This is a genomic window from Leifsonia sp. NPDC056665 (assembly GCF_042791795.1).
Classification (GTDB): Bacteria; Actinomycetota; Actinomycetes; order Actinomycetales; family Microbacteriaceae; genus Leifsonia.
This window is the reverse complement of record NZ_JBHTXK010000007.1, coordinates 1-56,855: the sequence shown is the minus strand read 5'-3', so window position 1 is coordinate 56,855 and position 56,855 is coordinate 1. Positions and strand designations below refer to the sequence as shown.

The window sequence follows — 56,855 nt, the reverse complement described above, 5'->3', positions numbered from 1 at the left end:
CATCGATGAGCATGTTTGTTAGTAAAGTAGACAATCAAAGTCGGCGCAAGGGTTCCGCCCTGAAATACCGGCGATGTGCGACCATTCGCAGGCCGCGCGGCCGCACTTCGTACAGTGCCTGAGCATACGGAACGACCCGCACCCTTCACGGATGCGGGTCGTTCGCGCGATGCGCCGGAGCCGGCCTACTTCGACGGCGTCGGGGACGGAGTCGAAGACGCCTTCGTGGTCGGGGTCGGGGCCGGCGTCGGGCTCGTGACGGTGCCGGAGTTGCCCTCGGCCGCCAGCGCCTGCTGGAGCGCCGTCTGCAGTCGTGCGTCCGCGGCGCCGTAGGCGGCCCAGTCGCCTGCCTTGAGCGCGGCCTGCCGGTCGGCGAGCGCCTGCTTCGCCTGCTGCAGCGCCTGCTGAAGGGCGGTGTTGTTCAGGCCGGTCGACCCGGAGCCTGTGCCGGAGCCTGTGCCGCTCGATCCGCCGCCGGACGAGCCGCCGCCACCCGACGTCGGGATGTTGTTGTCACCCGCGCTCGCTCCCGAATCGCCGCCGAACAGGGAGTCCAGGGCCTGGTCAAGCGTGTCCTCGAACGCGATCTTGTCGCCGAAGGCCACGAGCACCTTCTGGAGGATCGGGTAGCTCGTCTCCCCCGTCGACTTCACGTAGACCGGTTGGACGTAGAGCAGGCCGCCACCGACCGGCAGCGTCAGCAGGTTGCCGTTGATCACGTCGGTCTTGCCCTGCCTGAGCAGGTTGAGCTCTTGCGAGACGGTCGGGTCGGAGTTGAACGTGTTCTGCACCTGACCCGGCCCGGGTATGGTGTCGCTCGATGGCAACGACAGGAGTCTGAGCTTTCCGTAGCCCGACGACACCGTGCCCTTCGTCGAGCCCGCGTCCGCATCGACCGCCAGATAGCCCTTCAGGATCGAGCGACTGGAATCGCTGGCGGCCTGCGGGATGAAGGTCGTGTAGAGCGAGAACGCGGGGGTCTCCTGCCCCGGCATCTGCAGCGTCAGGTAGTACGGCGGCTGCAGCGTCGGGTCCGACGGCGACGACGTCGGATCGTTCGGCGTCGTCCAGGCGTCGTCGCGGGAGTAGAAGGAGCCCGCGTCGGTCACGTGGTACTGCCCGAGCACCGAGCGCTGCACCTTGAACAGGTCGGCCGGGTAGCGGACGTGGCTGAGGAGCTGGGCGCTCATGTCGCTGACCGGCTTGACCGTGGTCGGGAAGACCTTCTCCCACGTCTTGAGCACGGGGTCGTTCGCGTCCCACGCGTAGAGCTGCACGGAGCCGTCGTAGGCGTCGACCGTGGCCTTGACCGAGTTGCGGATGTAGTTGATGTCGTCGAAGGCGTAGGCCGGCTTCGGCGTCTCGGTGTCCGCGATCGCGTCGCTCAGGCTGCCGACGTGCGAGTACGGGTACTGGTCGCTCGTCGTGTAGCCGTCGATGACCCACTTGATGCGACCGTCGATCACGGCCGGGTAGGCCTGGGAGTCGAGCGTGAGGTACGGCGCGACCTTCTGGACGCGCTTGATCGGGTCGCGGTCGTAGAGGATCTGCGAGTCGCTGTTGACGGCGTCGGAGAGCACGATCTGCTCGTCCTGGAACTTGAGCGCGTAGACGAGCCGCTTGAACACGTTGTCGAGCTTCGGGCCGCCGTTGCCGCTGAACGTCGTTGAGGTCTGCTGCGCGTTGTCGGCGCCGCCCGGGTAGTCCAGCTCGATCGACTTGGAGCCCTTCGGGGCGCCGACGATGGAGTACGTGGGCGACTGCTGCCCGAAGTAGACGCGCGGCTCGTACTGGCCGAGTGTTCCCGTGCTAGGGATGCCCGACTCCATGAACACCGGCTGGCCGTCGCTGGAGCGCTGGTTGCCGTAGGCGGCGACCATGCCGTAGCCGTGCGTGTAGACGACTGTGTCGTTGAACCAGCTCCGGCTGGTGAGGCCGTTCTGGTTGAGCTCGCGGACCGAGACCACCGCGTCCTGCTCGTTGCCGTTGATGTTGTACCGGTCGACGTTGAGGTTGCGCGGGAACGCGTAGTACTGCCGGAACTGCTGGAGCTGCTGGAACGACGGGCTGATGACCGCCGGGTCCATGATGCGGATCTGGGCGGTGGTCTGGGCGTCCTGACGGAGCGCGCCCGGCTGCGCATTCGTGGACGCGTTGTACGGGATCACGTCGATGTTGCTGAGTCCGTACGCGTCGCGCGTGGCGTCGATCGAACGCTGGATGTACGGCGTCTCCAGCGTCTTCTGGCTGGGGTCGACCTGGAAGCGCTGGACGACCCACGGGTAGATCGCGCCGACGACGAGGGCGGCGACGATGAGCAGCGCGGTGCCGACCAGCGGGAAGCGCCAGCGCCCGATGAACGCGGTCGCGAAGAACATGAGGGCGACCAGCACCGCGATCCCCGCGAGGACGGCACGGGCGGGGATGGTCGCGTTGACGTCGGTGTACGCGGCGCCGTTGACCATGTCGTTGACGTTCGAGTCGGTCACGGCGGCGTAGCGGTCGAGCCAGATGCTGACGCCCTGCAGCAGCAGGTAGAGCCCCGAGATGACCGATATCTGCACGCGCGCGGCCTTCGAGATGCGGACCTCGCGGCCGCTGACCCGGATGGAGCCGTACAGGTAGCAGGTGGCGAGCGTGGCCAGCAGCGCGATGAGGACGACGGCCGAGGCGAAGCCCACGACGCTGCGGTAGAAGGGCAGCGCGAAGAGGTAGAAGCTGATGTCGAGGTGGAACAGCGGGTCGGTCTTGCCGTACGACGTGCCGTTCAGCCACATCGCCGCGGCCTGCCAGCGGCTGGCCGACGAGACGCCCGCGAAGATGCCGAAGACGATCGGGATGCCGTACATCGCCAGCCGGCGCAGCGGCTCGATGACCTGCTGGTAGCGGTCGAGCTGCGTGTTGAGCTTGGCGTAGACCGGGCGGAGGCGGTACGCGAGCTGGATGACCAGCCAGAGCGGAAGGGCCATCGCGAAGAACCCGATGAAGAACATCGCCGTCCCCGCAAACCACTGGGTGGTCAGCACGTTCAGGTATCCGAGCTGCTGGTACCAGAGGATGTCGGCGTACAGCCCTGCGAAGACGAAGAACAGGATCACCAGTGCCACGACCACCCCGAGGGTGATCCAGATGGCGGCCCGGCGACGTCCAGGGGGTCGAACTGCGGCGGTTGAACTCACGTGTGGGCCCTCTTGCTCCTCGTGGGGTGACTCAGAGATCCATCCTAGGCGGGCGTCGCTTGGAGAATGCTGCGGCCCGGCGGTGAAGAGCCGGGATGCGCGCCGAGCGCGCGATCGACCGTCAGGACGCCGGGCAGGTCGGCAGCTTCGCCGTGCTGGACCCGCTGCTCACGGCTTCCAGCGCCGCGAGCGAATCCTTCAGCGTTTTGACCGCGAACACGTGCAGCCCGGACGGGATGTGCCCGGTGACCTCGTCGCAGTTCGACGCGGGCGCGAGGAAGTAGCTCGCTCCCCCGGTGTCGCGGGCCGCGTACATCTTCTGCCGGATGCCGCCGATCGGCCCGATCGTGCCGACGTTGTCGATCGTGCCCGTGCCGGCGACCTTCTTGCCGCCGTTGAGCTTGTCCGGCGTCAGCTTGTCGATGATCCCGAGCGCGAACATCTGCCCTGCACTCGGGCCGCCCACGTTGTTGAGCTCGATGTTCACGTCGAACGGGAACGTGTAGTCCATCCCCGCTCCGATCCCGAGCACGACCTGGCCCTGCGTCTCGGTGGGCGTGATCGAGACCGTGGAGGCCGCGCCGTCGCGCACGATCCCGATCTCGGCCGCCTTGCCCGTGCCGTTGACGTTGACCGCCTTGCGCAGGGCGGCGACGCTCTCGATGGTGTCGCCGTTGACGCTGGTGATCTCGTCGCCCGTCTTCAGCTCCTTCGCCGCGGGGGTGCCGGGCAGGAGCTGCTTGACCGCGACCGCCTGCGGGAAGTGGTAGCCGAGCTGGTTGAGCGCCGCGGCGATCGCGTCCTGCTGGGAGTCGACCATCAGGGCCGCGTTCGCGGCGTTGGACTGCTCCGTGGTCGTCCCAGGCGGGAACACCTCGTCGATCGGCGTCACGGCGCGGCTCGGGTCGAACCAGGCCTGGATGATGTTCCACCAGCTCGGGCTCTGGTCGGGGTTGCCGACCACCGACACGGTGAGGAGGTCGAGGGAGCCGCCGGTCGGGTAGGTGGTCTTGCTCGGGATGCTGATCAGCGGCTTGGCGTCGCCCGACGGGGCGCTCCCGACGGCCTGGTCGGTGCCGAGCGTGTTGAAGACCGGGCCGGGCTGCTCGATGACGAACGGCGCCGGCGCGAGCGCGAGGACCAGTGCGAGAACCACGGCGACGGCGATGGCCACCCAGCCGACGATCGTCCTGCGCGACGGTGCTACGCGCCCGCCGTCCGGCAGCGGCGCTGGTCGGTCGTCGTCGGTGAACAGGGTCACGCGCTGTCCCTTCGGTCGTGTTCGCCACGGGCGCACAGCCCACGGCATCGCCCAAGCCGATTCTCACCCGGCTCGCGGTGATCTCGGGCTAGCGTAGATGCCAAGCCTGGAAAGCCGTAATCGCACGGCCGACACCAATCGAGACGGGGGCGAGCCAGATGGCCGACGATCCGAACAAGGAACCGGACGACGAGTTCCGGGACATGTTGCGGGAGTTCCTGTCGGGCGACTCCTCCATCGATCCGAGCCAGCTCGCGGGCGCCGCCGGACTCCCGAACGACCCCGCGGCCATCCAGCAGCTCCTCGGGCAGCTCCAGAACGCCCTGATGAACCCGGGCGGAGGCATCAACTGGGATCTGGCCGACCAGCAGGCGCGCACCCTCGCCTCCGAGGGCGCCCGCGCGGTGACCCCCGCCGAGCGCGCAACGCTCGACCAGGCCTTCCACGTCGCCGCGCTCTGGCTGGACGAGGCCACCACGGTGGCGGGGCTGTCGACGCCGCCCGAGCTCATCGGCCGCGCCGAGTGGGCGCGGCAGACCATTCCGCTGTGGACCCAGCTCGCCGAGCCGGTCGCGCTCAGCATCTCCGACGCGCTCACCCGCGTTCTCACCGAGCAGGCGCCGGAGGAGATGCAGGGCATGATCCAGAACGCCGGCCAGGTCATGCGCTCGGTCGGCGGCGCCCTGTTCGCCATGCAGCTCGGCCAGGTGGTCGGGCAGCTCGCGAAGGAGGTCGTCTCCGGAGGCGACATCGGCATCCCGCTGCTGGCGGACGGCAGCGCGGCCCTCATCCCGCAGAACGTGGCCGAGTTCGGCGACGGGCTCGACATCCCCATCGACCAGGTGCAGCTCTACCTCGCGGTGCGCGAGCTCGCGCACGCGCGCCTGTTCCGGCACGCGAAGTGGCTGCGGCTGCAGCTCATCACCCAGATCACCGCGTTCGCGCGCGGCATCACGATCGACACCGACCGGCTGGAGTCGCTCGCCGAGAGCTTCGACCCGTCCAACCCCGAGGAGCTGCGCGAGGCGATGGTCTCCGGCGCGCTCATCCCGCCGAAGACCGAGGAGCAGCAGGAGGCCCTCGACCGCCTGGAGACGGTGCTCGCGCTGGTCGAGGGCTGGGTCGACGTGGTCACCGCCGGCGCCACCCGGCTGCTGCCGAAGGCCGACGCGATCGCCGAGACGGTGCGCCGCCGGCGCGCGGCCGGAGGTCCGGCCGAGTCGGCCTTCGCGACGCTGGTCGGGCTCGAGCTGCGCCCGCGCCGGCTCCGCGACGCCGCCGCCATGTGGCAGGCCGTGACCGACGCCGTGGGCCAGGAGGCCCGCGACCGGCTCTGGTCGCACCCCGACCTGCTCCCGCAGGCGGCGGACCTGGACGACCCGTCCCGCCTGGTCGCCCGGCTCACCGCCGCGGCCACCGGCCAGGAGCCGGAGCGCGACGAGCTGGACCAGGCCATCGAGGACCTGCTGCGCGGCGACGGCGACCGGCCCGCGGAGGACTGAACGCGCCCTCCCAGCTGTGGAGAATCGGCCCGGGTGACTCCGGGCTGTGGATAACCCGTATTCGGGGGTTCCGACCCATCAGGATGGCGGGATGGTCCACCAGCTCGATCCCCGCATCCCCCGCGTGTGGCGCTCGCCGCGCGCCCTCCAGTTCGGCGTCGAACGGCCTCGGCTGATCCTCGACCCGGTCGGCGTCGCGGAGGAGCGGATGATCTCCGCCCTCTCGGCCGGGGCGACGCCCAGCGCGCTGCGGATGATCGCCCGCGGCGCCGGAGCGGGGCCGGCAGCGGTCGACGCCCTGCTCGCGCGGCTGGGACCGGTGCTGGAGTCGCCGCCGGAGGCGCGGCGCGGCGACGCGCCGATCGTGGTGCTCGACGGTGCAGGCCCCACTGCGGCCCGCATCCTCGCCCTGCTGCGGGAGGCCGGGGTCGATGCGCGCAGCGGTCTGGGCGCCGACGATCCAGCGGTCGACCTCGCGGCGGCCGCGGTCGTCGTCGGCGCCTTCGCGATCGCGCCGCACCGGCACCAGCGCTGGCTGCGCCGCGACATCCCGCACCTGGCGGTGGTGTTCGGCGACGGCGGGGTGACCATCGGGCCGTTCGTGCGGCCGGGCGACGGCGCCTGCCTGCGCTGCGTCGACCTCCACCGCAGGGACGCCGACCCGGCCTGGCCGGCGCTCGCGGCCCAGCTCCACACCCGGCCGCTGCCCGGCGAGACGGAGCTGGTCTGCGCAGCGGCGGCGTCGGCCGCGGCCGGCGCGGTCCTCGCCCTGGTGAGCGGCGCTCCAGGACGCTCCGACGCCGCGGCGCGCTACGACGCGGTCGCCGCGCGCTGGTCGGAGCGGCGCTGGGAGCCGCATCCCGAGTGCGGCTGCCTCAGTCCGCTCGCGGCGCCGCCGCGCGCACCGGCGCCAGCTCGGCGAGGAACCGCGACGCCTGCCGCGACACCGGCCGCCCCGGCTGGCTTCCGCGCTGCGCCCAGCTCAGCCGCAGCCGGCGCCGCGCGCGCGTGACGCCCACGTAGAGCAGGCGGCGCTCCTCGTCGATCTGCTCGAAGCTGGCGGCGTAGCTGATCGGCACCAGTCCCTCCGAGAGACCGACGATGTACACGGAGTCCCACTCCAGGCCTTTCGCCGCGTGCAGCGTCGCCAGCGTCACGGCGGACATCGTCGGTTCGTGCTGGCCGGCCTGGCGGGCCATCAGCTCGTCGGTGAAGCGCCGGAACGTCGCACCCTCCGGCATCTCGTCTACGAGCCCCATGATCGCGTTGAGGGACTCCCAGCGCGCCCGAACGGCGCCGCGGCCCTCCGGCGGCTGCACCGACCAGCCGAGCGTGCGCAGCACGTCGCTGACCGACTTGAACAGCGGCTCGTCGGTCGCCGCGACGCTCGCCGCACGCAGCGTCATGACCGCCTGACGCACCTCCGGCAGGTCGAAGAAGCGCTTGGACCCGCGGAGCTGGTAGCTGATCCCGAGATCGCCGAGCGCCTGCTCCAGCGCGGCGGCCTGCACGTTCACGCGGTAGAGGACGGCGATGGCCTCCGGCTTGGCGCCGGCCTCCAGCTGCGCCGCGATGCTCTGGGCGACGGCGCGGGCCTCGGCCCGGTCGTCCTCGAACACTGCAGGCGGCGGGACCTCGTCCCCCGCCTTCGCCTCGTGGACGGCGTTCAGCGTCAGCGCGCCGGAGCGGCCGCGCATCAGCCGGTTGGCGGTGTCGATGACCGACGGCGCCGACCGGTAGTTCTGCTCCAGCCGCACGACGGTGGCGCCCGGGTTCTCCCGCTCGAAGTCCAGCAGGTACTCGCTGCGCGCCCCCGCGAACGAGTAGATGGTCTGGCTCGCGTCGCCGACGACGCAGAGGTCCTTGCGGGTGCCCAGCCAGAGCCGCAGGAGCTGATGCTGCAGCGGGGAGACGTCCTGGTACTCGTCCACCACGAAGTAGCGGTACTGCTCGCGCACCTGCATGGCCACCGACGGCTCGGTCTCGATCATCCCGGCGCACACCAGCAGGACGTCCTCGAAATCGATCTGCTTGCGCTCGTCCTTGAGCTCCTCGTACGCGCGGTGGAAGTCCACGAGCTGCTCGGCCTTCAGGGTGCCGGGCAGCGGGCGCGAGGCCAGCGCCGCGGCGTACTCCTCCAGGCCCATGCTGGAGACCTTGCGCCATTCGATCTCGGCGGCGACGTCGCGGAGGGTCGCGGTGTCGACGCGCAGCCCGAGCTTCTCGGCGGCGTGCCCGAGCACGCGGCCCTTGCCGTCGAGGACGCTGGGGAGCTGGCCGCCCACCACCTGCGGCCAGAAGTAGTTGAGCTGCGCCAGCGCGGCGGAGTGGAAGGTTCGTGCCGACACGCCCCCGGCTCCGAGCTGCCGCAGCCGCCCGCGGAGCTCGGCGGCCGCGCGGTTGGTGAACGTCAGTGCCATCACCCGGTTCGGCGTGAACGCGCCGGAGGCGACGCCGTAGGCGATCCGGTGGGTGATCGCGCGGGTCTTGCCCGTGCCTGCGCCCGCCAGCACGCACACCGGCCCGAAGAGGGCCTCGGCGGCCACGCGCTGCTGCGCGTCCAGGCCGCCCAGCAGGCCGTCCGGACCCTGTGCTGTCGCGGTGCTCACGTCGCGCTCACGCGGGAGGCTCGTCGAGCGGGCCGCCGTACCAGTCCTCGATCAGCGCGCGGGCGATGGAGGAGCGGCCGGGCAGGATGATCTGCTCGCGCGCCTCCCACAGCTCGTCGCGGCTGAACCAGCGCAGGTCGAGGATCTCCTCGCCGTCCGGCGCGAGCGCGGCAGGGTGCTGGTCGTCGGCGAGCCGCGCCGTCATCCCGACCATCACGGAGGCCGGGAACGGCCACGGCTGCGAGCCCTTGTACCTGGCGTCGGTCACCCGCACGCCGGCCTCCTCGAAGATCTCGCGCTCGACGGCGGACTCGAACGACTCCCCCGGCTCGACGAACCCGGCCAGCAGGGAGTAGCGGGAGTGCTCCCACATGGCGTTCGAGCCGAGCAGCAGCCGGTCGTCGGCGTCGAGCACGGTGACGATGACCGCGGGGTCGGTGCGCGGGAAGACTTCGGAGCCGTCCTCGAAGCAGCGCCGCACCCAGCCGGCCTGCTCGACCACGGTCGGCGTGCCGCAGCGCGGGCAGTGCGTGTGCGAGGCGTGCCAGTTCGCGATCGCCAGGGCCTCGGTGAAGAGCCCGGCGTCGCGGTCGCTCAGGGCGGTGGCGACGGTGCGGAGGTTGCCCCAGCGCGCCTCGTCCGGCTCCAGCTCGGTCGCGGCGGCGTCGGTGAGCACCTCCAGGACGACAGCAGTGCCGGCCGGCTGGCCAGGCACGTCCACGAGCGTGCGGCCGAGGTACACGCGCAGGAGCGCGGACGTGACCCGCTCGACCGGGAGCAGGTCGAGCTCTGCGGGCCCGGCGTCCGGCGCGCTCCAGCCGTCGGACGACGGTGTCGCGGCGGCCACGCTCTCCGGCGTCAGCAGCGCCCTGCCCTTCCAGAGCGCGAGGACCCGGGTCGCCGGCTCCTCCCACAGCTCGTCGAACAGCGCAGGCCGGGAGCGGGCGGCGTGATCGCGGTCGATCGCATGGCGCGAGAGCGGGAGCGCGGCGAGCGGCAGCACGGACGTCGATGCGGACGACATCGGGATCCCTTCGAGGCGTGGAGAAAGATGCAAGGCGTGGCGGAACTGCCCACGCGCGGATGTCCATTTAGCCTAGGTGCATGGCCAGATCCCCACTCACTCTAGCCGCGCTGGCCAGCTCGGCCGTGCCCGACCTGACTGTCACCGGAACCCGCGCGCACACCGCAGACGGCGCGGGCGAGTTCGACGCCGCGCTGCTCACCGCGGCCGACGGGAGCGCCCGCATCGTGCGCCTCCCGCTCACCCAGGCGGCGGAGACCGAGCAGAGCTCCGACCTGGTCGCGCTGCGCGCGCTCACCACCGGCATCCGCAGCCGCCTCCCGTTCGACGTGCCGACCTACCTCGGCCAGGCGCCGGTCGGCGGCACGCGCGCCATCGTCTACGACTTCCTGCCGGGCGACCACGTCGCCGTGGAGGACGTGCCGCCGGGCGACGGCCTCGCCGGGTCGATCGGCCACGCCATCGCGGCCATCCACACCCTCCCGACCAGCTTCGTCGGGGAGGCCGGCCTCCCCGTCCTCTCCGCCGCCGAGTGCCTGTCCTCGACCGCGGCGCTGATCGAGTCGGCTGCCGCGACCGGCAAGCTGCCCGCCGCGCTCCGCGACCGCTGGCGCGACGCCGTCGCGGACCACTCGGTGTGGCAGTTCCAGCCCACGGTGATCAACGGGGCGCTGACCGCCGACTCGTTCCTGGTCGACGGCGAGTCCGTCACCGGTGTGCTCGGCTGGTCGGCGCTGCGCGTCGGCGACCCGGCCCGCGACCTGCACTGGCTGCTCGCCATGAACCCGGACGCCACCGACGGCGCGCTCCTCGCCTATGCCTCCACCCGCCAGGTCGCCACCGACCGGCAGTTCACCCAGCGCGCGATGCTGTACGCCGAGCTGGAGGTCGCCCGCTGGCTGCTGCACGGCCGCGAACTGCGCGACCAGGGCATCGTGGACGACGCCGTGCAGATGCTCGACGGCCTGGTCGACCGCGTGCACAGCAACACGGTCACCCCGCTCTCGACGGCCACCGGGCCGATCATGGCGATCGACGACGTCGAGGCACTGCTCGACCGCACCCCGGGCGACCGCGCGTCGGTCCGGCCCGGCGGCATGCGCCCGGTCGACGACCAGGCCGGCTGAGCGCAGCCGAGCGGGGGCCCTAACATCTAGGCGCCGCGCACTCCCGCCCACAGCTCGACCAGCTCGGCCTCGGAGTACAGCCGCTCCGGGCGGACGACGCGGTCGTCGGCCACGAAGTAGAAGACGGCGTCGATGCGCGCCGGGTCGATGCCCGCGTGCTTCGCGTAGGCGAGGCGGTAGAGGGCGAGCTGGAGCTGCTTGCGCTCCAGGTCGGCGGCGTCGCGGGGGGCCTTGCCGGTCTTCCAGTCGACGATCTGGACCTCGTGGCGACCGTCGTCCACCGCGTAGACGGCGTCCAGCTTGCAGACGACAACCTGGCCGGCGAGCGTGACGTGGATCTCGAGCTCCACCTCGGCGGGGGCCCGGTCGGCCCACTCGCTCGCGGCGAAGGTCGCCTGCAGCTCGGCCAGCGCCTCCGCCCCGAGCAGCTCACCCGCGGGATCGTCCAGCTCGGCGACGGCGGCGTCGAGCGCGTCGGTCGCGCCGCCTGCGACTCCGTAACGCTCCTCCACCCAGCGGTGGAAGAGCGTCCCCAACCGGGTCTGCCGGTAGGGCCGCTCCGGCATCGGGCGGCGGAGCTGGGCGGCGACGCCGGCGGGGTCGCTCACGAAGTCCTTGAACCGGGAGGCCGGGATGCGCGCGGGCAGCTCCACCAGGCCGTCCTCCGCCTCGCGTCTGGCGCGCTCGGCGAGCAGCAGGTCGACGTCCAGGGCGTACACGCCGCCGTCGCCCGGGCCGCGCTCCGTGGCGGCCTGCACCGCCGCCGCTGCGGCCTCCACCCTGGTGCGGCGCACGCCGAGCGGATCGAGCGGCCAGAGCACCGTGCGCGACTCGGGCGACAGCGGGTTCTCGTCCGGCTCGTCGCACGGCGGGAAGGCGTCCTCGGGCAGCAGCCCGGCCTGCTGCAGCTCCAGCAGGTATGCGCCGGGCGACCGCGGCCGGGACTGCGTCGACCAGTACGAGCCGGTCAGCAGCAGGCTGTGCCGCGCGCGAGTGACGGCGACGTAGATCAGCCGGCGCTGCTCCTCCAGGTGGCGCGCCACGTTGGCGGCCTCGAACGCGGAGATCGCCTCGTCCACCTGCTTCTGGTCCTCGGCGTTGCGCCACGGCAGCACGGGCAGCTCGGCCGAGTCGCCGCGGAACTCGTTGGGGAGCTGGCCGAACGCCAGCCAGCCGCGCTTGCTCTGCGGCGGCCCGGGGAGCTCGCCCTCGACCAGACGCGGCACCGCGACGACGTCCCACTCCAGGCCCTTCGCGCCGTGGATGGTCAGGATCTGCACGGTGCCGGGCTCGGCGTCCTCGCTGCGCGGTGCCAAGTTGTCGCGCTGCTCGGCCTCCGCCAGCCAGGCCAGGAACGACCCGAGCGTGGCCCGGTCGTCGCTGGCGAGGTACGACGCCACCTGCTCGGCGAAGGCGTCGAGGGAGGCCTGGCCGAGCTGGGCCGACTCGTTGGCCGCGACCTCGATGTCGAGCCGCAGCTCCTGCTGCACGAGGGTGACGAGGTCGAGGAGGTCGAGGCCGGCCCGCGAGCGCAGCCGGTCGAGCTGTCCGCCCGCAGCCCGCAGCCGCTCCAGGCCGGTCGCGCTGAAATCGCCGAGCCGGCCGTGGCCCTCCGGCGCCTCCACGACGAAGTCGAGCGCGTCGACCAGGGAGGCCGACTCCTCCGCCACGACGGAGCCCCGCAGCCGGTCGCGCACGTCGGGGTCGAGGGTCTGGAACCGGTGGTCGCGCGCGGCCAGCCAGCTCGCCACCCGGCGCAGCGCCGCGATGTCCCGCGTGCCCACCCGCCAGCGCGCCCCGGTCAGCAGCCGGATCAGCTCCGAGCCCGCCGTCGGGTCGTGCATGACCCGCAGCGCGCTCACCAGGTCGGCGATCACGGGCTGCTCCAGGAGGCCGCCGAGCCCGAGGACGTGGAAGGGCACCCCCCGCGCCGCGAGCGCACCGGTGAATGCGTCGATCTTCTTGATCGAGCGGCAGAGCAGGGCGGCCGAGGCCGGCTGTCCCTGCGCATCCCGCTGGGCCAGCCGGACGCGCAGCCACTCGGCGATCGCCGCGGCCTCGTCCTCGACGGTCTGCCCGAAGGCGTGGTCGAGCTCGCCGGCCATCACGCCCGGCCGCGGCTGCAGCTGCTCGACGTGCACGGGAGAGTCGGCCGAGAGCGGGGCGACGAGCGCGTTCGCGGCGTCCAGCACCGTCGTCGGGTTGCGCCAGCTCGTGCTGAGCGCGAAGGCGGCCGCGCCGTCCTTCCGCCCGGTGAAGTCGAGGGCGAACCGGCCCAGGTTGGCGGCGCTCGCGCCGCGCCAGCCGTAGATGGACTGGTGCGGGTCGCCCACCGCCATCACGGCCTGGTCGAAGAACAGCGCGGACAGCAGCCGGGTCTGCACGACCGAGGTGTCCTGGTACTCGTCCAGCAGCACGACGCGGTAACGGCGGCGGTAGTCCGCGACGACCTCCGGCAGCCGCTCGCACACCGCCAGGGCGAGAGCGACCTGGTCGGAGTACTCCACGAAGCCGCGTCGCCGTTTCTCGTCCGCGAACCGCTCGGCGAGGTCGAGCAGCGGGGGCAGCGAGCCGACCGACGCCACGGCGGTGCGGACCGACGCGTAGGCGTCTTTGACCCGCCCGCTGCCGGTGGGCAGCTCGAGCAGCCGGCCGAAGCCCTCCACCATGCGGTGCACGTCGCGGGCGTCCGCCACGTTCTCGCTGAGCGCACGGCTGAGGTCGAGGACGGCGGTGGTGACCGCGTCCACGCTCTTGTCGAGCTCCACGAGCCGCTCGTCGTCGCAGCCCACGACGACGCGGCGGGCGAGCTGCCAGGCGGAGGCCTCGCTGAGGATGGCGGACTCGGGCTCCCGGCCGATCAGCAGGGCGTTCTCGCGGAAGATCGCGTTGGCGAACGCGTTGTACGTCGCGACCTCCGGCGCGTCGAACGGGTCGAAGACCACGTCGGTGAGCCCGGAGGCCGCGAGCTGCTCGATGCGTCGCCGGATGCGCTCGGCGAGCTCGCCGGCCGCCTTGCGGGTGAAGGTCAGGCCCAGTACCTCCGGCACCCGGACCAGCCCGTTGGCGAGCAGCCAGACCACCCGGTTCGCCATCGTCTCGGTCTTGCCGCTGCCCGCGCCGGCGACCACGATCGCGGGAGCGAGCGGCGCCTCGATGACGGCCTGCTGCTGCTGTGTCGGCCGCGGGAGGCCGAGCGCGTCGGCGATCTCGGCCGCGCTCAGGCGGCGGGCAGGGCGCTGCGGCTCGGGAGCCTCGGCCTCGGCCGCGAAGGCCAGCTCGACCAGGTCGAGGCCGGGCTGGTCCTCGGCGAGCTCCAGGAGTCCGTCGTCGTTCACTGTGCCCTCTCCCCTGTCATGCCCGCTCGCCTGGTCATGCCCGTTCCCTCGGTCATGCGCTGACCGCCGGGACGAGATGGATGCGGTACCCGTAGGCCGCGTGCGGGTCCCGATCGCCCAGGTCGACCACTCCCGCGAACGTCGCCCCGGCCATGCCGTCGGCCGCCTGCGCCACGCGCTCCTCCAGCCGGACGAGCGCCTCCGCGTCGACGCGCTCCTGCACGACCTCGCGGTACGCCTTGCCGCGGACGCCCTTGGCCACGAACAGCAGCTTCGCGCCGCCCGGCGGCAGCTCCGCCGCCTCGACGGCGCCGTGCTCCAGCGCGAGCTGGTACACCCCGAGCTGGGCGTGCGACGCCGTCTCCGCGGCCGTCGGCACCGTGCGCCCGGTCTTCAGGTCGACGATCACGACGGTGCCGTCCGGGGTCTCCTCGACCCGGTCGATCTTGCCGCTGATGCGCGCCCGGCCGAGCTCGAGCTGGAACTCGCCCTCCGAGCCGAGCAGGCGGCCTCCTGCACGCCCGAAGTCGCGCAGATACTCCGAGACGCCGCCGACGAGCCCGCGCGTGCGGCGGCGCTCGCGCTCCTCGATCCAGGGCGACTCGAACTGGAGCTGCGCCCAGCGCCGCTCGATGCCGGACCAGAGCACGTCGACGCTCGTCTCCTCGGTAGCGGCGGCCTCCTCCATGACGGCGTGCACCACGGTGCCGATGCCGGCGGCGAGGCCGCTCGGGGAGGCGGCCATCTCGTCCACGAACCAGGCCAGCGGCGACTTCTCGAACGTGCCCAGCCGCGACGGCGAGACCTTCACCCTCGCCTCCGGATCGTCCAGATCGATCAGCGGCTCGGTGGTCGACGGCTCGGCGAGGCCGTACCAGTCGGCGGGATCGGCGCCCTCCACCCCGGCTTCGGCGAGCCTGGCGAGCGCGTCGGCGGCATCGGGCGAGCCGGTGGTCACCAGCCGGCGGCGCAGCCGGCCGACCATGCCGCGCAACGACAACGGGTGGATGCCGGGATCGTCGTCCTCGACCGCGAGGTCGCCCGCGAGCCGGAGGAACGGCGAGGGCTGCTCGTCGTCGTTGGCTGTCGCGGTGAGCAGCACCTGGCGCCGGGCGCGGGAGACCGCGAGGGCGAACATCCGCAGCTCGTCGCTGAGGACCTCCGCCCGCTGGTCGGCGGTGTCCCGGCCATCCTCCGCGGAGTCGGCGCTGCGGCCGGCGAGCGCGTCGTCCAGCTCCTGCGGGTGCAGCAGCGAGCCGCGCAGCCGGAGGTTGGGCCAGACGCTCTCCTGGAGGCCGGCCACGGCGACCACGTCGAACTCCCGGCCGACCGTGGCGCTCGGCGTGCACACCAGCACCGCGTCGCCGGTCGTGCGGGCCGCGAGGGTGTCCTCCGGAACCTCGGCGCCGAGCAGCTCGATCACGAAGTCCGAGGCCGGACGCTCGGGCGAGCGCTCCACGAAGCGCCGGGCAGCGGTGAACAGGGCCACGACGCCGTCGAGGTGCCGGTCGGCCTCGTCGGCGACGATCCCGGAGCGCTCGGACTGCTCCAGCCATCGTTTGGCCAGGCCGCTGCGCTCCCAGGCGTGCCAGAGCAGCTCCTCGATCGTGCTGCCGGCCGCCGCCTTCTCGCGGCCGCCGCGCAGCGTCTCGGCCAGGCGCGCGGCCCGGCGGGCGGGCGACGAGTCGATCGTGGCGAGGTTCGCGGGCGTGGCGAGCGCCTCGACCAGGAGGTCGTCGCCCGGCCGGTTGCCCTCGCCGGCCAGCTCCTCCTGGCGCAGCGCGAGCCGCAGCCGGCGCAGGCTGATCGCGTCCAGGCCGCCGAACGGCCCGAGCAGCAGCTCGGTCGCCACGACCGGGGTCAGCTCGATCGCGCCGACGGCGACGCCCGCGATCGTGATGAGCTGCCGGGCGGCGTAATCGTCGCGCAGTGGCCGCCCCGCGATGCTGGTGGTCGTCGGGACCTCCGCGACGGCGAGCGAGCGGGCGAGGCCCGGGATGTGCGCGCCGGACCGCACCACGACGGCCATCCGGTTCCACGGCACCCCGTCGATCAGCCGCCGCTCGCGCAGCAGCCGGGCGAGCCGCGCGGCCTCGGCCGGAGCCGACGACGCCTTCACGACCACGACGGCCGGGCCGGCGTCCTCCGGCTGCTCGCGCCCCGCCACGGCCACGCGGTGCACGCCGGCGGCCGCCGCACCGATCCGCTCGGTGACCCGCGAGGTCAGCTCGCGGAGCGCGGGGGTCTGACGGTGCGCGGTGCCCAGCACGACGCGGGTCACCGGCACGCCCAGCCGCGCGCCGAGCTGGCCGAGCGCCGCGACCTCCGCGCCGCGGAACGTGGTGGAGGCGACGTCGGGGTCGCCGAACGCGATGACCGCGATGCCACGTGCCGCCACCGCGCGCAGCAGCGCGATCGTGGCGACGGTGGCCTCCTGGAGGTCGTCGACGAACAGCGCCTTGAGGCCGTCGAGCGTGCTCCCCTCTGCCACGACGGGGACGGCGGAGGCGATCAGCTCGGCGGCGTCGACGTAGCCGCCGCGGAAGCTGTCGAGGACGTTCTGGTACTCCGCGATGAACCGGCCGGCCGCGCGCCACTCGTCGCGCCCGGTGATCGCGCCGAGCTCGGCCAGCCGCGACGGCGACACGCCGCGCTCGGCGCAGCGGCCGATGAGCTCGCGCAGCTCGGTGCGGAAACCGCGCAGGATGCGCACCTCCGGCCCGAGCGAGGGAGGCCAGACCGGTCCGCTGCCGTCCTCCAGGTGACCGGTCAGCAGCTCGGCGATGATCTGGTCCTGCTCGCCGCCGGTGAGCAGCCGCGGCGGCTCCCAGCCGTTGCGCCTGGCCTGCTCGCCGGAGAGCTGGAAGGCGAGGGAGGTCGCCGTGCGGGCCAGCGGGCCGGGCGTCGGAACGCCGAGCCGCAGCGAGATCCGGTCGCGCAGGGCGGTCGCGGCGGCGCGGGAGGCGCTGAGCGCGAGGACCTCCGACGCCGCATAGCCGCGGTCGTGCACGCGCTCGGCGATGGCTTCCACCAGCGCGGTGGTCTTGCCGGTGCCCGGCGCGCCGAGCACCGCGGCCGACGCGCCGTCCGGCAGAGCGAGCACCGCGCGCTGGGCGTCGTCGAGCGCGACGGCGGGGCCGCCGGCCGCGTCCTCGACGCGCGGACGGAAACCTCGGGTGGACATGTCTTCACGGTAACGGCGTCCGCCGACAGAGAACGCGACCGGAGCCCGCGAGCCGCGTGCCGTAGTCTGAACTCGCAACCGCCGGTCTGATTCGAAAGGCACATCCCGTGGAGATCCGCATCGGAATCGTCAACGCCCCCCGCGAGCTCAGCTTCGAGTCGTCCCAGTCGCCCGAGGAGCTCACCGAGCAGATCCAGGGCGGAATCAGCAGCGGCACGGGCATCCTCAAGCTCGCGGACGACAAGGGCCGCGTCTACATCGTCCCGACTGCGGGCATCGCCTACGTCGAGCTCGGCACCGAGGAGTCGCGCCGCATCGGCTTCGTCGGCTAGATTCGCCAGCGTGGAACTGCTCTTCGTCGCACTCGCCGGCGCCATCCTCGGCCTCGGCGCGCGGTACCTCCTGCCCAACCGGCACACGCACGGCTCCGTGCTCATGCCGGCGCTGGGCGTGAGCGTCGCGTGCATCCTCTGGGTCGCCCTCACCTGGGCCGGCCTGAAGTGGAACGGCGGCTGGATCTGGTGGATCACGCTCGTGGGCACCGCCCTCGTCGTGGCCGTGGCCGACCTCGTCATCGGTCGCCTGCGCACCGCCCACGACGACAAACTGCTGCACACCCTCACCCGCGGCGCCGTCGCCCGCTGAGGCCGTTGCACGGTCAGGCCGGCGCTCAGGCGGTCAGGCTCAGGCGGTCAGGCCCAGCGCGTCCATCCGGCGCGTGTGCGCCGCGATCAACTCGGTGAAGATCGGCTCGATGCGCTCCTCGTCGGCCGCGCGGTTCCCCGACAGGTGCAGGGCGGAGCGCGCCACCAGCAGCGTGTCGCCGACCAGCCTGCGCCCCCACATCGCCAGCCGCGACCCGAGCTGCGGGTCTGCGGCGATCTCGCCGCGCAGGACCTCCAGCAGGCCCTCCTGACCGGAGTCGGCGCCCAGGAGCTGCGCGATCCGCGGGCCGACGTCGCCCGGCAGGCCGCCGGCGAGCCGGATGAAGAAGTCGTCCAGCAGGCCGCCCGTCATCAGGGCGGCCAGCAGCGTCTCGCGCCAGTCGGAGCCCACCAGCAGGGCGCGGAAACCCTCGATCTCCTCGGCGAACGGCCGCATGACGTCCGCGGGCTCGTCGCCGCGCCGGCGGATCTCCGCGACGATGCCCTGGTGCTTGGAGAGCGCCAGTCCAGCGGCGACGGAGACGACCTCCTTGGCCGCAAGGCCCTCGGTGTCGGCGGCCACCCGCGACAGCGTCTGGAACTGCTCGAGCTGCAGGTACGCCGCCTGGCCCAGATACGGCAGCAGGTCGGGCATCACCTCGTGCAGGTCGACCCGCACGGTCGCCGGAGGCGTCCTCGGGCTGAGGCGGGGCAGCTCGACCGTGGGCCGGCGTCTGGTGAACCACGTTGACACGTACAGCAGTGTAACGGGGAGGTCCAGTAAGCTTGTGGTGCCGTCGGCGCAGGATCGACGGCCCTGCGCCTGCGACGAGAACAGGGCGTGGAACTCACTATTCGAACCGACAGGCACCCTTACGTGACTTTCTCAGAACTCAACATCGACCAGGACATGGTGGACGCGCTCGCCTCCAAGGGCATCATCGAGCCGTTCCCCATCCAGTCCCAGACCATCCCGCTCGCTCTCGCCGGCCAGGACATCATCGGCCAGGCGAAGACCGGCACCGGCAAGACCTTCGGCTTCGGCCTCCCGATCATCCAGCGCCTCGGGCTCGACCCGGAGCCCGGCGTCCAGGCACTCGTCGTCGTCCCGACCCGCGAGCTCGCCGTCCAGGTCTTCGAAGACCTGGAGCAGGCCGCCTCCAACCGCCCGACCGCGGTCACCGCGATCTACGGCGGTAAGGCCTACGAGGGCCAGATCGCCCAGCTCAAAGCCGGCGCGCAGATCGTCGTCGGCACGCCCGGCCGGCTGCTCGACCTCGCGGGCCAGCGCCTCCTGAACCTCTCGCACGTCAAGGAGATGGTGCTGGACGAGGCCGACAAGATGCTCGACCTCGGCTTCCTCTCCGACATCGAGAAGCTCTTCGCGCAGACCCCGGCGACGCGTCACACCATGCTGTTCTCGGCGACCATGCCCGGCCCGATCGTCGCGCTGGCCCGCCGCTTCATGACTCGCCCGATCCACATCCGCGCCAGCGACCCCGACGAGGGCCAGGTGCAGGCGAACATCAAGCACCTCATCTACCGCGCGCACTCGCTCGACAAGGACGAGGTCGTCGCCCGCATCCTCCAGGCCGAGGGCCGCGGCAAGACCGTGATCTTCACGCGCACCAAGCGCGCGGCGGCCAAGCTGGTCGAGGAGCTCGGCGACCGCGGCTTCAACACGGCGGCCGTGCACGGCGACCTCAACCAGGAGCAGCGCGAGCGTGCGATGGCGGCCTTCAAGGCCGGCAAGAAGGACGTGCTGATCGCCACCGACGTCGCCGCGCGCGGCATCGACGTGGACGACGTCACCCACGTCATCAACCACACCATCCCCGACGACGAGAAGACCTACCTGCACCGCGCCGGCCGCACCGGCCGCGCGGGCAAGACCGGTATCGCCGTGACGTTCGTGGACTGGGAGGACCTGCACAAGTGGGCCCTCATCAACCGCGCGCTGGAGTTCGGTCAGCCGGATCCGACCGAGACCTACTCGTCGTCGCCGCACCTCTACAGCGACCTCGACATCCCGGAGGGCGCGAAGGGCCGGCTGAAGTCGACCCCGGCCGTCAAGGCCCCGGAGACCCGGGACGGCGCGCGCCACGACTCCACCGGCCCCGGCGCGCAGGGCGACGGCCGCTCCAGCAACCGTCGCCGTCGCACCCGCTCGGGCGGCTCCGGCCAGGACGTCCAGGGCTCGGCGGCCCAGGCCTCCGCTGGTCACGCCTCGGGCTCGGTCGACGCCGCCCCCGCCACCGGCGGCGAGGAGAAGACCCCCGCGGCCGGCACGCACGACGGCGGCGGCTCGCAGCACCGCGACGGCAACAGCGCCCCGCGCCGGCGTCGTCGCCGCTCGCGCGGCGGCTCCCCCGCCACGCCCGCGAGCTGACGCACATCTGTCTGACAGAACACGCCGCCTGCCGATCACGGCAGGCGGCGTGTTCTGTCAGGTAGGTGGGATCAGTACCAGTTTGGGTTGTGGCTCATCTCGAAGCTCCACGCAGCGCAGGGCGAGCCGTACGAGCGGTTGATGTAGTCGAGGCCCCAGTTGACCTGGGTGTTCTGGTTCGTCATCCAGTCGGGTCCGGCCGAGGACATCTTGCTCGCCGGCCACGCCTGCGGGATGCCGTAGGCGCCGCTCGAAGTGTTGTAGGCGTCGGCGCGCCAGCCGGACTCGTGGTTCCACAGCGAGATCAGGCAGCCCATCTGGTCCTGCCCCCAGCCGAACGCCGAGAGCCGGCTCGACGCGTACGACTGCGCCGCGGCCGGGTCGACGTTCATCCCGGGCGGAGGCGCGAAGCCGTCCGCGCTGCCACCGGTGTTGGCCGCGGATCGTGCGGCTGCCGCGGCGGCAGCAGCCTGCGCGGCCGCCGCGGCGGCGACGCCTGCGGCGTACTGCTGCGCGACGGTCGCGGCGGTGTTCTGCAGGGCCGCGAGCTGCGCGTACAGCGTGGTCGCATGCTGCTTCTGCTCGGCGAGCTGCGCGTCGGCGGCGGCCTTGGCCGCCGTGGCGACCTGCAGCGCCTTCTGCGCGGCCTTGTCGAGCTGGTCGCGGATCTTCTGCGCGGCGTTCGCCTGCTCGCTCAGCGCAGCGGCGACGTTCTTCTGCGCGGCGGCCTGGGCGAAGAGGCCGGAAGCCTGGTCGGCGAGCTTGGAGACCGCGCCGAGCTGGTACAGCAGCGACGGCTGCGTGCCGGTGGTCGCCGCGGCGGTCCCGCCCGGCGCGCCCGCGCCGCCGAGGAACAGCCGGAGCGACACGTCGGAGGTCCCCGACCGGGTGAGCTGGGCCGCGAACTTGCCGCTCTCCGCCCGCAGCTCGTCCGCCCGCGCCGCGGCCGCCTGGGCCTGCTGGCCGATGTCCTGCGCCTTGGCTGTCGCCGCCGTGAGCGCGGCCTCCGCCTTGCCGTACTCGCCGAGGCGCTTCACCGCCAGGTCGCCCGCCGCGTTGGCCGAGGTCTGCAGCGACGTCAGGAGGCCGTTGATGCGGTCGACCTCCCCCTGGGCAGCGGCGGCGTTGGCCTTGGCCGCCTGCACGTCGTTCCAGGAGGGGTAGTTGTCCGCGCTCGCGGGAGCCGCGCCGCCCGCCACCGTGAGGGCGCCGATGAGCGCCGCTACTGCGACGGAAGACGTCCAGAGCCGTCGAGACACACGTACCTCGCTTCCTGATCCCCGCCGACCAGGCTAACGGGTGGTCGCGCTCATCCGTAGAAAGGCGCCGCGCCTGTCGCTTCTTCGATCATCAGCTCCGCCACGGCCGGATCGGTGGTGTTCTCGCCGAGCCGGTTGGGCTTGCCCGCCCCGTGGTAGTCGCTGGAGCCGGTGATCTGGAGGCCGTACTTGGCCGCGAAGCCGCGCAGTACGGCCACCCCCTCCTGCCGGTTCTCGCGGTGGTCGAGCTCCAGCCCGAACAGCCCGGCCTTCACGAGCCGTCGCAGCCGGTCCTCGGGGATCACGCCGCGGCTGCTGGTCGCCGGGTGCGCCAGCACGGGCACTCCCCCTGCTCCCCGGATGAGCCGGATGCCGGTCGTCGGGTCCGGCGCGTAGTGCGGCTGGAAGTAGCCGCTGCGCCAGTGCAGGATGCCGGCGAACGCTGCGCTGCGATCGGTGGCCAGCCCGCGGGCGACGAGCGCGTCGGCGATGTGCGGGCGCCCGACGGTCGCGCCCTCCGTCGCCTGGGCGAGCACGTCGGCCCAGGTGATCTCGTAGTCCTCGGCGATGCGGCGAACCATGTCCTCCGCGCGGCGCATCCGGCCCTCGCGGATGCGGCGCGTCTCGGCGACGAGCGCCTCGTTCGCCGGGTCGAACAGGTAGCCGAGCATGTGCACGCTGGCGAACTCCACCCGCGTGGACAGCTCCATGCCCGGGATGACCGTGACGCCGGCCTCCGCGCCCGCCGCGGCGGCGGAGGTCCACCCGGCGGTCGAGTCGTGGTCGGTGATGGCGATCGTGCCGAGCCCGGCTGCGGCGGCGGCGCGCACCAGCTCGGCGGGGGTCTCCGTGCCGTCCGACACGCTGGAGTGCGTGTGGAGGTCGACGGGACCGCGGAACCGTCGCTCATCAGCCATGCCCACCATCCTAGGAGTGGAAGAATGGTCGGCATGTCGTCCGAGAACACCACCGCGCCCGCGCCCGCCACGAGCGAGGAAGCGCCGCGCGCCACCGCGAACCGCTCCACCACCCCCGGTTCGGAGAACTTCCGCGAGTACATCGGCAGCAACTGGGCCGAGCGTCCGGAGGTCCTCCCCGGCGCCCGCCCGCAGGCCGATTACGCCGCCGCCCGCCGCGCCCGCGTCTCCGAGCTCTTCCCCGGGCAGCGGCTGATCATCCCGGCCGGGCGCCTCAAGCAGCGCTCGAACGACACCGACTACCCGTTCCGCGCGCACTCCGCGTTCACGCACCTGACCGGCTGGGGCTCCGACGCCGAGCCCGGCAGCGTGCTCGTGCTGGAGCCACACGACGGCGGCCACGTCGCCACCCTCTACTTCCGCGAGCGCGCGGGGCGCGACTCCGACGAGTTCTACGCCAACCCGGAGATCGGCGAGTTCTGGATCGGCCCGCGCCCGTCGCTCGCCCAGGTCGGCAGCGACCTCGACCTCCCGACCCGCGGCATCGCCGAGGTGGAGGCCGCGCTCGACGCGGTCGACGCCGGCACCCTCGTGCTGCGCGAGGCCGACCCGGAGCTGACCGACCGGGTCGACGCCGCCCGCCTGGTGCTCGCGGCCGAGGCCGGCGCCGACGCCGGGGCATCCGTATTCGATCCGGAGGAGCATGGCGAGGACGACCGCCTCGCCCGCGACCTCTCCGAGCTGCGCCTCGTCAAGGACGCCTACGAGGTCGCCGAGCTGCGCAGCGCCATCGCCGCGACCGCCGCCGGCTTCGACGATGTGGTCGCCGATCTGGCCCGGATCGTCACCCACCCGCGCGGCGAGCGGATCGTGGAGGGCGTCTTCAACGCGCGGGCCCGCCTGGACGGCAATGCGGTTGGCTACGACACCATCGCCGCCAGCGGACCGCACGCCTGCATCCTGCACTGGACGCGCAACGACGGCCGCGTCGTCCCCGGCGACCTGATCCTGATCGACGCGGGCGTCGAGGTCGACAGCCTCTACACCGCCGACATCACGCGCACCCTCCCGATCGACGGCACCTTCACCGAGACCCAGCGGCTCGTCTACGAGACGGTGCGGGAGGCCGCGGACGCCGCGTTCGCTATCGTGCGCCCCGGCATCCGCTTCCGCGAGATCCACGCGGCCGCGATGGCCGTCATCGCCCGCCGCACCGCCGAGTGGGGGCTGCTGCCGGTGACCGCCGAGGAGGCGCTGCAGGCCGACAACCAGCATCACCGCCGCTACATGGTGCACGGGACCAGCCACCACCTGGGGCTCGACGTGCACGACTGCGCGCAGGCCCGCCGTGAGCTCTACCTCGACGGCGAGCTGGCGCCTGGCATGACCTTCACGATCGAGCCCGGCCTGTACTTCCAGCCGGACGACCTCACGGTGCCGGAGCGCTTCCGCGGTATCGGCGTGCGCATCGAGGACAACATCCTCGTGACGGCCGACGGCGCCGAGAACCTCTCGATCGCCCTCCCCCGCACCGCCGACGACGTCGAGACCTGGGTCAGAAACCTCGCCCGCTAACCCCCACCCCCGCGCACTCTCCACCGCCGAGGGGCACGTCGTTGTCACTTCTCGAGGAGAAAAGTGACAACGACGTGCCCCTCGATCGTGCTGGTCGGGTCAGGCCGTGGGTGGGGCGGGCGGCTGCTCGCCCGCGGGAGGCGCGGGGGGCGCCGGCTGCTGCGCCGGCGCGGGCGGCGGGTCGGACGGGTGCGCGGGCGGCGCCCAGCCGCTCGGGGCGGCCTGGACGTCGGCGACGCCGCCGAGCAGGTTGCGCGCGCGGTTGACGAGGTCCGCGTCCACCAGCACCGAGTAGCTGGTCGCGATCACCTGCATCACCGACGTGTAGTCGCGGCGCCGCCGGTTGATCGCGTACGACACGATGCCGAACAGCATCCCGAACCCGGCGCCGATGAGCACGGCAGCGATGACGAACGCGTAGCTGACCGTCGGCGAGAAGATGAGCAGCAGCAGACCGAAGAAGATGCCGAGCCAGGCTCCGGAGGCCGCCCCGGCGAGCGCGACGCGCCCCCAGGTGAGCTTGCCGGTCACCCGCTCGACGCTCTTGAGGTCGCTGCCGACGATGGAGACCTTGTCGACGGGGAAGTCCGCGCGGGCCAGCACGTCGACCGCCTGCTGCGCGTCGACGTACGTCTCGTAGGTCGCCACGACCTCTCCCCGGGGCATGGTCGGGAAGAGCATCCGGTTTCGTCCGCCGAGCGGGCTGGGTGTGGTCATCCCGTCATTGTCCCATCCTCACCGTCCGCCCGGCATCTAGGGCTTAAGTTATAAGACGTGAGCACCCGCATCTTCGTCGCCCGTCTGGCCGGCACCAGCGTGTTCGATCCGGTCGGCGACCGGGTCGGCAAGGTCCGCGACGTGCTGGTGGTGTACCGCAAGGACGATCCGCCCAGCGTCGTCGGCCTCATCGTCGAGATCCCGGGCAAGCGGCGCGTGTTCCTGTCGATCGGCCGCGTGACCAGCATCTCCAGCGGTCAGATCATCACCAACGGTCTCATCAACGTGCGCCGGTTCGAGCAGCGCGGCGGGGAGGTGCGGGTCATCGCGGAGCTCCTCGGCCGCAAGGTCGTCTTCACCGACGGCACGGGCGAGGCGACCATCGAGGACGTCGCCATCCAGGAGTCCGCGACCGGCGAGTGGGCGGTGAGCCAGCTCTTCGTCCGGCGGCCCAAGCCGGGTGCGTCCCCGTTCGGCAAGGGCCAGACCACCTTCGCCGCCTGGAACGAGGTGCGCGAGAAGCAGGCCCGCGGCGAGGCGCAGTCCGCCGAGCAGCTCATCGCCACTTACTCGGAGCTGAAGCCGGCCGACCTGGCGAACACACTCCTCGACCTGCCGCAGCAGCGCATGCTCGAAGTGGCCGAGGAGCTGCCCGACGACCGGCTCGCCGACGTGCTGGAGGAGATGCCGGAGAGCGAGCAGGTGCAGATCCTCGCCCAGCTCGACGACGACCGCGCCGCCGACGTGCTCGACCAGATGCAGCCCGACGACGCGGCGGACCTCATCGCGCAGCTCTCGGACGAGCGCGGCGAGCACCTCCTGGAGCTCATGGAGCCCGAGGAGGCCGACGACGTCCGCATGCTGCTCAGCTACGGCCCGGACACCGCCGGCGGTCTGATGACCACCGAGCCGATCATCGTCTCGGCCGACGCGACGGTCGCGGAGGGCCTCGCCCTCATCCGCCGCCATGAGCTCGCCCCCGCGCTCGGCGCGGCCGTCTGCGTGACCCTGCCGCCGTACGAGGCGCCGACCGGGCGCTTCCTGGGCATCGTGCACTTCCAGCGGATGCTGCGCTACCCGCCGCACGTCCGGCTCGGCACCCTGCTCGACCCGAGCCTGGAGCCGGTCACCTCCGGCACCTCCGCCGCCGAGGTCTCCCGCATCCTCGCCAGCTACAACCTCGTCTCCGTGCCCGTCGTGGACGAGAAGCACCGGCTCGTCGGGGTGGTGACCATCGACGACGTCCTCGACTACCTGCTGCCCGACGACTGGCGAAGTCAGGACGAGGACGAGCCCGTCAAGGCCCCGTCCGAGGAGACCGGCAGTATCCGCATCGTGAACGGAAGGAGGGGCGGAAATGGCACGAGTTAGGCAGGACAACAGCCTGGACGCCCCGAAGGGCCTCCGCACGTCGGTGATCCCCCGGCGACGCGACCCGCTGGAGCAGAGCGACCGGTTCGGCCGGTTCACGGAGTGGATCGCACGCGCGATGGGCACGCCGTGGTTCATCGTCGGGCTGACGGTCTTCGTCGTGGCCTGGATGCTGTGGAACACGCTCCTGCCGAACGCCTGGCGGTTCGACTCGGCGGCGCTCGGCTTCATCGCCCTGACGCTGGTGCTGTCGCTGCAGGCGTCGTACGCGGCGCCGCTCATCCTGCTCGCGCAGAACCGGCAGGACGACCGCGACCGCGTGCAGATCGAGCAGGACAGGCAGCGCGCCGAGCGCAACCTGGCCGACACCGAGTACCTGGCGAGGGAGGTCGTGGCCCTGCGCCTCGCGGTCAGGGACATGGCGACCAAGGACTTCATCCGCGCCGAGCTGCGCGCCCTCCTGGAGGACCTGGACAAGGGCGAACCGGCAGACAACGGACGTGCGCGTGCCTGAGGCCGGTCCTTCCGGTCCGGGCGTCGCAGGACTGGTCGAGCGCGCCCTCTCCGGCGTCCTCGACCCGGAGATCCGCAAGCCCGTCACCGAGCTGGACATGATCGGCGGCGTGGACGTCGACGCGAGCGGCCACGCCACCGTGCGGGTGAAGCTGACCATCGTCGGGTGCCCGGCCGCCGACAAGATCGAGCGGGACGTCCGGGCCGCGACGGCCTCCGTCCCCGGCATCAGCGGCGTGACGGTCGACGTCTCGGTGATGACGCCGGCCGAGCGTGCGGCGCTCACGGAGAAGCTGCGCGGCGGACGCGCTGCGCGTGCGCAGCAGTTCGGTCCGGACTCGCTGACCCGCGTCTACGCCGTGACCAGCGGCAAGGGCGGCGTGGGCAAGTCCACCGTCACCGCCAACCTCGCCGTCGCACTCGCCGAGCGCGGCCTCCGGGTCGGCCTGGTGGACGCGGACGTGCACGGCTTCTCGATCCCCGGGCTGCTCGGCCTGACCGACGCCGACGGCGTCGCCGTGCGGCCGACGCGCGTGGACGACATGATCCTGCCGCCGGTCGCGTACGGGGTGAAGGTCATCTCGATCGGGATGTTCGTGGACTCCTCGTCGGCGGCCGTGGCCTGGCGCGGGCCGATGCTGCACCGGACGATCCAGCAGTTCCTCGGCGATGTCTTCTTCGGCGACCTGGACGTGCTGCTCCTCGACCTCCCGCCCGGCACCGGGGACGTCGCCATCTCGGTCGGCCAGCTCCTGCCGCAGGCGGAGGTGCTCGTGATCACGACACCGCAGCCGGCGGCGGCCGACGTCGCCGAGCGCAGCGGCGTCGTGGCGCGGCAGACCGGCCAGCGGATCGTGGGCGTCATCGAGAACATGGCGGGTCTCGTACAGCCGGACGGCAGCGTGCTGGAGCTGTTCGGCTCCGGCGGCGGAGCCGAGGTCGCGCGGCGGCTCTCGGAGGGACAGGACGTCCCGGTGCCGCTGCTCGCCAGCGTCCCGCTCAGCGTGCCGCTGCGCACCGGGGGCGACACCGGCGCGCCGATCGTGGTCACCGACCCGCAGGACCCGGCGGCCGCCGCGATCCGAGCCGTCGCCGCCGGTCTCGCCACACGCCCCCGCGACCTCCCCCGCCGCAAGCTCCCCCTCTCCACCCGCTAGGCGGGCTCGGCGAGGCGGGCCAGGAGCTCGATGAGGAGGCGCTCGGTGAGGGGGCGCGGCAGCGCCTCGATCAGCGCCAGGAGCGGGGCCTGCTCGTCCGGGAGGCCGGGGGCGTCGCCCGCGATCCCGACGGCGCGCAGCAGCCCGGCGGCGGTGTCCGAGTCGAGCGGCCGGTCGCCGACCGGCGGCAGCGCCGACAGCGCTGCCGCGGCGTCAACCGGCGGCGTGCCCCGCACATCGTCCGCGGAGGCCCGCAGCGCGGCCTCCAGCTCGTCCAGCCGGTCCCGCGTGACCGGGGTGATCGTCAGGTGCGTCGTGTGCGGCAGCCGCGTCCCGTCCGGCTGCGTCAGCCCCGGCTGGAGCTGCAGGTGCCAGCCGCGCTTGCGCGCCCGGTCCGCCCAGTGATGCGGGTCGACCCTGCGGTCCTCCGGCACGGCGTCGTCGGTCGCGACCGCGAACAGCGGCCCGGTCGGCGCTCCCACAACGCGCAACCCCTCGATGTCGCCCACGATGTCGGCGAGCGTGCGCGTCGCCCGCAGGCACGCCTCCGCGAGCGACGCGAAGCCGCGCGCTCCGAGCGCCTGGATGATCGCCCACGACGCCGCGAGCGCGCCGGCGGACTTGGAGCCGAGCAGGGTCGGGTTCACGACCGGGTAGCCCGGCCATCCGGTCGTCGCGAAGTACTGCAGCCGCTGCCGGTCGCGCCCGCGCTGCAGCAGGACGCTCGCGCCCTTCGGCGCGTAGCCGAACTTGTGGAGGTCGGCCGACAGGCTGGTGACCCCGGCGACGCGGAAGTCCCACGCGGGCAGCGCAGCCCCGTCCGGCTCGCGCCAGAACGGCAGGATCCAGCCGCCGATGCAGGCGTCGACGTGGAGGTCGACACCGGCCTCGCTGCACGCCGCCGCGACCTCCTCGACCGGGTCGAGCGACCCGTAGGGGTACGACGGCGCGGAGACGACCGCGAGCGCGACGTCCGGCCCCAGCCGCTCGATCAGCCGCGCCGGGTCCAGCCGCCCGGTGTCCGCGTCGACCGGCACGAGCTCCAGCTCGAGCCCGAAGTACTCGGCCGCCTTGTGGAACGCCGCGTGCACGGTCACCGGCGCGACGATGCGCGGCACGCCGGAGCCGCCGCGCGCCCGCCACGCCTCGCGCGCGGTCTTCACGGCGAGCAGGCAGGACTCGGTGCCGCCGGAGGTCACGGAGCCGACCACGTCGTCGCCGCCGTGCAGCAGCTCGCGCGCGAACTCGAGCACCTCGCGCTCCATCACCGCCACCGACGTGAAGGTGGTCGGGTCGAGCCCGTTCACCGGCTGCACCATCCGCACCGCGGCGGCGGCCAGCTCGTCGAGCTCCGCGATCCCCGAGTCGTACACGTAGCTCAGCACGTGTCCGCCGTGCGTCGGCGCGTCCGCGGCACGCAGGCCGGCGAGCCGGCTCAGGATGGCGTTCCGGTCAAAGGATGTCATCGACGTCTCCCTTCCGCAGCCGGTACCGCGCCAGCGGCGCCAGGCTCACTGCGATGATCGCCGCGGGGATGAGGCTGAAGCTCAGCACGATCCCCACCACGGCCTCCGCGGGCTGCGTCGCGCCGCCTGCCGACGCGGCGGACGCCGAGCGGGCGATGTACCCGGTCAGCGCGAGCACGACGGTGAGCACGGTCGCGCCGAGCGCCATGCCCGTCGTCTCCCCCGCTGTCCACATCCCGCCGAACGTGCCGGCGCGGCCGGGACCGTTCCGGCGCGCGTCGTGCGAGATGACGTCGGGCAGCATCGCCATCGGCAACGACTGCATCCCGGCGTAGGCGGCGCCCGCGACCGCGACGGGCAGGTACACCCACGCTCCGGGGAACCAGACCAGCAGCACCATCGACAGCGCAGCCGCCCCGAACAGGATGCTCGCCGCCAGGAATCCGCGCTCCTTGCCGATCCGCCGCGCCACCACGCCCCACAGCGGCGTCACGACCAGCGCTGGGCCGATCAGCGCGATGAAGAGGAACGTCACCGCGTCCTCCGAGTGCAGCACCCAGGTCGCGACATAGTTCGCGCCGGCGAGCATCATCCCCGTCGCCAGCCCTTGCAGCAGGAACGTCAGCAGGAGGGCGCGGAACGGCTGGCTGTCGCGCAGGGCGCCGATCCCGGCCGCGTAGTTGGTGCGCAGCGTCGTGAGCACGCCCTCCCGCGGCGGCAAGACCTCGGCGGGCAGCTGCCGCGGCGCGACGAACGCCGACACGAGCATGCCGCCGCCGATCACGACGCCGGCGACGAGCGCCATCAGGAAGTAGCCGGTGAAGTCGTTCCCGCCGCCGAGCGACCGCAGCGCGGGACCGCCGGCGCCGAACAGGAGGATCGCGAAGGTCAGCACCACCACGCGCCAGGTCAGCAGCCGGGTGCGCTCGTCGTAGCCGGAGGCCAGTTCGGCCGGGAGGGCGATGTACGGCACCTGGAACAGGCTGAACGCGGTCGCCGTCAGCAGGAACGCGACGAACACCCACACCGCAGCGGGGACGGCGGCGGTGCCGGCCGGGACGGCGAAGGTGAGCAGGAAGAACACCGGCAGCGCCACGGCGCCCAGCAGCATCATCGGCCGCCGGGAGCCGCGCGCGGCCAGCATCCGGTCGCTGCGCGCGCCGATCACCGGGTCGATGATCACGTCCCACACCTTGGCGACCGTGACGACGAGCCCGGCGGCGAGGGCGGCGACGCCCAGGCTGTCGGTCAGGTAGTAGACGAGGACCAGCCCGGGGAGCGTCGCGAAGCCTCCGGTGCCGAGCGAGCCGACGGCGTAACGGGCGACAGTCGCCCGGGTCAGCGACTGCTGCGTTGCGATCATTCCCGCATCGTATGGGATGCAGGGTCGTATCGGGGCGCAGTCCGGTCAGCGACGCGCAGGGTTTCTGTACGGGCGCTCAGGCGCCCGGCGGCTCAGGTCGACTCGGCGTCGAACGGCGGCACGGTCCCGGGCGGGAGGGCGGCCGCGCGCTGGGCCAATCCCGACTGACCCAGTGCGGACTGGGTCACCGGCTTGATCGCGGACGGCGCCGGCGCGTCGTCAAGCAGCGCCTCGCGGATGATGCGGCGCGGGTCGTACTGACGCGGGTCGAGCTTCTTCCAGTCGACGTCGTCGAACTCCGGCCCCATCTCCTCTTTCATGCGGTCCTTGGCGCCGTCGGCGAAGTCGCGCACCGTGCGCACGAACTGCCGGAGCTTTCCGGCGTAGAGCGGAAGCCGCTCCGGCCCGATGAGGAACGCAGCGATCACAGCCACGATGAGGAGCTTCTCGAAGGTCAGGCCGAACACACATGAAGAGTATCGCGCGCGGCTGCACGAATGCTGGATCGGCTGGGCCTATTCTGGACCGGGGCCACTGACGGGAGACACGTGTCTGACAAGGACTCGAACTGGAGATTCGCCGACGACGTCATCGTCGAGAGCGAGGTGATCGCCCGGGCCCGGCAGCAGTCCCTGGAGCTGGGCGTCGACCCGATCGCCCCCAGCACGGGCGCGCAGGCGGCCGTCGTGGTCGCCGCGACCAAGGCGGAGAACATCGTCGAGATCGGCACCGGCGTCGGTGTGTCGGGGCTCTGGCTGCTGCACGGCGGCGCGGAGGCCCAGCTCACCAGCATCGACGTCGAGGTCGACCACCAGCAGCACGCGCGCACGTTCTTCACCGAGGCGGGCATCGCCGCCAACCGCGTCCGGCTCATCACCGGGCACGCGCTCGACGTCCTCCCCCGGATGAACGAGAACTCCTACGACATCGTCTTCATCGACGCCGACCCGCAGTCGGTGATCGAGTACGTCGAGCACGGCCTCCGGCTGGTGCGCCCGGGCGGGACCGTGCTGGTCGCCCGCGCGCTCTGGCGCGGACGGGTGGCCGACCCCGCGGCGCGCGACCCGCTGTCGACCGGCTTCCGCACGCTCATCACCGAGACGGCGGCCTCCGGTGCGGTCATCAGCGCGCTGTCGCCTGCGGGCGACGGGCTGCTGCAGATCACCAAGCTGACGCTCTAGACAGCCCCGAACCGAGCCGAGCCCAGGAAACGAGGAAGGGGCCCCGATCGCTCGGGGCCCCTTCTCGGGTTATCTCGTTCAGTCGGGTACGTCGTCAGGACGCGCTCACGACGCTCGCGAGAGCGTCGTGAAGCTCCTTGGCCTCCGCATCATTGACGGAGACGACCAGACGTCCCCCACCTTCGAGCGGTACCCGCACGATGATGAGCCGTCCCTCCTTCACAGCCTCCATTGGCCCGTCCCCGGTCCTCGGCTTCATGGCCGCCATGCAGCTCCCCTTTCGTGGATGTCGTGTCTATTATCCGTCATCCACGGCTGACGGGGGAAATCGCCGGTCTACCCCACGCGCAATGGGCCGCGTGCGACACGCCGTCGCGTGCTCCGGGTCACGGCGGCGACCAGTCGGCCCCGTCCACACCCCAGCAGAGCGCGATCCAGCCGACCTGCAGCGCCACGAACAGCACGACCACCCCGACCCGGTAGATGCGGCTCTTCGGCATGGCGACGACGCCCAGCAGCGGGAACAGCGGCATCAGCAGACGGAACGTGCTCGACTGCGGGAAGAACACCGCGAACAGGTAGAGCGAGTAGGCCGCGATCCAGAACCGCAGGTCGACGCCGAGCCGGCGCACCGCGGGCGAGAACAGCAGCACTGCGTAGACGGCGACGAGCAGCAGGAGGGCGATCACGCCGATCCAGCCCGGCACGCCGAGCATGACGCTCGCCCACCAGTTCGCGCCCTGGAACCACGGCGTGAACGGCACGAGGTGGGTGTAGCCGATGTACGGGGCGCGCCAGGCGAGCTCGGTGTCGGTGTAGGCGGTCCACGATCCGGTGGCGATGGCGGCGATGGCCGGCCAGGCGATCCCGGCCACGGCGCTGAAGACGGCGAGCGACGCGCTCAGCACGCGCTGCCGCACGGGGAACGGCTCCTCGCGCCTGTGCAGCCAGCGGTGGACCACGTGGAGGCCGACCGCCAGCGCGAACGCCAGCCCGCTCGGCCGCGTGAACGCCATCGCGAGCACCACGGGGAACAGCCAGCCATACCTCCGCTCGACCAGGAGCAGCAGCGCGGCGGCGAGCAGCAGCAGGTAGAGCGACTCGGCGTAGGCGAGCTGGAACAGCGGCGAGACCGGCGAGAAGCAGAACAGCACCACCGCGAACATGCTCGTGGACCTGCCCAGCCCCACGCGCAGCATCAGCCGGTAGAACACGAGCGCGGCCCCGGCCGCGCACGCCACCGACACCAGCACCGCTGCGGGCGCCCACGACAGCCGGGTGAGGAACATCACCGCGTCCACGACCCCCGGGTAGCCGGGCAGGAACGCCCAGGCGTTCTCGGTCACGTGGAGGCCGTTCGACGGCAGCGACGCCGGGTAGCCGCTGACGGCGACGATGTTGTACCAGAGTCCGTCCCAGATCGTCGCGAACGAGAAGTAGTCGGGGTGCGCGCCGGTCCACGGGTTCCTCCCCTGGTTGGCGGCGAAGATCAGCAGGATGACGGTGGTGACCACCCGGCTGGCGAGGAAGACGCCGAGGACCCGCACCCACCAGCGCGACCACCAGGGGCCGCGGGGCGTCAGCGCCGCCTCCTCGGCCTCAGCGGGCGCCGGGACCGCTGAGCCAGGCACGGAGACCGGCCTCCACCGCGACGATCTGCTCCACGTCGACGCGCTCGTCGTCGGCGTGCGCCTTCAGCGGGTCGCCCGGGCCGTAGTTGACCGCTGGGATGCCGAGCGCACTGAACCGGGCGACGTCGGTCCAGCCGTACTTGGGCTTGGCGACGCCGCCGACCGCGGCGACGAACTCCTGCGCGAGCGGGGCGTCCAGTCCGGGGCGGGCGCCGTCGGCGCGGTCCACCACGGTGATCTCGTAGCCGTCGAAGAGCTCGTGCATGTAGGCGATGGCCTCCTCCGAGCTGCGGGACGGGGCGAACCGATAGTTGACGTGCACCATCGCCTCGTCGGGGATGATGTTGCCCGCGACGCCGCCCGAGATGCCGACTGCGTTCAGGCCCTCGCGGTACACCAGGCCGTCGACCTCCACCTCGCGCGCGGTGTAGCCGGCTAGCAGGTCGAGCACCGGCGCGATCTTGTGGATGGCGTTCTCGCCGACCCAGCCGCGGGCCGAGTGCGCGCGGAGCCCGTACGCCCGGACCTCCACGCGGAGGTTGCCGTTGCAGCCGCCCTCCACGACGCCGTTGCTCGGCTCGCCGAGGATCGCGAAGTCGCCGACGAAGAGGTCGGGCCGGTTGCGGGCGAGGCGGCCGAGGCCGTTCAGCTCGGCGTTGACCTCCTCGTGGTCGTACCACATCCACGTCACGTCGATGGCGGGGTCGGTGAGCTCGGCGGCGAGCTTGAGCTGCACGGCGACGCCGGCCTTCATGTCGACCGTGCCGCGGCCCCAGAGGTAGCGGACGCCGCCGTCGACCTCGAACCGGGTGGGGAGGTTGTCGTTCAGCGGCACGGTGTCGATGTGGCCGGCGATCACCGCACGGCGCTCGCGGCCCAGGTTCGTGCGCGCGACGACGGTGTCGCCGTCGCGGATGATCTCCAGGTGCGGCAGCGGCGAGAGGGTCTCGACGATCGCGTCCGCGAGCGTCTTCTCGTTTCCGGAGACCGACTCGATGTCGCAGATCTGCCGGGTGAGGTCGATGGAGGTGGCGCTGAGGTCGAGAGGCACGCTACTAATCTAGGGGCATGCCTTCCGACTTTCCTGACGAGTCCTCCGCCCGCTCCGCCTGGGGCTACGGGCTGGCCACGATCGCCGGCGACGGCACCGTGCTCGACACCTGGTTCCCCGAGCCGCGACTGGGCAGCATCCCGGCCGGCCGCGAGCGCTGGATCGCCCCCGCCGAGTTCGAGGAGCTCGCCGGCGAGGACGCGCGCCGCAACGTCCGCATCGACATCGTGACGGAGGAGATCGACTTCGACGCCGCCCCGGCCTCCACGCCGGACGCCTACCTGCGGCTGCACCTGCTCTCGCACCTGCTCGCGCGCCCCAACACGGTGAACCTGGACGGGATCTTCGCGCACCTCCCGATCGTCGCCTGGACCAACGCCGGGCCGATCCTCCCGGCCGACCTGGATCGCCTGCGGCCGAAGCTGCAGCGCGCAGGCATCCACGTGACCGGCATCGACAAGTTCCCGCGGCTGCTCGACTACGTGACGCCCGATCGGGTGCGGATCGCCGACGCCTCCCGTGTGCGCCTCGGCGCCCACCTCGCGCCGGGGACGACGGTGATGCACGAGGGCTTCGTCAACTTCAACGCCGGAACGCTCGGCTCCTCAATGGTGGAGGGCCGCATCTCGCAGGGCGTCGTGGTCGGCGACGGCTCCGACATCGGCGGCGGCGCCTCCATCATGGGCACGCTCTCCGGCGGCGGCACCCAGCGCGTCGCGATCGGCGAGCGCGCACTGCTCGGCGCGAACTCCGGCATCGGCATCTCGATCGGCGACGACACGGTCGTCGAGGCGGGACTCTATGTCACGGCCGGCACGAAGGTCGTCGTGGTCGACAGCCCCGTGAACGCCGACGGTCGGCCGCAGACGGTCAAGGCCGTCGAGCTCTCCAGGGTGCCGGGGCTGCTCTTCCGCCGCAACTCGCTCACCGGCGCGGTGGAGGTCCTCCGCCGCTCCGGCACCGGCGTCGAGCTGAACGCCGCCCTCCACGCCTGAACCCTTCACCGAGGGGCACGTCGTTGTCACTTTCGCACGCGAAAAGTGACAACAACGTGCCCCTCGGCGGTCAGGCGAGGGTGAGGACGGACGCGGGGTCGGCCAGGATGCGGCCGATGTCGGCGAGGAAGCGCGAGCCCTGCTCGCCGTCCACGATCCGGTGGTCGAACGTCAGCGCGAGCGTGAGCACGTCGCGCAGCGCGATCTCGCCGCGGTGCTCCCACGGCTGACGCCGCACGGCTCCGACGGCCAGGATCGCCGCCTCCCCCGGCGTCAGGATCGGGGTGCCCGCATCCACGCCGAACACGCCCACGTTGGTGATCGTGATCGTGCCGCCGCTCAGCGCGGCCGGCTGCGTCTTGCCCGAGCGGGCGGTCACCGCGAGCTCGCGGATCGCACCAGACAGCTCGGCCAGCGAGTGCCCATCGGCGTCGCGGATGACCGGCACCAGCAGTCCGCGCGGGGTCGCCGCGGCGATGCCGAGGTTGATGGCGCGGGTCTGGACGATCTCCTGGGCGGCCTCGTCCCACTTGGAGTTGACCTCCGGCGTCCGCCGCGCCGCCAGGCACAGCGCCTTCGCGACGACGGCGAGGAGGCCGGGGCGGGCGTCGGCGAGGTCCGGCCGGGCGCGCAGACGCTCGATCAGCTCGCTGGTCGGCGTGATGTCGACCGTGAGGAACACCGTCGCCTGCGGGGCGCCGAACGCGCTGCGCACCATCGCCTCGGCCGTCGCCTTGCGGACGCCCTTGATCGGGATGCGGAGCTCGGCGGGTGCCGCCTCGGTGCCCTGCTGCACGGGCGCCGGCGGGGTCGCATAGGCGTCGAGGTCGGCGCGCGTCACCAACCCGCGGTCGCCGGTGCCGGTGACGGAGGCGAGGTCGATGCCGCGCTCCCTGGCCAGCTTGCGGACGGGCGGGGTCGCTCGCGGGCGCTCGTGTACCACGGTGTCGGATGCGGGAGCAGCGGGCTGTGCCGGTGCCGCAACGACGGGCGCTGCCACCCCGGAGGCGGCCGGCTGCGACGCCAGCCCCGGACGGGCACGCCGCGCCGGCCTGCCCTTGGCGTCCGGTCGCGCGCCGTAGCCCACGAGCACAGGCTCCCTGACCGCGGCGTCGCTCGACGGCGATTCCTCGGACAGCGACTCCTCGGACGGCGCGGCTGCAGGCGCCGCGGGCTCAGCGCCCGCAGCACCCTCCACCTCGAACGCCAGCAGCGGCTCCCCCACCGCCACCGTCACGCCGGGCTCCACGTACAGCCGGGACACCGTGCCCGCGTACGGGGCGGGCAGCTCGACCAGCGCCTTGGCGGTCTCCACCTCGGCGATGATCTGGTTGAGGTGCACGGTGTCGCCCACGGCGACGTGCCAGCTCACCAGCTCCGACTCGGTGAGTCCCTCGCCCAGGTCCGGGAGCGCGAATTCCTTGACCGCCATCAGTCCTCCACTCCGCTCAGCGAGTTCGGGCGGTCCATGACGCGGTCGATGCCGTCCAGGATGCGGTCGAGGTCGGGCAGGTGCGCGGACTCCAGCTTGGCGGCCGGGTACGGGATGTCGTGGCCGGTGACACGCACAGGCGCGTGCTCCAGGTTGTAGAAGCAGCGCTCGGTGATGGACGCGGAGATCTCCGCGCCGAGACCGCCGGACAGCGCCGCCTCGTGCGTGACGACCAGGCGCCCGGTCTTCCGCACCGACGCCGCGACGGTGTCGAGGTCGAGCGGCGACAGCGAGCGGAGGTCGATGACCTCCACCGAGACGCCCTCGTCCCCGGCCGCGAGCGCCGCGTCCCCTGCCAGCTGCACCAGGCCGCCGTAGGTCACCAGCGTGACATCGCTGCCCGAGGTGAGCACGCGAGCTGTGCCCATCGGACGGGCGTCCTCGAGCGCGGCGTCCTCGTCCACCTCGCCCTTGGCGTGGTAGCGGCGCTTGGGCTCGAAGAACAGCACGGGGTCGTCCGAGGCGATCGCCTGGCGGATGAGCGTGTAGGCGTCCTGCGGGGTCGACGGGCTGACGACCCGGAGGCCGGCGGCGTGCGCGAAGTAGGCCTCCGGCGAGTCGGAGTGGTGCTCCGCGGCGCCGATGCCGCCCGCGAACGGCACGCGGATCGTGATCGGCATCCGCACGGCGCCGGCGGTGCGGTAGTGCATGCGCGCCACCTGGCTGACGATCTGGTCGAACGCCGGGTAGATGAAGCCGTCGAACTGGATCTCCACCACGGGACGCAGCCCGCGGTAGGCCATCCCGACGGCGGTGCCCAGGATGCCGGACTCGGCCAGCGGCGAGTCCATGACCCGGCGCGGGCCGAACTCGGTCTGGAGGCCGTCCGTCACGCGGAACACGCCGCCGAGCGTGCCGATGTCCTCCCCCATGAGCACGACCCTGTCGTCCTCGGCGAGCGAGCGGCGGAGGCCGGCGTTGATGGCCTTGGCCATCGTCAGTGCGGTCATCGGTCACCTCCCACGAACGTGCGCAGGTAGCGCGAGTAGTGGTCCCGCTCCCGGGCGAGGCCCGTGTGCGGCTCGGCGTACACGTTGTCGAACACGGACATCGGGTCCGGGTCCTGGAGGGCGACGACGCCCTGGCGCATCTCGGCGGCGACACGGTCGGCGTGCTCCTGGATGGCGGTGAGGCGCTCCGGGGTCAGCAGACCCTCGGACGCGAGGTACGCCTCCACACGGGCGATCGGGTCTTTGGCGCGCCACTCGTCCACCTCGGCCGGGTCGCGGTAGCGGCTCGGGTCGTCGGCGGTGGTGTGCGGGCCCATCCGGTAGGTGACGGCCTCGATGAAGGTCGGTCCGCCTCCGGTGCGGGCGCGGTCGAGGGCCGAACGGGTCACGGCCATGACCGCGAGGACGTCGTTGCCGTCGACACGGACGCTCGGCACGCCGAAGCCGGGGGCGCGCTCGGCGATCGGGCGCTGCGCCTGGAGGCCGACCGGCTCGGAGATCGCGTACTGGTTGTTCTGGCAGAAGAAGATGACCGGCGCAGCGTAGGTGGCGGCGAAGATCAGCGCCTCGTTGACGTCGCCCTCGGAGGTCGCGCCGTCGCCGAAGTAGGCGACCGCCGCCGCGTCGGTGCCGTCGGCCTGGATGCCGATGGCGTAGCCGGTGGCGTGCAGGGTCTGGGCGCCGATGATGACCTGCGGGGTCGCCATGTTGATGTCGTAGGGGTTCCAGCCGGATTGGGCGGTGCCGCGCCACACGCGCAGCAGGTCCACCAGTCCCGCGCCGCGGCAGTAAGCCACGCCGTGCTCGCGGTAGCTGGAGAAGACGAAGTCGTCGTGGCGCAGCGCGCGGCCGGAGCCGATCTGGGAGGCCTCCTGCCCGAGCAGCGGAGGCCAGAGGCCCAGCTCGCCCTGACGCTGCAGCGCGGTGGCCTCGGAGTCGATGCGGCGGATGACGACCATGTCCTCGTAGAGGCCGAGGAGCTGCTCAGGACCGATGTCGGAGACCCAGGCGTCGAAGCGGACGTCGCTGACGCGCTCGCCCTCGGGAGTCAGCAGCCCGACGATGTCGGCGCCGACGGGAAGGCGGACGTCGTCCAGCCGGGTGTCGGGTTGATTGTCGATCGTCACGGTTCACGCAACCTTCACTCTCGCGTCCGGCAGCCCGCTTGTGGCAGGCATGACCGGCTTCCGGCCTCCTTGCCGGAATTACTCGAAAGGCTACGCTCCACGATCAGCGCGCACAACCGACGGCGTGTCGACCGTGCAGAGTGCACTGTCGCGGGTCGTGTCGAGATGCTAGCTTTCACACTATGCGCACGTTCGACAGCACCGACAGACGCATCCTCGTCGCCCTCGCCGAGGACCCGCGATCGACCAACGTCTCCCTCGCCGACCGGCTCGGCCTGAGCCGCAACACGGTGCAGGCGCGGGTGGCCGAACTGGAGCGGAACGGGGCCTTCCTGTCGTTCGAGCGGCGCATCTCGCCGACCGCCGCCGGGTACCCGCTTGCGGCCTTCGTGACCGTGCACGTGCAGCAGCAGAAGCTCGCCGCGATCGTGGAGCACCTGGCCGGGATCCCGGAGATCGTGCAGGCGCACGGCCTGTCCGGGCCCTCCGACCTGCTGCTCCGCGTCGTCTGCACCGACGCGGAGGACCTCTTCCGCATCACCGGCGCCATCCAGTCCACCGACGGCGTCGAGCGCGCCGAGACCTCCCTCGACATGGGCGAACTCATCCCCTACCGCCTCCGCCCCCTCCTCACCCGCGGCACCTAGCCCGCAGCCATCTCTTCCGGAGTTGTGTACGCCCGGCACCGGCGTGTCGCGTACATAAGTCCGGAACGGATGGTGGGGTGGCGCCGGGGACGGCGAAGGCCGCGCCGACGGAGTCGGCGCGGCCTTCGTTACGAGCGGGAGGTCAGCTCTCGACGGGCTCCGCTGCGGGCTCGACGGGGACCTCGGCGGCCGCCTCGTCGGCGAGCACCGGGGCGAGCGACAGCTTTCCGCGGTCGTCGATCTTGGTGATCTCTACCAGGATCTTCTGGCCGACGCCGAGCACGTCCTCGACGTTCTCGACGCGCTTGCCGCCGGCGAGCTTGCGCACCTCGGAGATGTGCAGCAGGCCGTCCTTGCCCGGGAGGAGCGAGATGAACGCGCCGAACGCGGCGATCTTGACGACGGTTCCGAGGAACTGCTCGCCGACCTCCGGGTTCGTCGGGTTCGCGATCGCGTTGACCTGGGCGCGGGCCGCCTCGGCCGACGGGCCGTCAGTGGCGCCGATGTAGACGGTGCCGTCCTCCTCGATGGAGATGTCGGCGCCGGTCTCGTCCTGGATCGCGTTGATCGTCTTGCCCTTCGGGCCGATCAGCTCGCCGATCTTGTCGACCGGGATCTGGACCGAGATCACGCGGGGCGCGGTCGGGGCCATCTCGTCCGGGGCGTCGATCGCGGCGTTCAGCACGCTGAGGATGGTCGTACGAGCATCCTTCGCCTGCTTGAGCGCGCCCGCCAGCACCGACGACGGGATGCCGTCGAGCTTGGTGTCGAGCTGGATCGCGGTGACGAACTCGCTGGTGCCTGCGACCTTGAAGTCCATGTCGCCGAGCGCGTCCTCCGCGCCCAGGATGTCGGTGAGCGCCGCGTAGCGGGCCTCACCGTCGACGACATCGGAGATCAGGCCCATGGCGATGCCGGCGACCGGGGCGCGCAGCGGCACACCGGCGTTCAGCAGCGACAGCGTGGACGCGCAGACCGAGCCCATCGAGGTCGAGCCGTTGGAGCTCAGCGCCTCGGACACCTGACGGATCGCGTACGGGAACTCCTCGCGGGTGGGCAGCACCGGCACGAGCGCGCGCTCGGCCAGGAAGCCGTGCCCGATCTCGCGACGCTTCGGCGACCCGACGCGGCCGGTCTCACCGGTCGAGTAGGGCGGGAAGTTGTAGTGGTGCAGGTACCGCTTCTTGGTGACGGGCGACAGCGAGTCGATCTGCTGCTCCATCTTGAGCATGTTCAGCGTGGTGACGCCCAGGATCTGGGTCTCGCCGCGCTGGAAGATCGCCGAGCCGTGGACGCGCGGGATGACCTGCACCTCGGCGTCGAGCGGACGGATGTCCGTCAGGCCACGGCCGTCGATGCGGATGCCCTCGCGCAGCACACGGCCGCGCATGACCACCTTGGACACCGACTTGTACGCCGCGGAGAACTGCGAGAGCACCTCCGCGTCGAGCGCGCCGGCCTCCACCTTCTCGGTGAGGGCGACCTTGACGCGGTCCTTGAGGGCGTCGTCGGCGTTCTGGCGCTCGACCTTGTCGGCGATCTGGTAGACGTTCACCAGCTCGTCGTAGGCGAGGGCCGCGACGTTGTCGTAGGTCTCCTGCGCGTAGGGCAGGAACACCGGGTAGTCGGCGATCGCCTTGGCGGACTGGGAGGCGAGCACGGTCTGCGCGCCGACCAGCTGGCGGATGAACGGCTTGGCGGCCTCCAGACCCTGGGCGACGACCTCCTCGTTCGGCTTGACGGCGCCGGCCTGGATGAGGTTCCAGCTGCCCTCGGTGGCCTCCGCCTCGACCATCATGATCGCGACGTCGCCCTCGGTGCCGTCCTCGTTGGTGAGGACGCGACCGGCGACGACGAGGTCGAAGACGGCCTCCTCGAGCTGCGAGGCCTTCGGGAAGGCGATCCACTGGTCCTCGTGCTGGCCGTTGCCGGGGATGAGCGCGAGGCGCACACCGGCGATCGGGCCGGAGAACGGCAGACCGGAGATCTGGGTCGAGGCGCTGGCGGCGTTGATCGCCAGGGCGTCGTAGAACTCCTCCGGAGCGATGCTCAGGACGGTGATGACGATCTGGACCTCGTTGCGGAGGCCGTCGACGAACGACGGGCGCAGCGGGCGGTCGATCAGGCGGCAGACGAGGATCGCCTCGGTGGAGGGGCGGCCCTCACGGCGGAAGAACGAGCCGGGGATCTTGCCGGCGGCGTACGAGCGCTCCTCGACGTCGACGGTCAGCGGGAAGAAGTCGAAGTTGTCCTTCGGGTGCTTGCTGGCGCTCGTCGCGCTCAGCAGCATGGTCTCCTCGTCGAGGTAGGCGGCGACGGCGCCCTGCGCCTGCTGGGCGAGGCGTCCGGTCTCGAACCGGACGGTGCGGGTGCCGAAGCGTCCATTGTCGAGGACTGCTTCGGCGAACTTGATTTCGGGACCTTCCAAGAGGTCTTTCTCCTTTGTTTAACGTCGCAGCCCCGTCTGGGCGCGACTCCACAATGGAGCGAGCAGGCAGTTCGACACGTCTTGTCGTGTACGCGGCATCCCATGCGGGTGCGTGGGCTGAGCCCGTCTGGCCATCAGTAGAAATACACGGTTACGTCGCGGCGACGCATCCGGATACCACCACCGAGGACCAGCTCCTGCCAGCCTGCTCCAGTGATCGGCATTCGGCCGACCACCAGAATCCTATCAGTCGTGGTGCGTGGAAGCCCCGAATTCCGGTATCAGAGCGCGAGCGTCGCCCGTGCGGCCTCTGCGAGGGCGGCGCCGTACGAGGGCCCGTGCCCGGCGGCGTGCACGGCGAGCGGGTGGAGCTGGTGCAGCGGGACGCGCTCCCGCCACCCCGCACGCAGCGGGCGGGCGGCGTCGTAGCCGGCGAGGATGTCGGCGAGGTGCGGTGCGCCGAACAGCGCGAGCATGGCCAGGTCGGTCTCCCGGTGGCCGCCGTGCGCTGCGGGGTCGATGAGGACGACGCCGGTCGGAGACCAGAGCACGTTGCCGGTCCAGAGGTCGCCGTGCAGGCGCGCAGGCGGCTCGTCGTCGTCGAAGTCGCCGGCCTCCACGCGGGCGAGCGCGCTGTCGACGACCTGCCGCTGCTGCGCGCTCAGGTTGCCCGCGGCGACGGCGATGTCGAGGTAGGGGCGGACGCGGTCGCGCGCGTAGAAGCGTCCCCAGCTCGTCTCGTGCGCCACCGGGAGCGGGCGGCGGCCGATGAACAGCGGGCCCTCCCAGCCGTCGGGCGGGGCGCCGAAGGCGCCGGCGCCGGCGGAGTGCGTCACGGCGAGGGCTGCGCCGAACGCGCGTGCGGCGGACGGGTCGGGCCGGGTCTCGGCCACCTCCTCCAGCTCGATGCGGCCGGGCGACGCGCCGACCACCCGCACGACGCGGGCGCCGCCGTCGCGCTCGGCCTCGGCGAGCCAGCGCAGGCCGGCGGCCTCCGCCTCGAAGAACGCGGCGGGAGCGTCGGGGCGTTCCTTCACGATCGTGCGCACGGGTTCCACGGTACTCAGCCGCCCGCACCGCGTACGATGCTGCGCATGGACGACGCCGTCGACGGTCTGGAGGGCACCCTCCGTCCCGGGACCTGATCCGCGACCTGCTGCCGGATGGCGTGCTCAACATCGTCAACGGCTTCGGCTTCGAGGCCGGGGCGCCGCTCGCGTCGCACCCGCGCATCCGCAAGGTCGCGTTCACCGGCGAGACGACGACCGGGCGGCTCATCATGCAGCCCGATGGGCTTCTTCTAGGCCGATGGAGGCCATCCAGTCCCGCGTGGACGTCACGCCGGCCGCCGCGGCGATGCTGCGGCGGCTGGCGGCGAGCCACGGTCCGCTCATGTTCCACCAGTCCGGCGGCTGCTGCGACGGCTCGTCGCCGATGTGCTACCCGGTCGGGATGTTCCGGGTCGGCGCGTCCGACGTGCTGCTCGGCGCGCTGGAGGTCGACGGGATCGACCCGGTGCGCGTGTTCATGTCGGCCTCCCAGTTCGAGTACTGGAAGTACACGCACCTGACGATCGACCTCGTGGACGGCCGCGGCAGCGGGTTCTCGGTGGAGGCGCCGGAGGGCAAACGCTTCCTGATCCGGTCCCGGATGCTCGACGACGCGGAGCTGGCGGCGTTCGGGCTGGGCTGACGGGCCGTCAGAGACTGCGGGAGGGCGTCGCATCGGGGCGCGACCGGCGCCCTCCCGCGATTACCGCCGCGATCCCGATGCCGATCAGCGTCCCGAGCGTGTTGGCGAGCAGGTCGCGCGCGTCACTGACCCGCGCGGGCAGGAAGAGCTGCACGAACTCGATCGTCAGCGTCATCGCGACGCCGAGCGCGAACGCCAGCCACCACCTCCCACGGCCCAGCAGCACCGCGAACAGGAGGCCTACCGGCACGAACAGCAGCACGTTCGCCGTGAACTCCACCACGTCGTAGTCGATCCACGTCAGCAGCGGCGTCGACGCGAAGGTCGCGAGCAGACCCTCCAGCAGCGGGTTACGGTGCGGATCGGCAGGGGCCGGGTTCAGCGTGATCCACGCCACCACCAGCAGGTAGGCGGCGGTGACGGCGAGGAGGACGCGGCGGAGCATCCTCCTATGCTTGCGCACATGAGCACCGCCTTCCGCATCCCGATGTCCGGCCGCTCGACCGACGAGGCGCACCGCGTCTCCAGCCCGCTCGAGCTGCTCTTCGATCTGACGTTCGTCGTCGCGGTGGCCCAGGTGTCCGCGCAGCTCGCACGAGCGAGCGAGCAGGGACACGCGCTGGGGAGCCTCGGCCCGTATCTGATGGTGTTCTTCGCCATCTGGTGGGCCTGGATGAACTTCACCTGGTTCGCGTCCGCGTACGACACCGACGACGTCCCGTACCGGCTGATGACGATGCTCCAGATGGGCGGCGTGCTGGTGCTGGCGGCGGGGGTGCCCGCCGCGTTCGAGCACCAGGAATTCACCGCCATCATCATCGGCTACGTCATCATGCGGCTGGCGATGGTGGGCCAGTGGGTGCGCGCGGCGGTCGAGCACCCGGACGGGCGGGCGACCGCCACCCGGTACGCGGTCGGGATCGCCGCGGTGCAGGTGCTCTGGGTGGCGTGGGGATTCCTGCCCGTCGAGCTGAAGCTGTGGACGTTCCTGCTCGCCGCCCTGCTGGAACTGCTGGTCCCGGTGTGGGCGGAGCGGCCGGCGATGACCTCCTGGCATCCCCACCACATCGCGGAGCGGTACGGGCTGTTCACGATCATCGTGCTCGGCGAGTCGGTGTCGGCGTCCGCGATCGGCGTGCAGAGCGCGCTCGCCGCGCACGGCGTCTCGCCCGCGCTGGTGCTGATCGCGGCCTCCGGGCTGGTGCTGCTCTTCGCGCTGTGGTGGCTGTACTTCCTGGAGCCGGCCGCGGAGGGCCTGCGGTCCAAGCGCGAGCGGTCGTTCTTCTGGGGCTACGGCCACTACTTCGTGTTCGCGTCGCTCGCCGCGCTCGGTGCGGGGCTGGAGGTCGCGGTGCAGCGCGGCGCGGCCCATGCCGCGGTGTCGGACACGGCGGTGGAGTACGCCATCGCGATCCCGGTCGCGGTGTTCCTGCTGATGCTCTACGTGCTGCACGCGCCCCTGGTGCCGGAGGTCGTCATCCGGCCGCTGAAGACGGGGATCGCGGTCCTGCTGGTGCTGCTCGCGCCGCTGGCGTCACCGCTGATCGGGCTCACGGGCGTCGCGATAACGATCGCGCTCGTCGCGGCAGCACTCGTCGCAGCGACCCTCATCGACCGCCGCGCCACCTGACGCCCGCGACATTCGTGACGAATGTCGCGTTACGCGGTCGCTAAGTCGACATTCGGCACGAATGTGGCGGGGCTGGGAACGCGGAACGGGCCGCCACCCGAAGGTGACGGCCCGTTCGCAAGAAGATCGCGTTGTCGATCGACGACCCGCGTTGTCGACTCTGCCTTATCGACGCAGACCGAGGCGCTCGATGAGGGCGCGGTAGCGGTTGATGTCGATGTCCGACAGGTAGCCGAGCAGGCGGCGACGCTGACCGACCAGGAGGAGCAGGCCACGACGCGAGTGGTGGTCGTGCTTGTGCTCCTTGAGGTGCTCGGTGAGGTCCTTGATCCGCTTGGTCAGGATGGCGACCTGAACCTCGGGGGATCCGGTGTCACCGGGGTGGGTCGCGTACTCGTCGATGATCGCCTTCTTGGTCTCTGCATCCAGTGCCATAGAGGGGATCCCCTTTCTCTCGTTGCGCGGTGCCCGGGGCCGAATGCCTGGGCTCTCTTTCTCCGCGGCCGTTCAGACGGCAACCTGAAGAGTTTAGCAGACCGGGATGCGCCTGAAGTCCGCGCGAACGGGCCCTCCCGGCCTCACCGCGCCTCCGGTTCGAGCAGCCCGAAACCGGCGCCCTGGGCGTCGGTCACGATCGCCCAGCGGCCGACGCCCGCGGCGGCCACCGGGGCCTCGAGGATGCTCCCGCCGAGCCCCGTCAGGCGCTGCACGGCGGCGTCGAGGTCGGCCACCCCGAAGTAGACGAGCCAGTGCGCCTGCACGCCTGGAGCCGCGGTCGTCGCGCCCGCGACGTTCGCCGGGCCGACATCCAGGAGGCCGTACGGCTCGTCGTTCACCCGCATCTCGCTCACCGCGACGCCGAGCACGTCCTCGTAGAAGGGGAACGTGCTCTCGTAGTCGGGCGCGACGAGCTCCAGCCAGTCGACGGCGCCGGGCTCGTCGCGCAGCCACGGGGAGTCCTGGTCGCGCTGCCAGAGTCCGTGCACGGCGCCGGCGGGGTCGGCGACGATGGCCAGCCGCACTCCCGGCATGATCTCGCCAGGCGGGAGCAGGACCGCTCCCCCGGTCGCCGTCGCCGCCGCGGCGGACGCGTCGATGTCCGCGACGGCGAAGTACACCGTCCAGACCGGGCGCTCCATCCCCGGCGGGAACGGGCCGATCGCGGCGACGGGCGTGCTGCTGAGCGACGCGACCGCGTAGCCGCCGTGGGCGGGGTCGGCGTCGGGCACGTCCCAGCCGAACAGCGAGCGGTAGAAGGAGGCGGCTGCGGCCGGGTCGGCGGTCTGGAGGTCGGCCCAGACGGGCGTGCCGGACGGGTACTCGGTGACGATCGGCATGCCGCACAGGCTACTCGTGCGCCGCGTCAGCCGGGCAGCCCCCGGAGCACCTCGTCCAGCGCCTCCACCGCGACCGCCGCGGGGTCGTCGCCCTCGCCGCGCACCGCCCACCAGAGCAGCGCGGAGAAGTTCGCCGAGCTGATCGCGTCGGCGAGCACCTGCGCCCGCAGCGCCTCCGCCGGTACGCCGAGCCGGCGCGCGATGAACTCGGCGAGGATGTCGCGGTTCGCGCCGAGCCTGGTCAGCCCGAACCCGATCAGCGCCGGGTCGGAGGCCATCAGCCGGAGGCGGAACCTGGTCGCCTCGACGCCCTCCGGCCCGAGGTCGAGCGACTCGGTGATGGCGCGGGCGATCACGTCGCGCGGGCGCTCGTCCGCCGGAGCCGCGTCCAGGACCTCGTGCATCCGGTCGACCACCGGCTCCAGGCCACCCCAGACCAGGTCGGGTTTCGACGGGAAGTAGCGGAACAGCGTCCGCCGCCCGATGCCGGCGAGCGCGGCGATGTCGTCCATCGTGGTCGTCTCGTAGCCGTGCTCCGCGAAGTGCCGGAGGGCCAGCAGCGCGACCCGGTCGGGGTCGACGTCGGCGGGCCTGCCCCGTCTGCGCGGCGCGGGTTCAGCTTCGGGCGAATTCATGGTCTCCATTATGGCACTCGGTGTTATAAATGCATCGACGCCCGAACTCGAGCGCCGACGATGTCATCGACTCAAGGAGTACAGCAGTATGAGCAGCAACGGAACCGGCCGCTTCGCCGGAAAGACCGCCATCGTGACCGGAGCAGGCTCCGGCATCGGCAAGGCGACCGCCCTCCGCCTCGCATCCGAGGGCGCGCGCGTGGTCGGCAGCGACATCTCCGCCGACCGCCTGGCGGCCCTGGTGGAGGAGAACCCGGAGCTGGACATCGTCACCGTCGCGGGCGACGTCTCCAGCGAGGAGACCATCGCCGCGGTCCTGGAGGCCGCAGGTGGGACGGTCGACGCCCTCGCCAACATCGCCGGCATCATGGACGGCTTCCTTCCCGCCGCCGAGGTCGACGACGCGACCTGGGACCGGGTCTTCCTCGTCAACGTCACCGCGATCATGCGCCTCACCCGCGCGGTCCTCCCCCTCATGGTGGCGGCCGGCAGCGGCTCGATCGTGAACGTGTCCTCCGAGGCGGGCCTGCGCGGCTCGGCGGCGGGCGCGGCGTACACGGCCTCCAAGCACGCCGTCGTCGGCCTCACGAAGAGCACGAGCGTCTTCTACGCGCCGAACGGCGTGCGCACCAACGCGGTCGCGCCCGGCGGCGTCGTCACGAACGTGGACGGCACCTTCAAGTCGCAGCTCGCCGGCGAGCGCCTCGGCCCGATCATGCAGACGAACGTCCCGGCGGTGGCGCAGCCCGAGCAGCTCGCGGCCGCCATCACCTGGCTGCTGAGCGAGGACTCCGCCAACATCTCGGGCGTCGTCCTCGCCTCGGACGGCGGCTGGTCGGCGATCTGATCCGTCGCCCTCAGGCGGTCGGCCGGCCCGGACGGGTGCGGCCGACCGCTTCGGCGAGGAGGCGCACGCCGTCGGGGATGTCCTCGGACGCGATCGACCCGAAGCCGAGCAGCAGGCCCTCCCAGCCCGTGCCGACCGCGAACCGCGGGAGCGCCTGCACAGCGACACCGGCGACGGCCGCGGCCTCCATGACCCGCACGGAGTCGAACGGGACACCGTCGACCGGGCGGAGCGCCAGGTGCAGCCCGGCCGCGGACGGCACGACCGCGAGCCGCCCGCTCAGCAGTTCCCCGGCCTCCCGGCCGATCAGGGCGTGACGCTCCTCGTAGACGCGCCGCGCCCGCCGCACGTGGGCGGCGAACGCGCCGGAGTCGAGGAGGCGGGCCATCGCGGTCTGCGTCACGACGTCGTTGTGCCAGTCGGTCAACCTCTTGGCGCTCCGCAGCGCCGGGACGAGGGAGGGCGGAGCGACCACGAAGCCCAGCCGGAGCCCGGGCAGCATGGTCTTGGAGAACGTGCCGACGTAGACGACGCGTCCGTCGGCGTCCAGCCGCTGCAGCGGATCGAGCGCGCGAGCGCCGAAACGGTACTCGCTGTCGTAGTCGTCCTCCACGATGACGGCGTCGTGCCTGGCCGCCCACTCCAGCAGAGCGGTGCGCCGCTCCAGCGGCAGCACGCCGCCGAGCGGGAACTGGTGCGAGGGGGTCACGTAGACCAGGCGCGCCGCGGGCAGCAGGTCCACGCGGAGGCCGTGGTCGTCGACCGGGACGGGCACGACCCTCGCGCCCAGCTGCTCGAAGAGCTGGCGCACGGGCGGGTAGCCGGGATCCTCGACGGCGACGGTGTCGCCGGGCTGGAGCAGCGTGCGGCCGAGGAGGTCGAAGGCCTGCTGGGCGCCGCCGGTGACCACCACGTCGTCGGCCGTGGCTGCGACCGAACGGGCGAGGCCGAGGTGCCGGGCGATCCCGGCGCGCAGCCGCTCGGCGCCCGCCGGGTCGGTGTAGTGCGCCGTCCGCAGCGCGGGTCCGCGCAGTGCGGCCGCGACGCTGCGGCGCCAGGCGTCGGCCGGGAAGAGCGCAGGCTCGGGCGAGCCGACGCTGAAGTCGTAGGCGATCGGGCGCGGCTCGGTCCAGAGCGGGTCGGCGAGGTCGCGCCAGGCGGGAGCCGGGAGGGCTCCCTGGCGCGCAGACGCCGGTACGGCCGGTCGCGCTCCCGATCCCGAGGCGGTCTGGACCGGCATCGCCACGAACGTCCCCGACCCGACGCGCGCCGCGAGGTAGCCCTCCGCGGTCAGCCGCTCGTACGCCGTGGAGACGGTGCTGCGCGATACCCCCAGGCTCACCGCGAGCTCCCGGGTGGCGGGCAGCCGCTCGCCGTGGCGCAGCCGGCCGTCGAGCACGGCGTCGCGCAGTCCTCGATAGACGCGCTCGATGCGGTCTCCGCGCCCCTCGATCGACACGTGGATGTCCACAGCGGCCTCCCGGATGGTGTGCCTGACTTGGTGCAAATGGTCTGATGGAATTCGCTTGAATTGGATCTTACAACCAGCCAATAACGCCTTTACGGTGGAGCCATGACAGACACCTCGATCATCGAAACCATCGCAACGGCCGACCATCCCGTCCCGGTCGACCGGGTGCAGGTCTCCGCCATCGTCCCGGAGGGCTACCGCAAGGTCATCAACCTCGACGGCTACGTCGCCAAGGCCGTGGAGGAGCCGCTCGGCGACCTGATCAAGCTCCGCGCCTCCCAGCTCAACGGCTGCACCTACTGCGTCGACATGCACTCGGTCGACCTGCAGAGCGGCGGGTTCCCGCTGCGCAAGGTCTTCGCGGTCTCCGCCTGGCGCGAGTCGCCGTGGTTCACCGAGCGCGAGCGCACAGCGCTGGAGCTGACGGAGGCCGTGACGCTCATCCACCAGGGCGGCGTGTCCGAGGCGCTCTACGCGCGCGCCCTGAACGAGTTCGGCGAGGTGGGCTTCGCCGACCTGATCCTCGCGATCGGCACCATCAACCTCTGGAACCGGATCGCCATCCCCACCCGCATGCACCCGCCCGCGCTCTGAGCGCCCGGCGACGCCGAAGGGCACGTAGACGCCCCTAAAACAGCGTTTTAGGGGCGTCTACGTGCCCTTCGGGCTGGGGTGGAGGTCAGCTCACGCCGAGCAGGTCGATCACGAAGATCAGCGTCTTGCCCGAGAGCGGGTGACCGCCGCCGGCCGGGCCGTAGGCGAGCGCCGGCGGGACGGTGAGCTTGCGACGGCCGCCGACCTTCATGCCGGGGATGCCGTCCTGCCAGCCCTTGATCAGGTTGTTGAGCGGGAAGTCGATGGACTGCCCGCGGCTCCACGAGGAGTCGAACTCCTCGCCCGACTCGTACTCGACGCCCAGGTAGTGGACGTCGACCTTGGAGCCGGGGGTCGCCTCCGGGCCGGAGCCCTCGACGATGTCCACAATCTCGAGGGTCGTGGGGGCCGGGCCCTCCGGGGCGTCGACTTCGGGCTTCTCATTGGTGTTCTCTGCCATGCACCCATCCAACCGGTGCGAGACCTCCGCGTCAAAAGTCTTGCAATCCGGGCGAGCCTGGGGGAAGCTAGACGCATAACTCGACGACCCGGGAGCGTTGCAGGCATTGCCGCACCACCGGGCGTCGAGTCTTTTAACGCCTCTGTCAGCCGAACACCTTGCCGGGGTTGAGAATGCCGAGCGGGTCGAAGACCGACTTGAGCTTCACCTGCAGCTCGTAGGAGTCCGGCCCCAGCTCCTCCGCCAGCCAGCGGCGCTTCAGCACCCCCACGCCGTGCTCGCCCGTGAGCGTGCCGCCGAGCGCGACCGCGGTGCGGAACAGATCGCCTGCGGCGTCCCAGACCTCCGGGCCGACCTCGTCGCCCTCAGTGATGAAGTTCGGGTGCAGGTTGCCGTCGCCCGCGTGCGCGACGGTCGGGATGGCGATGCCGTAGCGCTCGCCGATCCGCTCGATGGCGTCGAACATCTCCGGCATCCGGGACCGCGGCACCGCGACGTCCTCGATGAGCACCGTCCCGCTGGCCGCGAGCGCCGGATGGAACGCCCGGCGGATCGCGAGCAGCCGCTCGCCCTCCCCGGCGTCGGCGGCGACCCGCACCGTGCCGCCGGTCTCCGCGATCAGGGTGCTCGCCCGTGCGGCGTCCGCCGCGGCGGCCGGACCGTCGAACTGCACCAGGAGGTACGCCGCTCCCCCGCTCGCGCCCAGGGCCTCCCGGATGGCCTGCTCGCCGAGGTGGGCGGAGATGCGCTCCAGCGCCGGGCCGTCGAGCAGCTCCATGATCGCGGGGCGCAGGTGCGCGGCCGTCACCCGGGCGGCGGCGTCGGAGGCTGCGCGCACGTCCGCGAACAGCGCGCCGAGGGTCACCGGCTCGCCCTGCGGCACCGGGAGGACGCGGACCGTCGCGCCGACGATCACGCCGAGCGTGCCCTCCGAGCCGACCAGCAGCGAGGTGAGGTCGTAGCCGGTGACGCCCTTGACGGTCCGGTGGCCGGTACGGACGAAGCGCCCGTCGGCGAGCACGACGTCGAGGCCGAGCACGGCCTCCCTGGTCACGCCGTACTTGGCGCACAGCAGCCCGCCGGCGTTCGTCGCGATGTTCCCGCCGACGGTGGAGATCGCCTTGCTCGCCGGGTCGGGCGCGAAGAACAGCCCGAACGGCTCGAGCGCCGCGTTGAGGTCACCATTGACGACGCCCGGCTCGACGACCGCGACCTGATCCTCCGTGGAGATCTCGAGGATGCGATCCATCCGCGCCACGCTCAGCACGAGGGAGCCGGCGGTCGCGTTCGCACCTCCCGCGAGGCCCGTTCCGGCTCCGCGCGGCACGACCGGCACCCGGAACTCGGAGGCGGCGCGCATCGTCGCCTGGACGTGCTCGACCGTGCGGGCGTTCACGATGGCGAGCGGGAGCCCGTCCGCCACCCAGCCGGAGTGGTCGCCGCGGGCGGCGTCCAGGTGGTCGGGATCGACCGACAGCACGTCGTCCGCGTCCTCGCCGAGCGCCGCCGTGAGCCAGTCGATGACATCCATGACCGTCATGCTAGCGCCGGTCGCACTCATGTCCGATTTCCGCTATCGAATGTCGGTGGCCCGTGTCACGCTTGGGGCATGAGCAGCACCACGACGAAGCCGGGCGTCCAGGACACGGCAGGCGGCCGGCTCGCCGACCCGGTCTTCGCGCAGCGCTACCGGGCGATGAGCGCCAGGGACGCCCGCTTCGACGGCCAGTTCATCACCGGCGTGCACTCCACCGGTATCTACTGCCGGCCGAGCTGCCCCGCCGTGACGCCGAAGGCCGACAATGTGACCTTCTATCTGACCGCCGCCGCCGCGCACGAGGCCGGGCTGCGGGCGTGCAAGCGCTGCCTCCCCGACGCCGTGCCCGGCTCGCCCGAGTGGAACGTCCGCGACGACCTCGCCGCGCGCGCCATGCGCCTCATCGCCGACGGCACCGTCGAGCGGGAGGGCGTGCCCGGGCTGGCCCACCGCCTCGGCTACACGCCGCGCCACCTCGGCCGCGTGCTCACCGCCGAGCTGGGAGCCGGTCCGCTCGCGCTCGCCCGCGCACATCGGGCGCAGACCGCGCGGCTGCTGCTGGCGGGCACCGACATGCCGGTCACCGATGTGGCGTTCGCCGCCGGCTTCTCCAGCGTGCGGCAGTTCAACGAGACGATGGCGGAGATCTACCACGTGACGCCGGGCGCGATCCGGGAGTCCGCGCGACGCCGGCCCGGGATCGTGCACGGGCCGATGGTTATCGGCGCGACGGCGGGCGCGTCGCTGACGCTGCGGCTGCCTGCGCGAGCGCCGTTCGACGGCGGCCGGGTGCTGGCATTCTTGGGGGCGCGGGCGATCGAGGGCATGGAGGCCGCCGTGGCGGGGACCGACGGCTCCGGCATCGCCCCCTCCTACAGCCGCGCGCTCCGCCTCCCGCACGGCCCCGCCGCCATCCGCCTCACCCTGGCGGGCGACGCCGACTCCCCCGCGATCGAGTGCGAGGCGAGCCTCGCCGACATGGCCGACCTCGCTCCCCTGGTGGCGCGGGTCCGGCGCCTGCTCGACCTGGACGCCGACGCGGAGGCCATCGACACCGCGCTCGCGGCCGACCCGGTGCTCGCGCCGGCCGTGGCCGCGGCGCCCGGGATGCGGGTGCCCGGAGCGGTCGACCCGGAGGAGATCCTGTTCCGCGCCCTGATCGGGCAGCAGGTGTCCGTGCCGGCCGCGCGCACCGCGCTCGCCCGCCTCACCGCCGCGCTGGGCGAGCCCGTGGCGATGGGCGGCTTCACGCGGCTGTTCCCGACCGCGGCGACGATCGCCGAGCACGGCAGGGAGGTGCTGCGCGGTCCGGGCAAGCGCATCGACGCGATCGTCGGCGCCGCCGCGGCGCTGGCAGACGGCTCGCTCGCGATCGACGTCGGCGAGTCCCGTTCCGAGCTGGAGGCCCGGCTGGTGGCGCTCCCCGGCATCGGCCCCTGGACCGCCGGCTACGTCGCCCTGCGCGTGCTCGGCAGCCCGGACGTGCTGCTGACCGGCGACCTGGCGCTGCGGCAGGGGGCGGCGCGGCTCGGCCTCCCTGCGGAGCCGCGCGAGCTCGCCGCGCGAGGGGCGCTCTGGTCGCCGTGGCGCAGCTACGCCGGGATGCACCTGTGGGAGAGCGCGCACGAGGCGCAGCGGGAGGCCAGGGAGCAGAGGGAGGCGCAGAGGGAGGCGCAGCGCGCGACGCGGCCGACCCGCCGCAGCCCCGCGGGCACCCGTAAAGCGTAGGATCGCACCCACCGGGCCACCGTGAAGGCCCGGTGAGTTCATGCATTCCGGTCGAGGAGGGAGCGCTCTCGTGCCCTCGATCACTGTCGTGATCCCCGCGCTCGACGACGCAGGGATGCTCGCCCGCTGCCTCTCCGACCTCGCAGCGCAGCTCCGTCCCGCGGACGAGATCATCGTCGTGGACAACGGCAGCTCCGACGACACCGCGGCCGTCGCACGCGCGGGCGGGGCGCGCGTGCTGGAGCAGCAGGTGCGCGGCATCTTCCCCGCGGCCTCCACCGGCTACGACGCCGCCACCACGGACATCGTCGCGCGCCTGGACGCCGACTCGCGGCCTCCCGTCGACTGGCTGCTGCACATCGAGGCCGAGTTCGTGGACGATCCGGCGATCGGCGTGCTGACCGGCCCCGGCGTCTTCTACGACGGCAACACGTTCGTCGCGGGCCTCGGCCAGCTGCTCTACATCGGCGGCTACTTCTGGTCGATGGAGATCTGGCTCGGGCACCCGCCGATCTTCGGCTCCAACTTCGCGATGCGGCGGGAGGTCTGGCAGGAGGTCCGCGGGCGCGTGCACCGCGACCTGCGCGAGGTGCACGACGACCTGGACCTCGCCATCCACCTCGACCCCGGCGTGGTCGTGCGCTCCGACGAGCGGCTGCTGGTCGGCATCTCGTCGCGTCCGTTCTCGACCTGGCGCGGCTTCGGGCGGCGCATCCGCTGGGCGTTCGGCACGCTGCGCATGCACCTGCCGGAGGAGACGCCGTGGCGGCGCAGGGCGGCGCGGCGGCGGTGGGAGGCCGAGCACACCGAGGAGGCCCCAGGCGCGATCGCCTGAGCGGCCGGGCGAGCGCCGGGTTCTGCGCGTTGTGGGCGTTCTCCGCCGCCGTCCCGGTTCGTGTCGGCGGGCTCCCGACCGATAGGTTGGACAGTGTGAGATTCTCGCACCTCAGCACCACCCCGGACTCGCACCCGCGCCTGGCGGCCGTCATCGGAGACGGCGCCCTCTTCCTCGACGAGCTCCTCGCCGACGCGCCCCGCGACCTCCAAGACCTCATCGAACGCGGCGACGCGAGCCTGACGGAGGTGCGCACCCTCGTGGACGAGGCCGTCGCCGCCGGCGCCCCGCTCGTCCCCGTGCACGAGCTGCGCCACGCCTCCGCCGTCCTGCGCCCGCCGCAGGTGATCGCGATCGGCGCGAATTACGCCGCGCACGCCTCCGAGCTGAAGCTGCGCAGCGAGAAGGCGGCGACCGTCTTCTCGCTCTGGCCCAACTCGCTCGCCGGCCACGGCGGCACCACGAGCTGGCCGGAGGACCTCACGACGCAGGTCGACTACGAGGCCGAGCTCGGCGTCATCATCGGCAAGCCCGCGCGCAACGTCTCGGTGCGCGACGCCCTGGACTATGTGTGGGGCTACACGGTGGTCAACGACATCACCGCGCGCGACCTCCAGTTCTCCGAGGCGCAGTGGTCGCGCTGCAAGTCGTTCGACGGCTTCACCCCCAACGGCCCGGTGGTCGTCACGGCCGACGAGGTCGCCGACCCGCAGGACCTCTGGCTCACCACGAACGTGGACGGCGCGATCCTGCAGGACGCCTCCACGGCCGACATGGTGCGCTCGGTCGCCGAGATCATCGAGTTCCTGTCGCGGTCGGCCACGATCCAGCCGGGCACGCTCATCTCCACCGGCAGCCCGGGCGGCGCCGGCTACTCGCGCACTCCCCCGGTGTTCCTGCGCGACCGCTCGACGGTCACGGTCTCCATCGGCGGGATCGGCTACCTGACGACGTACTGCCGCGTCAACTGAGGCCGCGTCCAGCCAATACGTGCATTGCACGCATTAGTCGGCGCCGTCGGCTAGCGTGAGTGCATGTCGATCGGCGAGCGGCGGCCAGGAGTCTCGGGCGGAGACGACGAGGCGGCCCGCCTCGACGCGGTCCTGCCGGACATCGACTGGTCGATCGCTCCCGTCGGCGCGACGTTCTCGACCTTCCGCGCGCCCAGCGGCGAGCTCGCCGTGGTCGCGCTCGGCGACCCCGCCGACCCGCGCGTCGTGCTGGTGCCCGGCGCCACCGGCTCCAAGGAGGACTTCTACCTCCTCGCGCCGATCCTGGCGGCGGCCGGCTACTACGTGCAGAGCTACGACCTGGCCGGCCAGTACGAGTCGGCGTCTGCCGGGCCGCCGGCGGGAGGCCACTACACCTACGACCTGCTGGTGGCCGACTTCGTGGCGTTCCTGCGCGACGGCGGCCCCGCGCACGTCCTCGGCTACTCGTTCGCCGGCATCCTCGCCGAGCTCGCGCTCGTACGGCATCCGGAGCTGTTCCGCACGCTGACGCTGCTGACCTCGCCACCGGAGCCGGGCCAGGCCTTCAGGAGCGTCCGCGTCATCGGCTGGCTGAGCTGGTTCCTGGGCGGCCGGCAAGGCGCCGGGCTGATGATCTGGGGCATCGTCACCAACAAGAACAAGGTAGGCCCCACTCGCCTGGCGTTCGTCCGCTCCCGCTTCGCGCTCACGCGCCGTTCGAGCGTCGACGACATCGTCGGGCTGATGAAGCACGTGCCCGATGTTCGCGAGCGCATCGCCGCGATCGGCCTCCCTGTGCTAGTGGCGACGGGCGACCACGACCTGTGGCCGACCCACCTGCACGCCGCGAACGCGAAGGCGCTTGGCGCGCGGCTCGCCGTCTACCGCACCGGCCACAGCCCGTGCGAAACCGCCCCCAACCAACTCGGCCGCGACATGCTCACCCTCTTCCGCTCCGCCACGTAACCGCCGAGGGGCACGTCGTTGTCACTTTCCGGGCTCGGAAGTGACAACGACGTGC

General features: G+C 72.2%; 49 protein-coding genes and 2 pseudogenes (1 of these 51 running past the window's edge). 22 read left to right on the top strand and 29 right to left on the bottom strand.

Translation table 11 applies throughout. The features are described 5' to 3' along the window. From ACFQ9V_RS09205 to ACFQ9V_RS09195, 3 genes are all read right to left on the bottom strand, one after another. A protein-coding gene (locus ACFQ9V_RS09205) for an ROK family protein (protein WP_382458867.1) crosses the window boundary here: on the bottom strand, nt 1-13 show its start. 1,184 nt of this gene lie to the left of the window's left edge; the window shows 13 of its 1,197 coding nt (coding positions 1-13); the start codon lies at nt 11-13; its stop codon lies off the left edge, out of view. Nucleotides 14-185: 172 nt separating this feature from the next. Next, nucleotides 186-3,179, bottom strand: coding sequence for a UPF0182 family protein (locus ACFQ9V_RS09200; RefSeq protein WP_382458866.1), 2,994 nt, complete (start codon nt 3,177-3,179; stop codon nt 186-188). Between the two features lie 121 nt (nt 3,180-3,300). Beyond that, nucleotides 3,301-4,440: a PDZ domain-containing protein gene (locus tag ACFQ9V_RS09195; protein WP_382458865.1), complete on the bottom strand. Its 1,140-nt coding sequence runs from the start codon at nt 4,438-4,440 to the stop codon at nt 3,301-3,303. Between the two features lie 158 nt (nt 4,441-4,598). Between ACFQ9V_RS09195 and ACFQ9V_RS09190 the strand changes: the two genes are divergently transcribed. Continuing rightward, complete coding sequence (locus ACFQ9V_RS09190) at nt 4,599-5,942, top strand: zinc-dependent metalloprotease (protein ID WP_382458864.1); 1,344 nt, start codon at nt 4,599-4,601, stop codon at nt 5,940-5,942. 91 nt (nt 5,943-6,033) lie between these two features. Further along, a pseudogene (locus tag ACFQ9V_RS09185) lies at nt 6,034-6,861 on the top strand (TOMM precursor leader peptide-binding protein); the annotation flags it as partial. Here ACFQ9V_RS09185 and ACFQ9V_RS09180 read toward each other — a convergent pair. Continuing rightward, nucleotides 6,818-8,551 (bottom strand): ATP-dependent helicase, encoded by a 1,734-nt coding sequence (locus ACFQ9V_RS09180; protein ID WP_382458863.1) that lies wholly within the window; start codon nt 8,549-8,551, stop codon nt 6,818-6,820. The pseudogene ACFQ9V_RS09185 and the gene ACFQ9V_RS09180 overlap by 44 nt on opposite strands. A 7-nt stretch (nt 8,552-8,558) precedes the next feature. Next, complete coding sequence (gene nudC, locus ACFQ9V_RS09175) at nt 8,559-9,575, bottom strand: NAD(+) diphosphatase (RefSeq protein WP_382458862.1); 1,017 nt, start codon at nt 9,573-9,575, stop codon at nt 8,559-8,561. An 80-nt stretch (nt 9,576-9,655) separates the two neighbouring features. On the opposite strand from nudC, the gene ACFQ9V_RS09170 reads away from it, so the two are divergent. Then, nucleotides 9,656-10,702: a phosphotransferase gene (locus ACFQ9V_RS09170; protein WP_382458861.1), complete on the top strand. Its 1,047-nt coding sequence runs from the start codon at nt 9,656-9,658 to the stop codon at nt 10,700-10,702. A 26-nt stretch (nt 10,703-10,728) separates the two neighbouring features. Here ACFQ9V_RS09170 and ACFQ9V_RS09165 read toward each other — a convergent pair whose 3' ends face one another. Then, nucleotides 10,729-14,040, bottom strand: a complete 3,312-nt coding sequence (locus ACFQ9V_RS09165; protein WP_382458860.1) for a UvrD-helicase domain-containing protein — start codon at nt 14,038-14,040, stop codon at nt 10,729-10,731. Between the two features lie 52 nt (nt 14,041-14,092). Further along, nucleotides 14,093-17,224 (bottom strand): ATP-dependent helicase, encoded by a 3,132-nt coding sequence (locus ACFQ9V_RS09160; RefSeq protein ID WP_382458859.1) that lies wholly within the window; start codon nt 17,222-17,224, stop codon nt 14,093-14,095. 107 nt (nt 17,225-17,331) lie between these two features. On the opposite strand from ACFQ9V_RS09160, the gene ACFQ9V_RS09155 reads away from it, so the two are divergent. Both ACFQ9V_RS09155 and ACFQ9V_RS09150 read left to right on the top strand, forming a co-directional pair. After that, nucleotides 17,332-17,556 (top strand): DUF3107 domain-containing protein, encoded by a 225-nt coding sequence (locus ACFQ9V_RS09155; protein WP_382458858.1) that lies wholly within the window; start codon nt 17,332-17,334, stop codon nt 17,554-17,556. Between the two features lie 10 nt (nt 17,557-17,566). Further along, on the top strand, nt 17,567-17,869 hold the full coding sequence (locus ACFQ9V_RS09150; protein ID WP_382458857.1) for a hypothetical protein: 303 nt from the start codon (nt 17,567-17,569) through the stop codon (nt 17,867-17,869). 39 nt (nt 17,870-17,908) lie between these two features. Here the strand turns inward: ACFQ9V_RS09150 and ACFQ9V_RS09145 are convergent, their stop codons facing one another. After that, nucleotides 17,909-18,622, bottom strand: coding sequence for a ferritin-like fold-containing protein (locus tag ACFQ9V_RS09145; protein ID WP_382458856.1), 714 nt, complete (start codon nt 18,620-18,622; stop codon nt 17,909-17,911). Between the two features lie 123 nt (nt 18,623-18,745). Between ACFQ9V_RS09145 and ACFQ9V_RS09140 the strand changes: the two genes are divergently transcribed. Further along, complete coding sequence (locus tag ACFQ9V_RS09140; RefSeq protein WP_382458855.1) at nt 18,746-20,257, top strand: DEAD/DEAH box helicase; 1,512 nt, start codon at nt 18,746-18,748, stop codon at nt 20,255-20,257. 71 nt (nt 20,258-20,328) lie between these two features. Here ACFQ9V_RS09140 and ACFQ9V_RS09135 read toward each other — a convergent pair whose 3' ends face one another. Next, nucleotides 20,329-21,516 carry a hypothetical protein gene (locus tag ACFQ9V_RS09135; protein ID WP_382458854.1) on the bottom strand — a complete coding sequence of 396 codons (1,188 nt, stop codon included), beginning with the start codon at nt 21,514-21,516 and terminating at the stop codon, nt 20,329-20,331. Between the two features lie 50 nt (nt 21,517-21,566). Beyond that, a complete protein-coding gene (locus ACFQ9V_RS09130; protein ID WP_382458853.1) occupies nt 21,567-22,433 on the bottom strand; it encodes a PHP domain-containing protein in 867 nt (288 codons plus the stop codon). Between the two features lie 33 nt (nt 22,434-22,466). On the opposite strand from ACFQ9V_RS09130, the gene ACFQ9V_RS09125 reads away from it, so the two are divergent. Then, nucleotides 22,467-24,008: an aminopeptidase P family protein gene (locus ACFQ9V_RS09125; protein WP_382458852.1), complete on the top strand. Its 1,542-nt coding sequence runs from the start codon at nt 22,467-22,469 to the stop codon at nt 24,006-24,008. A 99-nt stretch (nt 24,009-24,107) separates the two neighbouring features. Here the strand turns inward: ACFQ9V_RS09125 and ACFQ9V_RS09120 are convergent, their stop codons facing one another. Next, on the bottom strand, nt 24,108-24,725 hold the full coding sequence (locus ACFQ9V_RS09120; RefSeq protein WP_382458851.1) for a general stress protein: 618 nt from the start codon (nt 24,723-24,725) through the stop codon (nt 24,108-24,110). Nucleotides 24,726-24,782: 57 nt separating this feature from the next. Here ACFQ9V_RS09120 and ACFQ9V_RS09115 point away from each other — a divergent pair, with 57 nt between their 5' ends. The 3 genes from ACFQ9V_RS09115 to ACFQ9V_RS09105 are packed head-to-tail and all read left to right on the top strand — an operon-like array spanning nt 24,783 to nt 27,766. After that, nucleotides 24,783-26,096, top strand: coding sequence for a magnesium transporter MgtE N-terminal domain-containing protein (locus ACFQ9V_RS09115; protein WP_382458850.1), 1,314 nt, complete (start codon nt 24,783-24,785; stop codon nt 26,094-26,096). Beyond that, nucleotides 26,083-26,610, top strand: coding sequence for a DUF1003 domain-containing protein (locus ACFQ9V_RS09110; RefSeq protein ID WP_382458849.1), 528 nt, complete (start codon nt 26,083-26,085; stop codon nt 26,608-26,610). Before ACFQ9V_RS09115 ends, ACFQ9V_RS09110 begins: the two co-directional genes overlap by 14 nt. Further along, a complete protein-coding gene (locus ACFQ9V_RS09105) occupies nt 26,603-27,766 on the top strand; it encodes an Mrp/NBP35 family ATP-binding protein (protein ID WP_382458958.1) in 1,164 nt (387 codons plus the stop codon). Before ACFQ9V_RS09110 ends, ACFQ9V_RS09105 begins: the two co-directional genes overlap by 8 nt. Here ACFQ9V_RS09105 and ACFQ9V_RS09100 read toward each other — a convergent pair. From ACFQ9V_RS09100 to ACFQ9V_RS09090, 3 genes are all read right to left on the bottom strand, one after another. Next, entirely contained in the window at nt 27,763-29,232 is a 1,470-nt protein-coding gene (locus ACFQ9V_RS09100; RefSeq protein WP_382458848.1) for a pyridoxal phosphate-dependent decarboxylase family protein, read from the bottom strand. The two genes, ACFQ9V_RS09105 and ACFQ9V_RS09100, sit on opposite strands and share 4 nt — an antisense overlap. Beyond that, complete coding sequence (locus ACFQ9V_RS09095) at nt 29,219-30,595, bottom strand: MFS transporter (protein ID WP_382458847.1); 1,377 nt, start codon at nt 30,593-30,595, stop codon at nt 29,219-29,221. Before ACFQ9V_RS09095 ends, ACFQ9V_RS09100 begins: the two co-directional genes overlap by 14 nt. A gap of 92 nt (nt 30,596-30,687) precedes the next feature. Then, nucleotides 30,688-31,062: a Sec-independent protein translocase TatB gene (locus tag ACFQ9V_RS09090; RefSeq protein ID WP_382458846.1), complete on the bottom strand. Its 375-nt coding sequence runs from the start codon at nt 31,060-31,062 to the stop codon at nt 30,688-30,690. Nucleotides 31,063-31,143: 81 nt separating this feature from the next. Here ACFQ9V_RS09090 and ACFQ9V_RS09085 point away from each other — a divergent pair, with 81 nt between their 5' ends. Continuing rightward, nucleotides 31,144-31,776: an O-methyltransferase gene (locus ACFQ9V_RS09085; protein WP_382458845.1), complete on the top strand. Its 633-nt coding sequence runs from the start codon at nt 31,144-31,146 to the stop codon at nt 31,774-31,776. 94 nt (nt 31,777-31,870) lie between these two features. Here ACFQ9V_RS09085 and ACFQ9V_RS09080 read toward each other — a convergent pair whose 3' ends face one another. The 3 genes from ACFQ9V_RS09080 to dapE form a co-directional block, all read right to left on the bottom strand. Continuing rightward, the gene (locus ACFQ9V_RS09080; protein ID WP_021764147.1) at nt 31,871-32,044 is read right to left on the bottom strand and encodes a DUF3117 domain-containing protein; all 174 of its coding nucleotides are present in this window, start codon (nt 32,042-32,044) and stop codon (nt 31,871-31,873) included. Nucleotides 32,045-32,162: 118 nt separating this feature from the next. Beyond that, a complete protein-coding gene (locus ACFQ9V_RS09075; RefSeq protein WP_382458844.1) occupies nt 32,163-33,407 on the bottom strand; it encodes a hypothetical protein in 1,245 nt (414 codons plus the stop codon). Next, complete coding sequence (dapE, locus tag ACFQ9V_RS09070) at nt 33,376-34,458, bottom strand: succinyl-diaminopimelate desuccinylase (protein ID WP_382458843.1); 1,083 nt, start codon at nt 34,456-34,458, stop codon at nt 33,376-33,378. Before dapE ends, ACFQ9V_RS09075 begins: the two co-directional genes overlap by 32 nt. A 17-nt stretch (nt 34,459-34,475) precedes the next feature. Here dapE and dapD point away from each other — a divergent pair, with 17 nt between their 5' ends. Next, the gene (gene dapD / locus ACFQ9V_RS09065) at nt 34,476-35,453 is read left to right on the top strand and encodes a 2,3,4,5-tetrahydropyridine-2,6-dicarboxylate N-succinyltransferase (RefSeq protein WP_382458842.1); all 978 of its coding nucleotides are present in this window, start codon (nt 34,476-34,478) and stop codon (nt 35,451-35,453) included. A 70-nt stretch (nt 35,454-35,523) separates the two neighbouring features. On the opposite strand, the gene ACFQ9V_RS09060 is transcribed toward dapD, so the two are convergent. The 3 genes from ACFQ9V_RS09060 to pdhA are packed head-to-tail and all read right to left on the bottom strand — an operon-like array spanning nt 35,524 to nt 39,022. Next, nucleotides 35,524-36,885 (bottom strand): dihydrolipoamide acetyltransferase family protein, encoded by a 1,362-nt coding sequence (locus tag ACFQ9V_RS09060; RefSeq protein WP_382458841.1) that lies wholly within the window; start codon nt 36,883-36,885, stop codon nt 35,524-35,526. Then, nucleotides 36,885-37,895: an alpha-ketoacid dehydrogenase subunit beta gene (locus ACFQ9V_RS09055; protein WP_382458840.1), complete on the bottom strand. Its 1,011-nt coding sequence runs from the start codon at nt 37,893-37,895 to the stop codon at nt 36,885-36,887. The genes ACFQ9V_RS09060 and ACFQ9V_RS09055 overlap by 1 nt, the downstream gene beginning before the upstream one ends. Further along, nucleotides 37,892-39,022: a pyruvate dehydrogenase (acetyl-transferring) E1 component subunit alpha gene (pdhA, locus tag ACFQ9V_RS09050; RefSeq protein WP_382458839.1), complete on the bottom strand. Its 1,131-nt coding sequence runs from the start codon at nt 39,020-39,022 to the stop codon at nt 37,892-37,894. The genes ACFQ9V_RS09055 and pdhA overlap by 4 nt, the downstream gene beginning before the upstream one ends. Before the next feature lie 182 nt (nt 39,023-39,204). On the opposite strand from pdhA, the gene ACFQ9V_RS09045 reads away from it, so the two are divergent. Next, the gene (locus ACFQ9V_RS09045) at nt 39,205-39,669 is read left to right on the top strand and encodes an Lrp/AsnC family transcriptional regulator (protein ID WP_382458838.1); all 465 of its coding nucleotides are present in this window, start codon (nt 39,205-39,207) and stop codon (nt 39,667-39,669) included. A 142-nt stretch (nt 39,670-39,811) separates the two neighbouring features. Here ACFQ9V_RS09045 and ACFQ9V_RS09040 read toward each other — a convergent pair whose 3' ends face one another. Together ACFQ9V_RS09040 and ACFQ9V_RS09035 are read right to left on the bottom strand one after the other, a co-directional pair. Next, entirely contained in the window at nt 39,812-42,097 is a 2,286-nt protein-coding gene (locus ACFQ9V_RS09040) for a polyribonucleotide nucleotidyltransferase (protein WP_382458837.1), read from the bottom strand. A 281-nt stretch (nt 42,098-42,378) separates the two neighbouring features. Continuing rightward, complete coding sequence (locus ACFQ9V_RS09035) at nt 42,379-43,137, bottom strand: fructosamine kinase family protein (RefSeq protein WP_382458957.1); 759 nt, start codon at nt 43,135-43,137, stop codon at nt 42,379-42,381. 98 nt (nt 43,138-43,235) lie between these two features. On the opposite strand from ACFQ9V_RS09035, the pseudogene ACFQ9V_RS09030 reads away from it, so the two are divergent. After that, nucleotides 43,236-43,382 (top strand): annotated as a pseudogene (locus ACFQ9V_RS09030) (aldehyde dehydrogenase family protein); the annotation flags it as partial. Nucleotides 43,383-43,405: 23 nt separating this feature from the next. Continuing rightward, nucleotides 43,406-43,789 (top strand): DUF779 domain-containing protein, encoded by a 384-nt coding sequence (locus ACFQ9V_RS09025; RefSeq protein WP_382458836.1) that lies wholly within the window; start codon nt 43,406-43,408, stop codon nt 43,787-43,789. A 7-nt stretch (nt 43,790-43,796) separates the two neighbouring features. On the opposite strand, the gene ACFQ9V_RS09020 is transcribed toward ACFQ9V_RS09025, so the two are convergent. Beyond that, on the bottom strand, nt 43,797-44,234 hold the full coding sequence (locus ACFQ9V_RS09020; protein ID WP_382458835.1) for a VanZ family protein: 438 nt from the start codon (nt 44,232-44,234) through the stop codon (nt 43,797-43,799). A gap of 18 nt (nt 44,235-44,252) precedes the next feature. On the opposite strand from ACFQ9V_RS09020, the gene ACFQ9V_RS09015 reads away from it, so the two are divergent. After that, nucleotides 44,253-45,419, top strand: a complete 1,167-nt coding sequence (locus ACFQ9V_RS09015; RefSeq protein WP_382458834.1) for a low temperature requirement protein A — start codon at nt 44,253-44,255, stop codon at nt 45,417-45,419. Between the two features lie 165 nt (nt 45,420-45,584). Here the strand turns inward: ACFQ9V_RS09015 and rpsO are convergent, their stop codons facing one another. The 3 genes from rpsO to ACFQ9V_RS09000 all read right to left on the bottom strand — a co-directional run bounded on the left by rpsO (nt 45,585) and on the right by ACFQ9V_RS09000 (nt 47,391). Further along, entirely contained in the window at nt 45,585-45,854 is a 270-nt protein-coding gene (gene rpsO, locus ACFQ9V_RS09010; protein ID WP_055919394.1) for a 30S ribosomal protein S15, read from the bottom strand. A 143-nt stretch (nt 45,855-45,997) separates the two neighbouring features. Then, nucleotides 45,998-46,756 (bottom strand): VOC family protein, encoded by a 759-nt coding sequence (locus ACFQ9V_RS09005; RefSeq protein WP_382458833.1) that lies wholly within the window; start codon nt 46,754-46,756, stop codon nt 45,998-46,000. A 26-nt stretch (nt 46,757-46,782) separates the two neighbouring features. Then, nucleotides 46,783-47,391, bottom strand: coding sequence for a TetR family transcriptional regulator (locus ACFQ9V_RS09000; protein ID WP_382458832.1), 609 nt, complete (start codon nt 47,389-47,391; stop codon nt 46,783-46,785). 88 nt (nt 47,392-47,479) lie between these two features. On the opposite strand from ACFQ9V_RS09000, the gene ACFQ9V_RS08995 reads away from it, so the two are divergent. Then, nucleotides 47,480-48,238: an SDR family NAD(P)-dependent oxidoreductase gene (locus ACFQ9V_RS08995; protein WP_382458831.1), complete on the top strand. Its 759-nt coding sequence runs from the start codon at nt 47,480-47,482 to the stop codon at nt 48,236-48,238. Nucleotides 48,239-48,248: 10 nt separating this feature from the next. Here ACFQ9V_RS08995 and ACFQ9V_RS08990 read toward each other — a convergent pair whose 3' ends face one another. Next, entirely contained in the window at nt 48,249-49,709 is a 1,461-nt protein-coding gene (locus tag ACFQ9V_RS08990) for a PLP-dependent aminotransferase family protein (protein WP_382458830.1), read from the bottom strand. Nucleotides 49,710-49,811: 102 nt separating this feature from the next. Between ACFQ9V_RS08990 and ACFQ9V_RS08985 the strand changes: the two genes are divergently transcribed. Then, the gene (locus tag ACFQ9V_RS08985) at nt 49,812-50,303 is read left to right on the top strand and encodes a carboxymuconolactone decarboxylase family protein (protein ID WP_382458829.1); all 492 of its coding nucleotides are present in this window, start codon (nt 49,812-49,814) and stop codon (nt 50,301-50,303) included. An 85-nt stretch (nt 50,304-50,388) separates the two neighbouring features. On the opposite strand, the gene ACFQ9V_RS08980 is transcribed toward ACFQ9V_RS08985, so the two are convergent. Beyond that, nucleotides 50,389-50,763 (bottom strand): FKBP-type peptidyl-prolyl cis-trans isomerase, encoded by a 375-nt coding sequence (locus tag ACFQ9V_RS08980; RefSeq protein WP_345836361.1) that lies wholly within the window; start codon nt 50,761-50,763, stop codon nt 50,389-50,391. Between the two features lie 145 nt (nt 50,764-50,908). Further along, nucleotides 50,909-52,294, bottom strand: coding sequence for an FAD-binding oxidoreductase (locus ACFQ9V_RS08975; RefSeq protein ID WP_382458828.1), 1,386 nt, complete (start codon nt 52,292-52,294; stop codon nt 50,909-50,911). 78 nt (nt 52,295-52,372) lie between these two features. Between ACFQ9V_RS08975 and ACFQ9V_RS08970 the strand changes: the two genes are divergently transcribed. The 4 genes from ACFQ9V_RS08970 (at nt 52,373) to ACFQ9V_RS08955 (ending at nt 56,800) form a co-directional block, all read left to right on the top strand. Next, nucleotides 52,373-54,028: an AlkA N-terminal domain-containing protein gene (locus tag ACFQ9V_RS08970; protein WP_382458827.1), complete on the top strand. Its 1,656-nt coding sequence runs from the start codon at nt 52,373-52,375 to the stop codon at nt 54,026-54,028. A 70-nt stretch (nt 54,029-54,098) separates the two neighbouring features. Beyond that, nucleotides 54,099-54,863, top strand: coding sequence for a glycosyltransferase (locus ACFQ9V_RS08965; protein ID WP_382458826.1), 765 nt, complete (start codon nt 54,099-54,101; stop codon nt 54,861-54,863). Between the two features lie 95 nt (nt 54,864-54,958). Further along, a complete protein-coding gene (locus tag ACFQ9V_RS08960) occupies nt 54,959-55,834 on the top strand; it encodes a fumarylacetoacetate hydrolase family protein (protein ID WP_382458825.1) in 876 nt (291 codons plus the stop codon). A gap of 63 nt (nt 55,835-55,897) precedes the next feature. Continuing rightward, on the top strand, nt 55,898-56,800 hold the full coding sequence (locus tag ACFQ9V_RS08955; RefSeq protein WP_382458824.1) for an alpha/beta fold hydrolase: 903 nt from the start codon (nt 55,898-55,900) through the stop codon (nt 56,798-56,800). Nucleotides 56,801-56,855: the final 55 nt, after the last annotated feature.

Bases quoted from the DNA above. Each gene is read 5' to 3' on its own strand.
- ACFQ9V_RS09190 (WP_382458864.1), top strand. From the start codon at position 4,599: ATGGCCGACGATCCGAACAAGGAACCGGACGACGAGTTCCGGGACATG.
- nudC (WP_382458862.1), bottom strand. From the start codon at position 9,575: ATGTCGTCCGCATCGACGTCCGTGCTGCCGCTCGCCGCGCTCCCGCTC.
- ACFQ9V_RS09170 (WP_382458861.1), top strand. From the start codon at position 9,656: ATGGCCAGATCCCCACTCACTCTAGCCGCGCTGGCCAGCTCGGCCGTG.
- ACFQ9V_RS09160 (WP_382458859.1), bottom strand. From the start codon at position 17,224: ATGTCCACCCGAGGTTTCCGTCCGCGCGTCGAGGACGCGGCCGGCGGC.
- ACFQ9V_RS09130 (WP_382458853.1), bottom strand. From the start codon at position 22,433: ATGGCTGATGAGCGACGGTTCCGCGGTCCCGTCGACCTCCACACGCAC.
- ACFQ9V_RS09125 (WP_382458852.1), top strand. From the start codon at position 22,467: ATGTCGTCCGAGAACACCACCGCGCCCGCGCCCGCCACGAGCGAGGAA.
- ACFQ9V_RS09120 (WP_382458851.1), bottom strand. From the start codon at position 24,725: ATGACCACACCCAGCCCGCTCGGCGGACGAAACCGGATGCTCTTCCCG.
- ACFQ9V_RS09110 (WP_382458849.1), top strand. From the start codon at position 26,083: ATGGCACGAGTTAGGCAGGACAACAGCCTGGACGCCCCGAAGGGCCTC.
- ACFQ9V_RS09100 (WP_382458848.1), bottom strand. From the start codon at position 29,232: ATGACATCCTTTGACCGGAACGCCATCCTGAGCCGGCTCGCCGGCCTG.
- ACFQ9V_RS09095 (WP_382458847.1), bottom strand. From the start codon at position 30,595: ATGATCGCAACGCAGCAGTCGCTGACCCGGGCGACTGTCGCCCGTTAC.
- ACFQ9V_RS09080 (WP_021764147.1), bottom strand. From the start codon at position 32,044: ATGGCGGCCATGAAGCCGAGGACCGGGGACGGGCCAATGGAGGCTGTG.
- dapD (WP_382458842.1), top strand. From the start codon at position 34,476: ATGCCTTCCGACTTTCCTGACGAGTCCTCCGCCCGCTCCGCCTGGGGC.
- ACFQ9V_RS09060 (WP_382458841.1), bottom strand. From the start codon at position 36,885: ATGGCGGTCAAGGAATTCGCGCTCCCGGACCTGGGCGAGGGACTCACC.
- ACFQ9V_RS09055 (WP_382458840.1), bottom strand. From the start codon at position 37,895: ATGACCGCACTGACGATGGCCAAGGCCATCAACGCCGGCCTCCGCCGC.
- ACFQ9V_RS09045 (WP_382458838.1), top strand. From the start codon at position 39,205: ATGCGCACGTTCGACAGCACCGACAGACGCATCCTCGTCGCCCTCGCC.
- ACFQ9V_RS09025 (WP_382458836.1), top strand. From the start codon at position 43,406: ATGGAGGCCATCCAGTCCCGCGTGGACGTCACGCCGGCCGCCGCGGCG.
- ACFQ9V_RS09020 (WP_382458835.1), bottom strand. From the start codon at position 44,234: ATGCTCCGCCGCGTCCTCCTCGCCGTCACCGCCGCCTACCTGCTGGTG.
- ACFQ9V_RS09015 (WP_382458834.1), top strand. From the start codon at position 44,253: ATGAGCACCGCCTTCCGCATCCCGATGTCCGGCCGCTCGACCGACGAG.
- rpsO (WP_055919394.1), bottom strand. From the start codon at position 45,854: ATGGCACTGGATGCAGAGACCAAGAAGGCGATCATCGACGAGTACGCG.
- ACFQ9V_RS09005 (WP_382458833.1), bottom strand. From the start codon at position 46,756: ATGCCGATCGTCACCGAGTACCCGTCCGGCACGCCCGTCTGGGCCGAC.
- ACFQ9V_RS09000 (WP_382458832.1), bottom strand. From the start codon at position 47,391: ATGAATTCGCCCGAAGCTGAACCCGCGCCGCGCAGACGGGGCAGGCCC.
- ACFQ9V_RS08995 (WP_382458831.1), top strand. From the start codon at position 47,480: ATGAGCAGCAACGGAACCGGCCGCTTCGCCGGAAAGACCGCCATCGTG.
- ACFQ9V_RS08985 (WP_382458829.1), top strand. From the start codon at position 49,812: ATGACAGACACCTCGATCATCGAAACCATCGCAACGGCCGACCATCCC.
- ACFQ9V_RS08980 (WP_345836361.1), bottom strand. From the start codon at position 50,763: ATGGCAGAGAACACCAATGAGAAGCCCGAAGTCGACGCCCCGGAGGGC.
- ACFQ9V_RS08975 (WP_382458828.1), bottom strand. From the start codon at position 52,294: ATGGATGTCATCGACTGGCTCACGGCGGCGCTCGGCGAGGACGCGGAC.
- ACFQ9V_RS08970 (WP_382458827.1), top strand. From the start codon at position 52,373: ATGAGCAGCACCACGACGAAGCCGGGCGTCCAGGACACGGCAGGCGGC.
- ACFQ9V_RS08955 (WP_382458824.1), top strand. From the start codon at position 55,898: ATGTCGATCGGCGAGCGGCGGCCAGGAGTCTCGGGCGGAGACGACGAG.